At 62.4% G+C, this 54,172-nt stretch carries 59 protein-coding genes (1 of these 59 cut by a window edge); 30 read left to right on the top strand and 29 right to left on the bottom strand.

Going from position 1 to position 54,172, the window contains the following annotated elements:
- The 3 genes from CIT26_RS00830 to CIT26_RS00820 form a co-directional block, all read right to left on the bottom strand.
- Positions 1–140 carry the 5' portion of a hypothetical protein gene (locus tag CIT26_RS00830; RefSeq protein ID WP_095490795.1) on the bottom strand. It extends 133 nt beyond the left edge of the window, so the window shows 140 of its 273 coding nt (coding positions 1–140); it begins with the start codon at positions 138–140; its stop codon lies beyond the left edge, outside the window.
- Positions 141–252: 112 nt separating this feature from the next.
- The gene (locus CIT26_RS00825) at positions 253–618 is read right to left on the bottom strand and encodes a response regulator (protein ID WP_095490794.1); all 366 of its coding nucleotides are present in this window, start codon (positions 616–618) and stop codon (positions 253–255) included.
- Positions 611–1,654 (bottom strand): HWE histidine kinase domain-containing protein, encoded by a 1,044-nt coding sequence (locus tag CIT26_RS00820; RefSeq protein WP_245318940.1) that lies wholly within the window; start codon positions 1,652–1,654, stop codon positions 611–613. The genes CIT26_RS00825 and CIT26_RS00820 overlap by 8 nt, the downstream gene beginning before the upstream one ends.
- 1,331 nt (positions 1,655–2,985) lie before the next feature.
- Here CIT26_RS00820 and CIT26_RS00815 point away from each other — a divergent pair.
- Entirely contained in the window at positions 2,986–3,870 is an 885-nt protein-coding gene (locus tag CIT26_RS00815; RefSeq protein WP_095490792.1) for an SAM-dependent methyltransferase, read from the top strand.
- Between the two features lie 276 nt (positions 3,871–4,146).
- Here CIT26_RS00815 and CIT26_RS00810 read toward each other — a convergent pair whose 3' ends face one another.
- Together CIT26_RS00810 and CIT26_RS00805 are read right to left on the bottom strand one after the other, a co-directional pair.
- Positions 4,147–4,344: a CsbD family protein gene (locus CIT26_RS00810; RefSeq protein ID WP_095490791.1), complete on the bottom strand. Its 198-nt coding sequence runs from the start codon at positions 4,342–4,344 to the stop codon at positions 4,147–4,149.
- 801 nt (positions 4,345–5,145) lie between these two features.
- Positions 5,146–6,234: an AI-2E family transporter gene (locus CIT26_RS00805; protein ID WP_095490790.1), complete on the bottom strand. Its 1,089-nt coding sequence runs from the start codon at positions 6,232–6,234 to the stop codon at positions 5,146–5,148.
- A gap of 532 nt (positions 6,235–6,766) precedes the next feature.
- On the opposite strand from CIT26_RS00805, the gene ttcA reads away from it, so the two are divergent.
- From ttcA to CIT26_RS00775, 5 genes are all read left to right on the top strand, one after another.
- A complete protein-coding gene (gene ttcA, locus CIT26_RS00800; RefSeq protein ID WP_095490789.1) occupies positions 6,767–7,657 on the top strand; it encodes a tRNA 2-thiocytidine(32) synthetase TtcA in 891 nt (296 codons plus the stop codon).
- Positions 7,647–8,474 (top strand): inositol monophosphatase family protein, encoded by an 828-nt coding sequence (locus tag CIT26_RS00795; protein ID WP_095490788.1) that lies wholly within the window; start codon positions 7,647–7,649, stop codon positions 8,472–8,474. Before ttcA ends, CIT26_RS00795 begins: the two co-directional genes overlap by 11 nt.
- A 153-nt stretch (positions 8,475–8,627) precedes the next feature.
- Entirely contained in the window at positions 8,628–9,806 is a 1,179-nt protein-coding gene (ppaT, locus tag CIT26_RS00785; RefSeq protein ID WP_095490787.1) for a pyridoxamine--pyruvate transaminase, read from the top strand.
- A 47-nt stretch (positions 9,807–9,853) separates the two neighbouring features.
- Positions 9,854–10,066: an SDR family oxidoreductase gene (locus tag CIT26_RS00780; protein WP_425350317.1), complete on the top strand. Its 213-nt coding sequence runs from the start codon at positions 9,854–9,856 to the stop codon at positions 10,064–10,066.
- A 97-nt stretch (positions 10,067–10,163) separates the two neighbouring features.
- On the top strand, positions 10,164–10,565 hold the full coding sequence (locus tag CIT26_RS00775; protein ID WP_095490786.1) for an energy transducer TonB: 402 nt from the start codon (positions 10,164–10,166) through the stop codon (positions 10,563–10,565).
- A gap of 14 nt (positions 10,566–10,579) precedes the next feature.
- Here CIT26_RS00775 and CIT26_RS00770 read toward each other — a convergent pair whose 3' ends face one another.
- The 5 genes from CIT26_RS00770 to CIT26_RS00745 all read right to left on the bottom strand — a co-directional run bounded on the left by CIT26_RS00770 (position 10,580) and on the right by CIT26_RS00745 (position 16,880).
- Positions 10,580–11,821 (bottom strand): multidrug effflux MFS transporter, encoded by a 1,242-nt coding sequence (locus CIT26_RS00770; RefSeq protein ID WP_095490785.1) that lies wholly within the window; start codon positions 11,819–11,821, stop codon positions 10,580–10,582.
- A gap of 171 nt (positions 11,822–11,992) precedes the next feature.
- The gene (gene grxD, locus CIT26_RS00765) at positions 11,993–12,328 is read right to left on the bottom strand and encodes a Grx4 family monothiol glutaredoxin (protein WP_029353656.1); all 336 of its coding nucleotides are present in this window, start codon (positions 12,326–12,328) and stop codon (positions 11,993–11,995) included.
- Between the two features lie 431 nt (positions 12,329–12,759).
- The gene (locus CIT26_RS00755; RefSeq protein WP_023674714.1) at positions 12,760–12,993 is read right to left on the bottom strand and encodes a BolA/IbaG family iron-sulfur metabolism protein; all 234 of its coding nucleotides are present in this window, start codon (positions 12,991–12,993) and stop codon (positions 12,760–12,762) included.
- 86 nt (positions 12,994–13,079) lie between these two features.
- The gene (gene purL, locus CIT26_RS00750) at positions 13,080–15,320 is read right to left on the bottom strand and encodes a phosphoribosylformylglycinamidine synthase subunit PurL (protein WP_095490784.1); all 2,241 of its coding nucleotides are present in this window, start codon (positions 15,318–15,320) and stop codon (positions 13,080–13,082) included.
- A gap of 147 nt (positions 15,321–15,467) precedes the next feature.
- Positions 15,468–16,880, bottom strand: coding sequence for an aminotransferase-like domain-containing protein (locus CIT26_RS00745; RefSeq protein WP_095490783.1), 1,413 nt, complete (start codon positions 16,878–16,880; stop codon positions 15,468–15,470).
- A 93-nt stretch (positions 16,881–16,973) separates the two neighbouring features.
- On the opposite strand from CIT26_RS00745, the gene CIT26_RS00740 reads away from it, so the two are divergent.
- The 3 genes from CIT26_RS00740 (at position 16,974) to CIT26_RS37245 (ending at position 18,173) form a co-directional block, all read left to right on the top strand.
- Positions 16,974–17,219, top strand: a complete 246-nt coding sequence (locus CIT26_RS00740) for a DUF1127 domain-containing protein (RefSeq protein WP_095490782.1) — start codon at positions 16,974–16,976, stop codon at positions 17,217–17,219.
- Positions 17,220–17,502: 283 nt separating this feature from the next.
- Positions 17,503–17,754: a type II toxin-antitoxin system prevent-host-death family antitoxin gene (locus CIT26_RS00735; RefSeq protein WP_095490842.1), complete on the top strand. Its 252-nt coding sequence runs from the start codon at positions 17,503–17,505 to the stop codon at positions 17,752–17,754.
- A gap of 224 nt (positions 17,755–17,978) precedes the next feature.
- Positions 17,979–18,173 (top strand): hypothetical protein, encoded by a 195-nt coding sequence (locus tag CIT26_RS37245; protein WP_245318934.1) that lies wholly within the window; start codon positions 17,979–17,981, stop codon positions 18,171–18,173.
- 26 nt (positions 18,174–18,199) lie between these two features.
- Here CIT26_RS37245 and CIT26_RS00725 read toward each other — a convergent pair whose 3' ends face one another.
- From CIT26_RS00725 to purC, 6 genes are read right to left on the bottom strand one after another with little or no spacing between them, the layout of a single operon-like run.
- Positions 18,200–18,847, bottom strand: coding sequence for a Pr6Pr family membrane protein (locus CIT26_RS00725; RefSeq protein ID WP_095490781.1), 648 nt, complete (start codon positions 18,845–18,847; stop codon positions 18,200–18,202).
- Between the two features lie 4 nt (positions 18,848–18,851).
- Positions 18,852–19,268 (bottom strand): hypothetical protein, encoded by a 417-nt coding sequence (locus CIT26_RS00720; protein ID WP_095490780.1) that lies wholly within the window; start codon positions 19,266–19,268, stop codon positions 18,852–18,854.
- A 45-nt stretch (positions 19,269–19,313) separates the two neighbouring features.
- Positions 19,314–19,982 (bottom strand): phosphoribosylformylglycinamidine synthase subunit PurQ, encoded by a 669-nt coding sequence (gene purQ, locus CIT26_RS00715; protein WP_095490779.1) that lies wholly within the window; start codon positions 19,980–19,982, stop codon positions 19,314–19,316.
- A complete protein-coding gene (locus CIT26_RS00710; protein ID WP_095490778.1) occupies positions 19,979–20,233 on the bottom strand; it encodes a hypothetical protein in 255 nt (84 codons plus the stop codon). Before CIT26_RS00710 ends, purQ begins: the two co-directional genes overlap by 4 nt.
- A gap of 18 nt (positions 20,234–20,251) precedes the next feature.
- The gene (gene purS, locus CIT26_RS00705; RefSeq protein WP_095490841.1) at positions 20,252–20,494 is read right to left on the bottom strand and encodes a phosphoribosylformylglycinamidine synthase subunit PurS; all 243 of its coding nucleotides are present in this window, start codon (positions 20,492–20,494) and stop codon (positions 20,252–20,254) included.
- A 41-nt stretch (positions 20,495–20,535) separates the two neighbouring features.
- Positions 20,536–21,330 (bottom strand): phosphoribosylaminoimidazolesuccinocarboxamide synthase, encoded by a 795-nt coding sequence (purC, locus tag CIT26_RS00700; protein WP_023674725.1) that lies wholly within the window; start codon positions 21,328–21,330, stop codon positions 20,536–20,538.
- A 277-nt stretch (positions 21,331–21,607) separates the two neighbouring features.
- On the opposite strand from purC, the gene CIT26_RS00695 reads away from it, so the two are divergent.
- Both CIT26_RS00695 and CIT26_RS00690 read left to right on the top strand, forming a co-directional pair.
- Positions 21,608–21,928: a DUF1476 domain-containing protein gene (locus CIT26_RS00695; RefSeq protein WP_095490777.1), complete on the top strand. Its 321-nt coding sequence runs from the start codon at positions 21,608–21,610 to the stop codon at positions 21,926–21,928.
- 122 nt (positions 21,929–22,050) lie between these two features.
- The gene (locus CIT26_RS00690; RefSeq protein WP_095490776.1) at positions 22,051–22,824 is read left to right on the top strand and encodes an HpcH/HpaI aldolase family protein; all 774 of its coding nucleotides are present in this window, start codon (positions 22,051–22,053) and stop codon (positions 22,822–22,824) included.
- Here the strand turns inward: CIT26_RS00690 and CIT26_RS00685 are convergent.
- Positions 22,821–23,369, bottom strand: a complete 549-nt coding sequence (locus CIT26_RS00685; protein WP_095490840.1) for an RBBP9/YdeN family alpha/beta hydrolase — start codon at positions 23,367–23,369, stop codon at positions 22,821–22,823. The genes CIT26_RS00690 and CIT26_RS00685 overlap by 4 nt on opposite strands.
- Positions 23,370–23,674: 305 nt before the next feature.
- On the opposite strand from CIT26_RS00685, the gene CIT26_RS00680 reads away from it, so the two are divergent.
- On the top strand, positions 23,675–24,487 hold the full coding sequence (locus tag CIT26_RS00680) for a VOC family protein (RefSeq protein ID WP_095490775.1): 813 nt from the start codon (positions 23,675–23,677) through the stop codon (positions 24,485–24,487).
- A gap of 286 nt (positions 24,488–24,773) precedes the next feature.
- Here the strand turns inward: CIT26_RS00680 and purB are convergent, their stop codons facing one another.
- The 3 genes from purB to CIT26_RS00665 are packed head-to-tail and all read right to left on the bottom strand — an operon-like array spanning position 24,774 to position 27,378.
- Positions 24,774–26,081: an adenylosuccinate lyase gene (purB, locus tag CIT26_RS00675; protein WP_095490774.1), complete on the bottom strand. Its 1,308-nt coding sequence runs from the start codon at positions 26,079–26,081 to the stop codon at positions 24,774–24,776.
- Between the two features lie 59 nt (positions 26,082–26,140).
- Entirely contained in the window at positions 26,141–26,656 is a 516-nt protein-coding gene (locus tag CIT26_RS00670; protein ID WP_167391223.1) for a hypothetical protein, read from the bottom strand.
- On the bottom strand, positions 26,653–27,378 hold the full coding sequence (locus CIT26_RS00665) for a DUF2259 domain-containing protein (protein WP_095490773.1): 726 nt from the start codon (positions 27,376–27,378) through the stop codon (positions 26,653–26,655). Before CIT26_RS00665 ends, CIT26_RS00670 begins: the two co-directional genes overlap by 4 nt.
- A 142-nt stretch (positions 27,379–27,520) precedes the next feature.
- Here CIT26_RS00665 and CIT26_RS00660 point away from each other — a divergent pair, with 142 nt between their 5' ends.
- Positions 27,521–27,775, top strand: coding sequence for a DUF2171 domain-containing protein (locus tag CIT26_RS00660; protein ID WP_095490772.1), 255 nt, complete (start codon positions 27,521–27,523; stop codon positions 27,773–27,775).
- Between the two features lie 47 nt (positions 27,776–27,822).
- Here CIT26_RS00660 and CIT26_RS00655 read toward each other — a convergent pair whose 3' ends face one another.
- On the bottom strand, positions 27,823–28,842 hold the full coding sequence (locus CIT26_RS00655) for a P1 family peptidase (RefSeq protein WP_095490838.1): 1,020 nt from the start codon (positions 28,840–28,842) through the stop codon (positions 27,823–27,825).
- Positions 28,842–29,915 carry a branched-chain amino acid ABC transporter substrate-binding protein gene (locus tag CIT26_RS00650; protein WP_095490771.1) on the bottom strand — a complete coding sequence of 358 codons (1,074 nt, stop codon included), beginning with the start codon at positions 29,913–29,915 and terminating at the stop codon, positions 28,842–28,844. The genes CIT26_RS00655 and CIT26_RS00650 overlap by 1 nt, the downstream gene beginning before the upstream one ends.
- A gap of 192 nt (positions 29,916–30,107) precedes the next feature.
- Between CIT26_RS00650 and CIT26_RS00645 the strand changes: the two genes are divergently transcribed.
- The 7 genes from CIT26_RS00645 to CIT26_RS00615 all read left to right on the top strand — a co-directional run bounded on the left by CIT26_RS00645 (position 30,108) and on the right by CIT26_RS00615 (position 36,595).
- Positions 30,108–30,602 (top strand): flavin reductase, encoded by a 495-nt coding sequence (locus tag CIT26_RS00645; RefSeq protein WP_095490837.1) that lies wholly within the window; start codon positions 30,108–30,110, stop codon positions 30,600–30,602.
- Positions 30,603–30,634: 32 nt separating this feature from the next.
- Positions 30,635–31,564, top strand: a complete 930-nt coding sequence (locus CIT26_RS00640; RefSeq protein ID WP_095490770.1) for an AAA family ATPase — start codon at positions 30,635–30,637, stop codon at positions 31,562–31,564.
- A 3-nt stretch (positions 31,565–31,567) separates the two neighbouring features.
- A complete protein-coding gene (locus CIT26_RS00635; RefSeq protein WP_095490769.1) occupies positions 31,568–32,818 on the top strand; it encodes a vWA domain-containing protein in 1,251 nt (416 codons plus the stop codon).
- 28 nt (positions 32,819–32,846) lie between these two features.
- Positions 32,847–33,185, top strand: coding sequence for an XdhC family protein (locus CIT26_RS00630; RefSeq protein ID WP_065008152.1), 339 nt, complete (start codon positions 32,847–32,849; stop codon positions 33,183–33,185).
- Between the two features lie 87 nt (positions 33,186–33,272).
- The gene (locus tag CIT26_RS00625; protein ID WP_095490768.1) at positions 33,273–34,010 is read left to right on the top strand and encodes an XdhC family protein; all 738 of its coding nucleotides are present in this window, start codon (positions 33,273–33,275) and stop codon (positions 34,008–34,010) included.
- A 66-nt stretch (positions 34,011–34,076) separates the two neighbouring features.
- Positions 34,077–35,687 (top strand): NTP transferase domain-containing protein, encoded by a 1,611-nt coding sequence (locus CIT26_RS00620; protein ID WP_095490767.1) that lies wholly within the window; start codon positions 34,077–34,079, stop codon positions 35,685–35,687.
- A 32-nt stretch (positions 35,688–35,719) separates the two neighbouring features.
- Positions 35,720–36,595, top strand: coding sequence for an alpha/beta hydrolase (locus tag CIT26_RS00615; RefSeq protein WP_206072699.1), 876 nt, complete (start codon positions 35,720–35,722; stop codon positions 36,593–36,595).
- Here the strand turns inward: CIT26_RS00615 and CIT26_RS00610 are convergent.
- Positions 36,592–37,641, bottom strand: coding sequence for a DUF1176 domain-containing protein (locus CIT26_RS00610; RefSeq protein ID WP_095490766.1), 1,050 nt, complete (start codon positions 37,639–37,641; stop codon positions 36,592–36,594). The genes CIT26_RS00615 and CIT26_RS00610 overlap by 4 nt on opposite strands.
- 123 nt (positions 37,642–37,764) lie before the next feature.
- Here CIT26_RS00610 and CIT26_RS00605 point away from each other — a divergent pair, with 123 nt between their 5' ends.
- Positions 37,765–38,271, top strand: coding sequence for a DUF1993 domain-containing protein (locus tag CIT26_RS00605; protein WP_095490765.1), 507 nt, complete (start codon positions 37,765–37,767; stop codon positions 38,269–38,271).
- A gap of 49 nt (positions 38,272–38,320) precedes the next feature.
- Here the strand turns inward: CIT26_RS00605 and CIT26_RS00600 are convergent, their stop codons facing one another.
- Complete coding sequence (locus tag CIT26_RS00600; RefSeq protein WP_023798224.1) at positions 38,321–38,485, bottom strand: hypothetical protein; 165 nt, start codon at positions 38,483–38,485, stop codon at positions 38,321–38,323.
- 381 nt (positions 38,486–38,866) lie between these two features.
- On the opposite strand from CIT26_RS00600, the gene CIT26_RS00595 reads away from it, so the two are divergent.
- Together CIT26_RS00595 and CIT26_RS00590 are read left to right on the top strand one after the other, a co-directional pair.
- A complete protein-coding gene (locus tag CIT26_RS00595) occupies positions 38,867–39,934 on the top strand; it encodes an aldo/keto reductase (protein ID WP_095490764.1) in 1,068 nt (355 codons plus the stop codon).
- Positions 39,935–39,994: 60 nt separating this feature from the next.
- Entirely contained in the window at positions 39,995–41,260 is a 1,266-nt protein-coding gene (locus tag CIT26_RS00590) for a cysteine desulfurase-like protein (RefSeq protein WP_095490763.1), read from the top strand.
- 18 nt (positions 41,261–41,278) lie between these two features.
- On the opposite strand, the gene CIT26_RS00585 is transcribed toward CIT26_RS00590, so the two are convergent.
- The 5 genes from CIT26_RS00585 to CIT26_RS00565 are packed head-to-tail and all read right to left on the bottom strand — an operon-like array spanning position 41,279 to position 46,821.
- Positions 41,279–42,310, bottom strand: a complete 1,032-nt coding sequence (locus CIT26_RS00585) for a histone deacetylase family protein (protein ID WP_095490762.1) — start codon at positions 42,308–42,310, stop codon at positions 41,279–41,281.
- Positions 42,307–42,822, bottom strand: coding sequence for a GNAT family N-acetyltransferase (locus tag CIT26_RS00580; RefSeq protein ID WP_167391222.1), 516 nt, complete (start codon positions 42,820–42,822; stop codon positions 42,307–42,309). The genes CIT26_RS00585 and CIT26_RS00580 overlap by 4 nt, the downstream gene beginning before the upstream one ends.
- Positions 42,823–42,867: 45 nt before the next feature.
- Positions 42,868–43,797, bottom strand: coding sequence for a 3,5-dioxohexanoate:acetyl-CoA acetone transferase (gene kce / locus CIT26_RS00575; protein WP_095490760.1), 930 nt, complete (start codon positions 43,795–43,797; stop codon positions 42,868–42,870).
- A gap of 2 nt (positions 43,798–43,799) precedes the next feature.
- Complete coding sequence (locus tag CIT26_RS00570; RefSeq protein WP_095490759.1) at positions 43,800–45,179, bottom strand: aminotransferase family protein; 1,380 nt, start codon at positions 45,177–45,179, stop codon at positions 43,800–43,802.
- Position 45,180: 1 nt separating this feature from the next.
- Positions 45,181–46,821 (bottom strand): N,N-dimethylformamidase beta subunit family domain-containing protein, encoded by a 1,641-nt coding sequence (locus CIT26_RS00565; protein ID WP_095490835.1) that lies wholly within the window; start codon positions 46,819–46,821, stop codon positions 45,181–45,183.
- Positions 46,822–46,979: 158 nt separating this feature from the next.
- Here CIT26_RS00565 and CIT26_RS00560 point away from each other — a divergent pair, with 158 nt between their 5' ends.
- The 7 genes from CIT26_RS00560 to CIT26_RS00530 all read left to right on the top strand — a co-directional run bounded on the left by CIT26_RS00560 (position 46,980) and on the right by CIT26_RS00530 (position 53,906).
- Entirely contained in the window at positions 46,980–47,228 is a 249-nt protein-coding gene (locus CIT26_RS00560; protein ID WP_095490758.1) for a ParB N-terminal domain-containing protein, read from the top strand.
- A 483-nt stretch (positions 47,229–47,711) separates the two neighbouring features.
- A complete protein-coding gene (locus tag CIT26_RS00555; RefSeq protein ID WP_095490834.1) occupies positions 47,712–48,197 on the top strand; it encodes an SRPBCC family protein in 486 nt (161 codons plus the stop codon).
- A 26-nt stretch (positions 48,198–48,223) separates the two neighbouring features.
- Positions 48,224–49,180: an alpha/beta fold hydrolase gene (locus tag CIT26_RS00550; RefSeq protein WP_095490757.1), complete on the top strand. Its 957-nt coding sequence runs from the start codon at positions 48,224–48,226 to the stop codon at positions 49,178–49,180.
- 185 nt (positions 49,181–49,365) lie between these two features.
- A complete protein-coding gene (locus CIT26_RS00545; RefSeq protein ID WP_095490756.1) occupies positions 49,366–49,764 on the top strand; it encodes a GFA family protein in 399 nt (132 codons plus the stop codon).
- A gap of 262 nt (positions 49,765–50,026) precedes the next feature.
- Positions 50,027–50,269: a hypothetical protein gene (locus CIT26_RS00540; RefSeq protein ID WP_095490755.1), complete on the top strand. Its 243-nt coding sequence runs from the start codon at positions 50,027–50,029 to the stop codon at positions 50,267–50,269.
- Positions 50,270–50,492: 223 nt separating this feature from the next.
- Positions 50,493–51,506, top strand: coding sequence for a glycoside hydrolase family 25 protein (locus tag CIT26_RS00535; RefSeq protein WP_095490754.1), 1,014 nt, complete (start codon positions 50,493–50,495; stop codon positions 51,504–51,506).
- 201 nt (positions 51,507–51,707) lie between these two features.
- Positions 51,708–53,906 (top strand): esterase-like activity of phytase family protein, encoded by a 2,199-nt coding sequence (locus tag CIT26_RS00530; RefSeq protein ID WP_095490833.1) that lies wholly within the window; start codon positions 51,708–51,710, stop codon positions 53,904–53,906.
- The last annotated feature ends 266 nt before the right edge of the window (positions 53,907–54,172 follow it).

Genomic DNA, 54,172 nt, shown 5'->3' with positions numbered 1-54,172 from the left:
TGGTCTTCCACGCTGTTTTCATTCACTTGAAAAGCTTTGCCCTGAAGCTTCTGCTGGTTCCGCTTGTCGCCGGGCTTCTGCTGTGGTTGGCGCTCTTGATTTTGCGCGGTGTTATCGTTCATTTTGAGCTCTTTCGCCATCGCGTCCTCTATTGCTACAGGACAACGCCCGCCGTTGCGGTGGGTTCCCGGGCAAATCAGGGCACTGTGTTATTGTAGCCCTGATGTCCGTTTTAAGGACTTGTTTCCGCGATCAGGGAGCAAGAAGGCGTGCGAGTTTGGTGGTCAGTTCATCAAAGCTGAACGGTTTGCGAAGCACGGCACGGTTGCTGAAGCCTTCGCGCATGTCGCGATCGCTGTTGCCAGTCGAATAGATGAAGGGCACGCCGCGCTCGGCAAGCGCATCGGCCACGGTATTGCTGTCGTCGCCGTCCAGATTCATGTCCAGCATGGCGGCATCGAAAATCTGTCCTTCGATCAGGGCGATCGCCTGTCCGACCGTGCCGGCTGAGGTGACGGTCTCGCATCCAAGATCGCCCAGCATATCCTCGATCATCATCAGGACCAGAATTTCATCCTCGACAACGAGGAAGCGACGGCCAGAAAGCAGCTTATCCATCGCGAATTCCCGGTACCGGAATGTTCATCGTGCAGATCAACCCGTCCGGGCGATAATCGAGTTGCACAGTGCCTTCGAGCTCGTGGGCCAGGCCGCGCTCGATCACGCGCGAGCCGAACCCCTTTCGCAATGGTGGCGTAACCTGCGGACCGTCCTTCTCTCGCCAGGACAGGATAAGTCGGCGGCCCTCCGACGTCGGCTCGATCGTCCATTCGATCCGGATAGAGCCCCTGTCATTGGAAAACGCACCATATTTCACCGCGTTCGTCGCGAGTTCGTTGAAGGCGATGCCAAGCGCCAGGGCCGCCCTTGTCGAGAGGCGGATGTTCTCGCCGGCAATCACCAGCCGCTCCGCCCGCCCGTCTGTGACGCCGAACGGTTCCAGCGCATCGTGCAGCACATCCAGCAGCCCGGCGCTGTGCCAGTTTTCACGGGTCAGCAGGTTGTGCGACCGGGAGAGCGCAAACAGCCGGGACTCGACGGCTTCGCGGATCACCTTTGGATCGGAATTCGCTCGCGATGCCTGCCAGACAATCGACTGCACCGTTGCAAGCGTGTTCTTCACGCGATGGTTCAGTTCGTCGATGAGCATTTTGGATTGCGCCTGCTCCTCCTTGTGTTTGGTCAGATCGACCAAGGAGGTAAAATACTGGACGATGGCGCCGCTCTTGTCGTGGACAGGACTGGCGAAAAGGGCAGCCCAGAATTCGCTGCCATCCTTGCGCCTGTAAAGGATTTCTGTAGCCGCCGACGAATTGGCTTCGAACTCCACCTTGATACGTTTCAGCGCCCCGGCGTCGGTGCCGTCCGCCATCAGGAAATTGAAGGGCTGGCCGAGCACCTCTTCCCTGGCGTATCCGGTCAAGGCGAGGAAGGCGTCATTGGCAAAAATGATGGGATTGCCGGGTTCTTTTGCATCGGTGAAAACCATGGCCATTCGTGTTGTCTCGGCGGCAACCACGAACGGACCAAGGTCGTGCTGAAAGCCCTCGACTTCGGCTTCGGCGTCCTTCTGCTCTTCGGACTTGTCAGGCATAGTGACCATTGATCCCGCCGTTGGCGCAAGACATTCGACAGCGTAGCTTGCCCCAGGCCTCCGCGCTACAGGCATTGAGCTCGTCGCATTTCGAGGCTTCCTCTGCCCCGTGTCGAGACAGCGCGCTGGACGACGGCCCGCGACGAACCGGATTGAACGCAAAAGCCCGCGCACCTTTCGGCGAGCGGCTCATTGCGGACCGGAACCATCAACTGCCTCGATGCTCTGCCTCCACGTCAAAGGTCAACACAATCTGCAGCACCAGGTGGCGGCGGAGCATCGCGCTTCCTTCAAGCGGATCATTCCACAACTTCGCCGCGATACCCCCTCAACGAAATACCCCGCCGAAATGGGGTTTCTGGGACCACTGGACGGAAATCGGTAGGGACGGCTGGGCCAAGCCGAAAGCCATCCGCCACCCGCCTGCGGGAGGGTGAAGCCGGCATCATCAAAAAAACGAAATGTTGGCGGGTGACCAGTTCATGAAAAAGTATGAAGCTGAACAGGCTGTTCATCACTTTTGCATGGGCTGAGATACGCGACTTCGGGTATAAGACGACGATGGCACTTGCGATGCGAGACGATTCCCAGCCCACCTGGTGCGAGCGCTAAGCCGCCGGCGCGTCCGGCATCCGCTGTTCAGCTAAGAATGAGGCCGGCTAGGAGAACCGTAAGGAGAAGCGACAGCGGAACGGCAAGAAGCCAAGACGCCCCCAAAGTGTTGGTCTGCCAGAAGTTCATCGGGGTCTTCCATTCGGTTTCCTATCAAAACGGACAGACCTCGCCGGCGGTTCCGAGTGCTCAAAGCAGTAGGGGCTGTTCCAGGGGTCGCAGGGTCACCGAATCGGGGAAAGGCTAGGCCGCCCGCGGAAATGCGCGACGTGAACGTCGTTCCGTTCCTTTTTCTCAACAGGATATGCGGTCACGATATGAGAGACGGTTACCGCGATCGTCCGTTCTGAAGAAGCCCTTCATGGATGAGGAACTGGTTGAGATCCTTATGCGGCGCGACAATGAAGGTGCGAGCGTTGCGTCAATCAAGATTGTCGCGCCACATCCTTACACACTTGCTGTCGCGCTGAACGAATAACCGCTGCCCGCGACCCTAGCCAGCATCGAGGCTGTGCCGCCTATCCTGGACGATCAGAAGCCGGCGTATCGCAAACATCTGCCGGACTGAACGCTTCTCGGCTCCTACCCGCTGCCACTAGCGTACATAACGTCTAAGATGTAGGATTCAAGCGCATGCTATAGACCACCATCGGGAAGGACCGCGGATCCGGCCAACTGCCTCGCACCGGCATCAGCACAGGGGTAACGTTTCGAACACCATGAGCGAGCAAGCCCTCGAAAGCCGACCTTCCGGCGCGTCGGCGGAAGCCATTTCCTACCATTACGACGTTGGCACCGAATTCTACAGGCTGTGGCTCGACCGCAATCTGACCTATAGCGCCGCCCGCTGGGGCGATCCGCGCCAAGCCGCGGTCAGCCCGGTCAGCCTGGAGCTCGCGCAGGAGGCGAAGCTCGACTTCCACCTGAGAGCCGTCGGCGTCGGGCCGGGCGACAGCCTGCTCGACATCGGCTGCGGCTGGGGCTCGATGCTGCGCCGGGCTGTCGAGCAATACGGCGTTGCCGCGGCGACCGGCCTGACCCTGAGCGCCGAACAGCACGACTACGTGCGCGCGCTCGACCTGCCGGGCGTCGAGGTCCGGCTGGAGAATTACCAGGACTATCGCTCGGCGGCCAAGTTCTCGGGTATCGTCTCAGTCGGGGCGTTCGAGCACTTCACCCGCCCCGGCCTGTCGGCGGCCGAGAAGGTCGTGATCTACCGGCGGTTCTTCGAGCGGTGCCGCGGCTGGCTGAATCGCGGCGCACACCTTTCCCTGCAGAGCATCACATGGGGCAATGTCCCGCGCGACGCGACCGGCTTCATCATGGCGCAGGACGTCTTCCCCGAGACTGACCCGCCCTATGTCGCCGACGTTCTGGAGGCATCGGCCGACACGTTCGAGCTGATCTACATGGAGAACCGCCGCTGCGATTACATCCGCACCCTTGAGGTCTGGCTGGAGCGGCTGCGCACCCGGCAGCGGGAGATCGAGGCGGTGACCAGGACTGGGACCTTCGAATTCTACGAGCGCTACCTGCGCCGGTCGATCTATGGCTTCAAGAAGAAGCAGTTCCAGCTTTGCCGCTTCGTCTTCCAGCGGCATTGAGGACCTCAATCACTTGCAGCGGGCGAAGGCATCGGCAACGAAATCGCGCGCCGCCGAGCCTTGAAACCCTATGACTGCAGCGCAAACCGCGACCGGAACTCAGCCGGCAAAGGAAATCCGGCCAATTGAATTGCTTAAGCCGTCGTAACTGTACCCCAGGATCCTAGAAGGCAAACTGGGCTGGCAGTTGCCGCGCGCAGCGCTCCAAGCGAGTGCCGCGCGCTGCAGCGGGCGACCATCTGTGGCAAGCTGGTGCGAATATATCCGCCAGAGGCCCTAGAGGCGCTGAAGCCACTCGTCGACCTGACGCTCGGCCTCTTCTTTGGCGATACCGTACCTTTCCTGAACGCGCCCGGCCAACTGATCTCGCTTGCCCTCGGCACGGTCGAGATCGTCATCCGTAAGATCACCCCACTGCTCTTTGGCCTTGCCCTTAAATTGGGTCCATTTTCCCTTGATCTGATCCCAGTTCATTTTTCGCTCTCCATATCCTAGATGCACCCTGACGACATGCCGCTCGGGCGCACGTTCCAATCACGCGCTGCCTTGCGGTCCGACAACTCCTGGGCAACGGTCACACGTATGGGTACGCCGTACTAGTCGTGCACTCGGCTCGACGTATGCCCGGTCGCCCCAATCGGGTTCGTCTTCGACCGAATAACGCGGCGTACCTCCGAGCTGTTCCGGCTATTATGAAGCCATCTTGACATTCGTTGTAATCGAGTTCGACCCAAGGCAACGGATAGTGGATCCTGGCCGATGTGTTCGCCCTCGGATTATAGACATTGGTTCCGGGGACGTTCGATGCCCGGACGTGGTCGTGGGTAGCAGTTTCGTCGTTCATCAAGAGTCAAAGGCGAGGCGATTGCCTCCGCCCACGCGATCTTCCCGAGGTGTACCTTAACGAGCGCGCCAGCGAGCAGTAGGCCACAAAACTCTGAAGTACCACCGCAAGGAGTGGGGCGGCGAGCGCGGCGCCTGGAAGGACCGCCCGCGCCACGACGACCACTCCTGCGGCGTCGATTACCTTCCTGCTCGGACTGGAGCCGCCGAACCCTCGTTTACAAGCGGCGCGAAATGTCGTGGCTGAGCTCACCAGCCAGGCCGCCGGGCGCGGGAAGCTCGGTCGGGCGGCGCGAGATCAAAAGCAACAAGCATTGCCGATCGACGGATTGGTCAGCGCCATCTCCATCTTATCCGACGGGCCTTTATTTGGACGACGATTGCCTCGCCCTCGCCTGCGACCGAACTGGGTCCAGACGCGACCGATATCACTCAAGCGGCATCCGGAGGCGCCGACGTGGAGTGCCTGCGGCCCTTGACCTCGGCCGCGTGCCACTCAAGGAAGAGGCTGTAGGCGACCGCCAGCAGCGTTGGCCCGAGGAATACGCCGATGAAGCCAAAGGCGAGAATGCCACCGAGGAACCCGAAGAGGCCGAGCACCACGGGCAGGCTGTTGGACCTAGCAAGGAGATAGGGCCTGAGGACATTGTCAATGCTGCTGACGAGGAGCAGGCCCCAAACCACGACGAAGATGCCCCACCAAACGGCTCCTTGGACCAGCAGCCACAGCGCCACCAAGCCCCACACAAGCGGGGGGCCGGCCGGCACGAACGACAGGACGAACGTAAGGAAGCCGAGCAACAGCGCCTGAGGCACACCGGCGATCCAGAAACCGATGCCGGCCAACAGCGCCTGGGCGAGTGCCGTGCCGATCAAGCCGTAGATGACGCCCTTCACGGTCTCGCCCACGACCGTGAGCAGGTGTCGCGCGCGCGGTCCGGCGAATCGTTCGGCGATCTCGCGCACGTACGCTGCCATCTGCCGGCCGTGGCGGTAGAAGAAGAATGCTATGAAAACACTCAGACCGAGCTCGAGAAGGCCGACGCCGAGCACAGCTCCGCTGGCCACGGCGATGTCGGCGGCGGGGCCAATCAGCTTCTTGAGCTCAATCATGAAGGCGGGTGCGTTGTGAGCCAAACTTTTCCAATAGGCAGCGAGGCTCTCGCCAACCGCCGGGAGCCCTGCGACCCAACGCGGTGGCGTCGGCGGCCCCTGCTCGAGGAGACGGGTCGCCGCCGTGACCAGGCTTGCTACGCTGTCCGCCAGTGTCGCCACCATGACGGCGAATGGTGCGACGAGAACGAAGGTAACCAGCAACGTCATCACGGCGGCGGCCAGGCTTTTATTGCCACCGACTGCCCGCTCGCACCTTTGGTAGACCGGCCATGTCGAGAAACATATGACCGCCGCCCACAGGATGGCTGAGAGGAAAGGCTGAAGGACGAGAGCGCAACCGAACGCAAGTAGAAGAAGGGCGCCGACCCCCATAATTTGTTCGATTGGCTTACCAAGGGATATCATGACCAATCAGTCTTGCTGCGGCCTAGCCTCTGCCCGCGCACTCGGCATAACGGTTTCCAGTTTACTTGGTCGGTCGCTCACAACTAAGCAACAACGAAGCCGCCGACAAGGCGTTCAAGCGAATGAGGTTGCGCACCCAGTCAACAAGGAAGACCACGGCGTTAATCTCTTGCGGCACCTCGGGCTTACCACGCGGGAGTTGGCAGTGCATTGCGACAATCTTGCTGCGATGCACCGGTTGTTTCTGCCCGACGCTTCATCGCGGCAACTGCGGAGGGCCACATATGGCGCTACTTGCGTTCCGGTGACCGACAAAGTTGGCTGCGAGCGACCCAGGGCAGCCCTTCGAAACGAAGCCCAACAAAATCACCGTTTGTTCTCCCTTAGCGTTGTTTGGCGTACTTTCAACGCGATGCCCTCAAGTACGCTCTGGTTCGTTCTATTTGCGCATCATGCTTTTCGAAAATCGATTTCGGTTTTCGGGCCGATGCGCTAATCCGGGCAGCAACTGGGATTTTGAGGCCAACGCGCCATGAACATGCTGCCAGACGCCAAAACACTCGAACCGATCGCCGATGCCGCAGGCGGCTTTCATCCGCTGTTTGCCGATGTGCCGTCCTCCGTCGAGTTTAACAAGCTGCGCAAGCGGCTGCTGCGTCTCGCCCGTCAGGCGCTCGACGATTTTTCGATGGTGAGGCCTGGCGATCGCTGGCTGGTCGCCTTGTCCGGCGGCAAGGATTCCTACGGCCTGCTCGCTTTGCTGCTCGACCTCAAATGGCGCGGGCTGCTGCCGGTCGAGCTGTTGGCTTGCAATCTCGACCAGGGCCAGCCGAATTTTCCGAAACACATTCTGCCCGATTATCTCGACACATACGCCATTCCGCACCGCATCGAATATCAGGACACCTATTCGGTGGTGACCGACAAGCTTCCCGAGGGCAGCACCTACTGTTCGCTGTGCTCGCGGCTCAGGCGCGGCCATCTCTATCGCATCGCGCGGGAGGAGGGCTGCTCGGCTTTGGTGCTCGGCCACCACCGCGAAGACATTCTCGAAACCTTTTTCATGAACCTGTTCCATGGCGGGCGCCTCGCCGCCATGCCGCCAAAACTGCTCAACGACGACGGCGACGTCATGGTGCTACGGCCGCTCGCCTATTGCGCCGAGGCCGATCTCGAAAAATTCGCCGGCGCCATGAAGTTCCCGATCATCCCGTGCGATCTGTGCGGCAGCCAGGACGGCCTGCAGCGCAATGCGATGAAAGCGATGCTCGACGACTTGGAAAAGCGCATGCCCGGCCGCAAGGACACGATGATCCACGCCATGACCAATGTGCGGCCCTCGCATCTGCTTGATCGCAAACTCTTCGATTTCGCCGCACTCAACGAAACCCTTACACGGCAAGACATCCCCGATGACATTTGACGATACCGCGATCGACTGGCTTGCCAAGCTTCTGTCCGACGCCGCCATTGCCGAGATCATGCCGCGCTTTCGCCGGCTGGATGAGGGCGACGTCCGCCAGAAGACCTCGGCAGCCGACCTGGTGACGGAGGCCGACGTGAATGCCGAGCGGCTCATCACCGTCAGGCTGCGTGAGCGCTACCCCCAGGCGATGATCGTCGGCGAGGAAGCCTGCTCCGACGCCACGGCGCTGCTCCAGGGCCTCGGCGAAGCCGATCTTGCCTTCGTCATCGATCCAGTCGACGGCACCTTCAATTTCGCCTCGGGCGTGCCGCTGTTCGGCGTCATGCTGGGCGTCGTCGTGAAGGGCGAGACCGTCGCCGGCATCATTCACGATCCCGTCGGCAAGGACTGGCTGATCGGCGCCAAGGGTGCTGGCAGCCACATACGGCATGCGCATGGCACCCTGGAGAAGGTGTACGTCGCCGAGCCTGCACCGATCTCGCAAATGACCGGCGCGGTTTCCTGGCAATACATGCCCGAGCCGGAACGGTCGCGGCTGGCGCGCAACCAGACGAAATCCCTGTCGCAATTCGGCTATCGCTGCGCGGCTCACGAATACCGCCTGCTGGCGAGCGGCCACGCCCACTTCGTCGTCTACAACAAGCTGATGCCGTGGGATCATCTGGCCGGTGTGCTGATCCATGCCGAGGCAGGTGGTTACGCGGCGCGTTTCGATGGCAGCGCCTATTTGCCTTCGCACGTCGGAGGTGGCCTTCTTGTCGCACCGGACGAAGAAAGCTGGCGCGAACTGCGCCGGGAACTCTGGGCGGAATAGGCCGTTTGGGATCGGCCCGGTGGGCAGGGTGAAGAAGCTAGCCGAGGATTATGGCGCCGAGCTGATGTATTCGCACGACATGGAGAACTTCAAGACTTATCGGACCGGCACGCAGTTCTACGGCTGATCGCCGCCGATGCGGAGACAAAGACCATGCGCTATCTCGAACACGCCGAACCGGTCATCACGCTTACTGCCGGGCCGGTGAACGCCTATCCCGATGTGCTGCGCGGCCTCGGCCGCACCGTGCTCTACGATCACGACCCGGCGTTCCAGCTCTTTTACGAGCGTGTGGTCGACAAGGCGCAGAAGACGATGCGGCTATCGAACAAGCCGGTCATTCTGCATGGCGAGCCGGTGCTTGGCCTGGAGGCGGCCGCAGCCTCCCTGATCACGCCCGACGACGTCGTGCTCAACCTCGCCTCCGGCGTCTATGGCAAGGGGTTTGGCTATTGGGCGAAGCGCTATTCGCCGCATCTGCTCGAAATCGAGGTGCCCTACAACGAGGCGATCGACCCGCACGTGGTTGCGGCAATGCTGGAAGCGCATCCGGAAATCAGCATCGTTTCCGTCTGCCACCATGACACGCCGTCGGGCACCATCAACCCGATCGACGCCATCGGCGCGCTGGTTTCGGCGCATGGCGCCTATCTGATCGTCGATGCCGTTTCCTCCTTCGGCGGCATGAAAACGCATCCGCAGGACTGCGAGGCCGACATCTATGTCACCGGCCCGAACAAATGCCTCGGCGCGCCTCCCGGCCTGACGATGATGGGCGTCAGCGAGCGCGCCTGGGCCAAGATGAAGGCAAATCCCCTGGCGCCACGCGCGTCGATGCTCAGCATCGTCGACTGGGAACATGCGTGGTCGAAGGACAAGCCGTTTCCGTTCACGCCGTCCGTCGCCGAGATGAACGGGCTCGACGTCGCGCTCGACCTCTACCTCAACGAGGGACCGGCAGCGGTGTGGGCGCGCCACGCGCTCACCGCCAAGGCCATGCGCGCCGGCGTCGCCGCCATGGGTCTGTCGATCTGGGCCGCCAGCGACAATATCGCGTCGCCGACCACGACCGCCGTCCGGACGCCCGAAGGCATCGACGAGAAGGCGCTTCGGCAGGCCGCGCGCGCCCGCTACGGCGTGGTGTTCTCGTCGGGCCGCGGCGAAACATTGGGCAAGCTGACACGCATCGGCCATATGGGCCCGACCGCTCAGCCGATCTATGCGATCGCAGCGCTGACGGCACTTGGCGGCGCGATGAACGCTTTGGGCCAGGAACTCACGGTCGGCAGGGGCATCGACGCGGCGCTCGCCGTTATCGACGCTGACGTCTGAACGGAGAAAATCACCAGATCACAATTGAGGAGCGTTTTCATGACTGAATGGCTTGCGGGAAAGACGGCGCTGATTGCCGGGGCTGCTCAACGCATCGGCAAGGCGAACGAGGCGTTCGGCCTTGTCGAGATGCTGCAGGCGATGAAAGGCAAGGGCAGCCGGAACATATTGCTGATGTCGTGTCGCTTCTTGCCTCCGACGATGCGCGCTGGATCACCGGTCAGACGCTAAATGTCGACGCCGGCATGGTGCGCCACTAAAAGCTCGTCGCGTCTGAAAGGATTCATGCGACGCGCTGATATCGATGGAGTCAAATATTCGGATTACAATTGTCCGCGCGAAACCCGGAGACCCGAGATGAAACCTCGGTCCGCAATTGTCGCCCTTACCCTTGCCTTGGTTGCCGGGCCGAACGAGGCAACATCGCAGGAACGCGCATGTCGCAGTGCCGATCCCGTCGACACCATAGACGAGATGTTCTCCGCGATCGTCGCGTGTTGGGAGCCGCCGCCCGGAACCGCGGGCATGACCTTGACGCTGCAGTTCTCAATTCGCCGAAACGGCACACTTATCGGCAAGCCTCGCGCCACTTACTCCCGTCTAGGGAATGATGGCGGCCTCAACCGGGCCTTCGTGGCCTCCGTCCTCGAGGCTCTCGACCAGGCCCTGCCACTGCCCGTTTCGGACAGCATGGGTGGAGCAATCGCAGGGCGTACGCTGTTCCCTCGCTTCACAGCAGCGAGTGGGGGTGAATCCTAACGCGGCGTCCGGTATTAAACCGGCGGGTTCTGCGGCTGGAAGAATTTGCCGCGCTCGGCGATCAGCACCATCACCAATGCGCCAAGCGACACGCTGCAGAATCCAGCGGCCAAGGGCGTCACCGTGCCGTTGAAGGCCTGGCCGATCAGCGTCCCGAGCAGGCCACCGAGGAAGGTCTGCATGAAACCCAGAATGGACGATGCCGTGCCGGCCAGCTGGCCGAGCGGCTCCATGGCGAGCGCGTTGAAATTCGCGCCGAGTGCGCCGAACGGAACCATCGCACAGGCAAAGAAGGTGATGAAAAGCCAGAGCGGCATCTTCATTTGGATGGAAACGATCAGCCAGGCGAGGCTGATGGCCAGAAACAAGAGCAGCGCGCTCTGCGACAGGCGGCGCATGCCGATGCGGCCGACAAGGCGCGAATTCAGATAGTTCGAAAAGGCGAGCACGCCGGCGATCCCTGCGAAAATCACCGGGAACATCTCGCCGACGCCGAAGACGCCGACATAGATCTGCTGCGCCGAGTTGATGAAGCCGAACATCGCGCCGAAGGCAAAAGTGCTGGCGAAGGCATAGCAAAGTGCCATGCGATTGGTCAGCACGATGCGGAAGCCGCCGATGATGGATTCGGCCGTCAGCGGTCTGCGATATTCGGGACGCAGCGTTTCGGGCAAGCGCAGCAGCGCCCACGCCGACACGATCAGCGCCCCGGCCGCCATGGTGATGAAGATCACGTGCCAGGTCGCGAACAGCATGATGAACTGACCAATGCCGGGGGCGACGACCGGAATGGCCATGAACACCATGAAGATCAATGACATGACCTCGGCCATGCGCCGACCGTCGAACGTGTCGCGCACGATCGAGACGGCGATGACGCGTGTGGCCGCGGCGCCGATGCCTTGCACCACCCTGCACAGGATAAGGATGGCGAATGTCGGGGCAATTGCCGCCGCAGCCGCTGCCGCGACATAGATCACCAGCCCGACAACGAGCGGAGCGCGGCGTCCGAAGCGGTCCGAGATCGGTCCGAAGAAGAGCTGCCCGCCGCCAAAGCCAAGAATATAGGCGGCAATCACGTACTGACGGTGGTTTTCATTTTCCACGCCCAACGAGGCGCCGATCTGCTGCAGCGCCGGCAGCATGATGTCGATGGCCAGCGAGTTGAGCGCCATCAACGCAGCGCAAAGCGCGATGAATTCCCAGCGCGGAATAGGCAAGGTGCTTGCCTCCGGCGCTTGTGCATGCTGATCCACGGCAAAGTCCGATCTTCAAACGAAAAAGCGCCGGCGCACCGGCGCATTCATCCGTCTTAGGCCCCAATACAGGGGAGGTACTCAGTCTGCCGAGGTGGGGGCTGGCCCGGCGTTTAGCGCATGACTCCGAAATCGGGATCGATTTCGCTGGGGATCATGCGCAAACAAAATTCAGGCGGCGCCTTTGACGCTCACGCCCTTTTCGACGAGGAACGTCTGAAGTTCGCCTGCCTGGAACATCTCGCGGATGATGTCGCAGCCGCCAACGAATTCACCCTTGACGTAGAGTTGAGGGATCGTCGGCCAGTTGGAGTATTCCTTGATACCTTGCCGCAGCTCGGCCGAGGTCAGCACGTCCACGCCCTTGTAGTCGGCCCCGATGTAGTCGAGGATCTGCACGACCTGACCGGAAAATCCGCATTGCGGGAAACCGGGCGTGCCCTTCATGAAAAGGACGACGTCGTTGCCCTTAACTTCGCTGTCGATGTAGTCGTTGATGCCGCTCATAGAGAATCCTTTCATGCCCGCGGGAGTCGGGCTCGAAACATACCCTTTCAAATAAACCCATAGGTTGCCTGAAACAAGACGTTTGCCGCATCGTCACGCAAATGGCGCAAAGGATGGCTGATATTGGGCCAAGAGCATCGGCCAGCTATTTTCCCAAGGAAGCGATAAAAAGGCGAGATGGCGCGGCAATCCTGATTGGTATTGCTGGCCCTGATCTGGTGGCTCAGCCAATCGCGATCTGGTGCTCGCAAGTCAGTCTCGGCAGCTTTGCACGCCTGTTCCGCGATGCGCTGCACTGTCCCAACGCGCTTTTCTTCGACGGGCGGTCTCGGCGCTGTCGAATGGCGAGAGATCGATCGTCGGCGAAAAATATCCGGCAGGGCCGATCATTGCCGTCTCGGCGAAAAAGTAATGAGGGGTTACGCCGAAACTCAGTCCGGCACACTGGTCTGCAGGGCGAGCGCGTGCAGCACGCCGCCCATATTGCCCTTCAGCGCGTCATAGACCATCTGATGCTGCTGGACGCGGCTTTTGCCGCGAAAGCTTTCGGCCACCACCTCGGCCGCATAATGGTCGCCGTCACCGGCCAAGTCGCGGATCGTCACCTTGGCGTCCGGAATGCCTTCCTTGATCAGCCTTTCGATGTCGTGCGCGTCCATTGCCATGCCAGGATTCCTTGTTCAGGTCGTGATCTCATAAATATGATCGAAATGGCGGATGAACCACACCCAAACGACCCCACTCGATCATATCAGGGGTCCACGACCTCATTTGCCATGAAGCGAGGAAACCAGGATTCGTGGGCAGCGGTCAATTCGCTGACAGGGATCGCCCGTGCCTCGCCGAGTTTCAGGTCATTGCCGCCGGTCGAGCCGATCCACGGCGCGAAGATACCGAGCTTGCTCTGCTCTTCGCGAATGGCGTCCCATTCCTTGCTTTGCGGATCGATTGACAGCGTCAAGATATAGCGGCCCTGATCCTCGCCGAACCAGACCGGGATCGGATCAGTCCCGACCAGGCCGGGGACGGTCGCGCCGATGCCGGACGCCATCGCCATCTCGGCCAGCGCGACGGCAATGCCACCATCGGAAACGTCATGCGCTGATGTAACGACGCCGGAGGCGATCAGGGCGCGTACATGGTCGCCGACGCGCTTTTCATGGTCGAGGTCGACCGGCGGCGGCGGGCCGTCGGTGCGGCCATGAATGCCGCGCATGTAGGCCGACTGGGCGAGATGCGTTCCCCACATGGACGGCGCGCCGACCAGCAGGATCATCTGGCCCTCGGCGGCAAAGCCGATCCGCGTCATCTTCGACCAGTCGGCGATCAGTCCGACGCCGCCGATGGTCGGCGTCGGCAAGATGCCTTGTCCGTTGGTTTCGTTGTAGAGCGAGACATTGCCGGAGACGATCGGAAAGCCGAGCGCGCGGCAAGCGTCGCCAATGCCTTTCACGGCGCCGACCAACTGGCCCATGATCTCGGGCCGTTCCGGGTTGCCGAAATTGAGATTGTCGGTGGCCGCGAGCGGCAGAGCGCCGGTGGCGGTAAGATTGCGCCAGCACTCGGCCACCGCCTGCTTGCCGCCCTCGTAAGGGTCGGCCTCGCAATAGCGCGGCGTCACGTCGGAGGAGAAGGCGAGCGCTTTGGTCGGATGACCTTCGACGCGCACCACTCCGGCATCGCCGCCCGGAAGCTGCAGCGAATTGCCCTGGATCAGCGTGTCGTACTGCTCCCATACCCAGCGGCGCGACGACAGGTCGGGTCCGCCGAGCAGTTTCAACAGCGCCTCGGCGACGTCGGCTTGTGGTGCATCGCCGGCCGCCAGGGGCGCCGGCTTCTTCGGCTCGGTCCAGGGACGGTCATATTCCGGCGCCTGGTCGCCAAGGTCCTTGATCGGCAGGTTGGCGACTTCGTCGCCCTGATGCAGCACGCGAAAGCGCAGATCGTCGGTGGTCTTGCCGACGATGGCGAAGTCGAGGCCCCATTTGTGGAAGATCGCCTCGGCTTCCTTTTCCTTTTCGGGGCGCAGCACCATCAGCATGCGCTCCTGGCTCTCCGACAGCATCATCTCATAGGCGCTCATGCGCTCCTCGCGCACCGGCACCTTGTCAAGGTCGAGTTCGATGCCGAGGTCGCCCTTGGCGCCCATCTCGACCGCCGAGCAGGTGAGACCGGCGGCACCCATGTCCTGGATGGCGATGACGGCACCGGACGCCATCAGTTCGAGGCAGGCTTCGAGCAGGCATTTTTCGGTGAAGGGATCGCCGACCTGAACGGTGGGCCGCTTCTCGTCGATCTTGTCGTCGAACTCGGCCGAGGCCATGGTGGCGCCGCCAACACCGTCGCGGCCGGTCTTGGCGCCGAGATAGACGACCGGCAGGCCTACGCCCTTGGCTTCCGACAGGAAGATGGCATCGGTCTTGGCAAGCCCCGCCGCGAAGGCGTTGACCAGGATGTTGCCATTGTAGCGCGCGTCGAAATTGACCTCACCGCCGACCGTCGGCACGCCGAAGGAATTGCCGTAGCCGCCAACGCCGGCAACGACGCCGGCGACGAGGTGCCTGGTCTTGGGATGGTCCGGCGCACCGAAGCGCAGCGCGTTCATCGCCGCGATCGGCCGCGCGCCCATGGTAAAGACATCGCGCAGGATGCCGCCGACGCCGGTCGCCGCACCCTGATAGGGCTCGATGTAGGAGGGGTGGTTATGGCTTTCCATCTTGAAGACAACGCAGTCGCCGTCGCCGATATCGACCACGCCGGCATTCTCGCCCGGCCCCTGGATGACCTGCGGCCCGGTGGTCGGCAGCGTGCGCAGCCACTTTTTCGAGGATTTGTAGGAGCAGTGCTCGTTCCACATCGCCGAAAAGATGCCAAGCTCGGTAAAGCTCGGCTCGCGCCCGACCAGGTCGAGGATGCGCTGATATTCGTCGGGCTTCAGCCCGTGCGCGGCAATGAGTTCCGGAGTGATCGGCACGGAATTGGAAATGGTCATGGGCGGCAATTTATATCCTTGGGATCGAGTCCCCTCTTATCGCAAGCGCGAAGGCCGATACACCCATCAAGCGACGAAAAACGATGGAAAGCCACAGGGGCAGCAACCAGCGAAAGATCGCTACTCGATCCGCCGGTTTCAAGCGGCTCAGGAGAAACTGTCGTAACCGGCACGGCCTTCGTCCAGAAGCCGCCTGATCACGCCGACGCCGCCCGCGATGTCCTCTCGCCGACTCGGCTGTGAAACGCCGAAACGCACGCCGTGGAAAACCTGCTCGGAACGGCCCGCCTTGAACTCGTCCTCATCGTCGATGAGCACGCCGTGTTCGAGACAGGCATTCTTGAACGTGCCGGAAAGCCATGGATCAGGCAGGGTGAGCCAGACGAAGGGCACATTGTCCACTGCCTTGAAGTCGAACCCGGCCAGCGTCTCGCGCACGATCGCCATGCGCGCGTTGATCTCGACGATGCTGCGCTTGCGCATCTCGCTGGCCTGGCCGGACAGCACCAGCCGGCTACACACTTCCGCCAGCAGGAAGGGGAGGCCGCCCGTCAGCATCTTGTGAGCGACCCGGATCCGGTGGCGATAGGCCGGCGGACAGGCGAGCCAGCCGCCGCGAACACCAGCCGCAACGGATTTCGACAGGCCGCCGGCAACGATGGTCCGTTCGGGGGCATATTCGACCAAGAGCGGCGTCGGGTCGTCGGTCAGATCGCCATAGAGATCGTCCTCGATCAGGACGACATTGTATTCGCGCGCGACGCGCGCGATAGCCTCGCGCCGCGTTGCCGACAGCGTCACCAGTGTGGGGTTCTTGGCCGTCGGCATCAGGAACAGCATTTTCGGGTGTTTTTGCGCGCAGACGCGCTCGAAATCCTCTGGATCGAGTCCTTCCTCGTCCGACGTCACCAGCGCGGTCCGGCGGCCGATCAGGCCGGCGCTGCGTGAAATCTGCGAATAGGTGAGGTGCTCGAAGACGATATAGTCGCCGGGCGTGGTGAGGGCGGCAATCGCCGCCATAACCGCGGCATGGGTGCCGAGCGTCGGAACGATGCCATCAGGGCTCGGGCGAAACGAATTTCGCGACAGCCAGCTGCAGCCGGCCTCGGACCAGCGGTCGGGAAAATCCCGCGTATAGCTTGAAATCTCATACGGATGGTCCTGCGCCGTGCGCGAGAGCACATCGGCGACAATGTCGCCCTGGCCAATATCAGGCGCAGCCGTGCTGTCGAAGCGCAGCTTGCCGCGAGGCGCATCGATATAACGCGTGCCCTCCACGTGGGGGTCAGGCGCCAACGGATCGGTCTTGGTGTCATGCCGGCCCAGGACATAGGTTCCGCGTCCGACCTCGCCGCTCACCAGCCCTCGCTCGCGCAACAATTGGTAGGCCCGGCCAACCGTACCGACGGTCGTGCCGATGTCGTATGCCAGATCGCGCTGCGGCGGCAGTTTTGCTCCTGCGCCGATCACGCCACGGTCGATGTCCGTTTCAATGGAATCTGCAAGCCGCTGATAGAGGGGCCCGGAGGTGGCGGTAAGGTCGGGAAGCCAATTTGTCATGGTGACAATTTTCTATATTGCACCGAATTGAGAGTCAATACATACGGATTACGTGACAAAAGGGTACAATTTCAAAATTCTGGTAGCAAGAAAATGGCTGCAATCGATACAATCCGTTACAAGAGAGCTGAATTGCCCGGAGCCCGCCCGTCAGGCCGGCAAGGCTATGTCCGTCGGCTGGTGCGCATGGTCAGGTCACTCGCAAACCGGATCGGCAGCCTGCTGGATCGCCGGCGCAGCCGGCTGGTCTTGCTGGAAATGACCGATGATCAGCTCAAGGATATCGGCATCTCGCGCGCCGATGCCCACCGTGAGGGTCTGAGGCCGTTCTGGGACTGAGAATACGTCTCGCCTGCTCCCGTCTCGAATAGCGGGGCGGTGTATCGGCAGGCCGACGTTGAGTGCCGCTTCTTCATCGCCGAGAAGCTACCTCCTTCTTCTTGCTTTCGATGTCGGAAAATGTATGGCGCACCGAGATCGGCCGCGGCAGCGAGGTCGCGAGAAGACAGACCACGATGCACCCGCAGACCTTCACTGCATTCTCGCCCCGCGACGTCTCCGATGAAGGGCTATTGCTGAAACAGCTAGTTCGCCTATTTTCGGGGTAATGAAAGAAGTCATTATGGCGAGTTTCACCCTAACAGATCTCGGCAACAAATCCGGCGAGGTTGTGGAGGCCGCGTTCCGGGGCCCTGTCGACATCACCAAGCGCGGCAAGCGCAAGTTCGTTCTCCTAACGGCCGAGCAGTTCGACTGTCTCGCCGGCCGTAGCGCCCAGCGGGCACACCGCGTCGAGGACCTGTCAGCGGAGGAACGCGAAGGGCTTCTCGCCGGCCTTGATGCCGTCGCGCGCGACGATGACCCGGATGACTGAGCCGGACCACGGACAGATCATTCTCTATTCCTATCTATGGGCGCGGGAATATGACCGGGGGGAGGAAAGTGGACGCAAGGCGCGGCCGACCTGCGTGATGCTGATCGTTGCGGGCAAGAACGGCCCCAGAAGGCCCTGCTCTTTCCAATCACGAGCCAGCCGCCGCGCTCTGGCGCTCGCTGCGTCGAAATTCCCGAGACTGAGGCCCGTCGCGCAAGCTCTATATGCCGGCCTGGGTGATCGTCGATGAATTCAACACCGATGATCTCGCTACGTCCTGGGCGCTCGACGACGCCAAGCCGCTCGGCCGGTTTACGCGCAAGTTCATGTCCCGGATCGCCAGCGAAGCCGCCCGCGGCGATCCGCGCCGGCGCCGCGCGAACCGTACCGAGACGATAGACGGCCGGGGCTGGATGTAGCGCGCCCTCCGGATGCCCTGTCTTCTTCACTGCGGACGAACGCGTGCCACCCTGAACCGCGAGATGCCGTGGTCTGCAAGCACCGCAATGATACATAACACCAGAAAAAGTCCGGTGATGCCGAGCGCCGAGACGGCGACACTGGCCGCGCCGTTCTTGGCAATGTCGAGGAACGGGTAGGGCACTTCGCCTGATATCGGCGCCCGCACCAGTGCATAGCCCAAATAGGCGACCGGATAAATCATCCACCAGGAGATGTCGCGCCACCGCGTCGAGCCGTCGGCGCCGGCCACAAGCCACCACAGCACGAACAGCACCGGCGTTACATAGTGCAGCAGGACGTCGCAGAGCAGGAACAGATCCTGCGGCTGCCAAAGCTGCGCCAGAACCGTCGCATAGACGATGAAGACCAGGGTTATGGCAACCGCCACGCCGGCCCGCATCCGCGCCCCGGCAAAAGCTGGAAACCAGGCGTAGCCGCCAGGTGACAGCAGCGAAACATGCACGAGCAGCGCGCCGATATTGGTCAGGATGGTGAAGAAGCTGAAGTAGAAGACCAGCGAGCCAACGAAGCTGCGACCGGCTTCCATCGACGCCGGAACGGTGATGCAGATTTGCAGGACGAGCCCGGCCAGGCCTATGACCAGACCGGTGATCTGCAGGAAGCGGCTCACAGCCCTACGCAGCCGCACCGCAGGCCGGATTGCCTGTTTGCCAGCGCGCGATGTCCGAACCGATGCGTGCACCGAGCGGTTCGGCCATCAACGGACCGTACACGTCCACCCGGCGTGAATTGCCTTGCGCCTGCACGACCAGCAACGGCTTTCCGCCATACTGCTTGACCGGGACCAGCAGGAAGCGCGGCGTGCCGGTGAACGAATTCAGCTCATTGGCCATCTGATAAGGCTTGAAGGCGGGGTCCTTGCTGGAGATCCAGCATTTGTGGGCGGAGATCGCCACCTGTTCCATGGCAAGCAGCGCCGCGCTCTTGCCCGAAGGCGCCGGCGCGCTCTTCGGCTTTGATTGGCAGGAGGCGAGCACAAGGCCGGCGGTGGCGACGAGAGCGAGGCGGGCGATCGTCTGTCTCGGGCTCATGCGGCGCCTATTTCGAATTCGGAAAAAAGATGAATGATGAAGATATCAAGCGGCGATGCCGAGGGCACTTTCGAACAGCGCCCTGCCGTCGCTGCCGCCATGCGCTGCTTCGATCAGGTTCTCGGGATGCGGCATCAGGCCGAGCACATTGCCCTGGCCGTTGATGATGCCGGCAATGTCGTTGATCGAGCCATTGGGATTGGTGCCTTCGGCATAGCGGAACACGACCTGGCCTTCGCCTTCGAGCCTACGAAGTGTCTCGGCGTCGGCAAAATAATTGCCGTCGTGATGCGCTACCGGCGAGCGGATGATCTGGCCCGGCTGATAGCGGCGGGTGAACATCGTGTTGGCGTTGGCGATCTGCAGCTTGACTTGCCGGCAGACGAATTTCAGCGACGTATTGCGCATCAAGGCGCCCGGCAAAAGACCGGCCTCGACCAGGATCTGGAAGCCGTTGCAGACGCCGATGACCATGACGCCCTTGGCCGCCTTTTCGGCGACCGCCCGCATCACCGGCATGCGCGCGGCAATGGCGCCGCAGCGCAGATAGTCGCCGAAGGAAAAGCCGCCGGGAATGGTGATCAGGTCGACATCGGGGATCTCGGTGTCGGTCTGCCAGACGGTGAGCGGTGGCGTTCCCGAAATCTTGGTCAGCGCCGCGATCATGTCGCGGTCGCGGTTGAGGCCAGGGAGAAGAACGACGGCTGATTTCATTTCGGTTCGTAAGGCCTCTGGGCTTCGGCGAGTTCGCGCAGATCTGGACGGCGTTCTATTCGTTCGAGGCGGTCGTCCTGACGGGCAAGAATGCCGTAGATGTTGTGGATGTCGCTTTGTGTTGCCACCATGTGACCCCGAACTACGTTCATCTCCCGCTTCACCTCGGAAACATCTTGGCGAAGTTCAGCGACCTCGTGATGCACACGCTTTAGAAGCTCATGCATCAACTCAATCGTAACTTCCGTCATATGCCCTCCGGCACAACCTCAGGTAATCGCCACACTATAGTTCTCAATCACCGTATTCGCCAGAAGCCTGTCGCACATGGCTTTCAAATCAGCCTCGGCCTTGGCCTTGTCGCTCTCCGAAAGCTCGACATCGAAGACCTTGCCCTGCCGCACCTGGCCGACACCATCAAAGCCCATCCCGGACAGCGCATGTTCGATCGCCTTGCCTTGCGGGTCGAGCACGCCATTCTTGAGGGTTACGGTAATGCGGGCCTTGATCACGCTGGACATGCTCCTGTTCGAAGTGTTGAGCGGCAAAAATCTCAGTGCGGCTTGCCTTTGACGCCATCGGTCGAGGCGACGAGCACTGGTCCGGCGGGACGCGGCGGCTCGTTCTCGTTCATGATGCCGAGGCGGCGGGCGACTTCCTGATAGGCTTCGACCAATCCGCCCATGTCGCGGCGGAAACGGTCCTTGTCGAGCTTGTCCTGCGTCGCCACGTCCCACAGACGGCAGGAGTCCGGTGAGATCTCGTCGGCAACGACGATGCGCATCATGTCGCCTTCGAACAGCCGGCCGCATTCGATCTTGAAGTCGACGAGCTGGATGCCGACGCCCATGAACAGGCCTGAAAGGAAGTCGTTGACGCGGATGGCCAGCGCCATGACGTCGTCGATCTCCTGCGGGCTCGCCCAGCCGAAAGCGGTGATGTGCTCTTCAGACACCATCGGGTCGTCGAGCGCGTCGGCCTTGTAATAGAATTCGATGATCGAGCGCGGCAGCACGGTGCCTTCCTCGATGCCGAGACGCTTGGCCAGCGAACCGGCGGCGACATTGCGCACGACCACCTCGAGTGGAATGATCTCGACTTCCTTGATCAGCTGCTCGCGCATGTTGAGCCGGCGGATGAAGTGGGTCGGAATGCCCATCCGGTTGAGATGGTTGAAGATGTGCTCGGAAATGCGGTTGTTGAGCACGCCCTTGCCATCGACGATTTCGTGCTTCTTCTTGTTGAAAGCGGTCGCGTCGTCCTTGAAGAACTGGATCAGTGTTCCCGGCTCAGGTCCCTCATAGAGGATCTTGGCCTTGCCTTCATAAATGCGGCGGCGATTTTTCATCTGATCTTTTCTCTGGATTTCCGGGCAGGCGGTAAGCGACCAGTTCCTGTCCGTCTGCCTAAATTAGTGCGGCAACGGTAGGGGTTCAATGCCGGTGTCTATCCCAATCGCACTGTTTGCTCAATCGGCAAATCCTTTCAATCACCGCTTTCCGGAATGAAATGCCGCAGCGCAGCAAGTGACGTACCATATTGACCGGCCCGCGGCCTTTTGGTTTGTGCTGCGGCAATACACATATTTCGACTGCCAACGAATCGGATTTGACCGGAGGGATGCCATGAGCAGCATGAAAGATCGCGAGGAGGGCTTCGAGCGCAAGTTCGTAATCGACGAGGAACTCCGGTTCAAAGCCGCGGCCCGCCGCAACAAGGCGCTCGGCCTGTGGGCCGCCGAAAAGCTCGGCAAGGCCGGGGCAGACGCCGAAGCCTATGCCAGCCAGGTAGTCCTCGCCGACATCGAGGAAGCCGGCGATCACGACGTTTTCCGCAAGATCCGCAAGGATTTCGACGAAGCTGGGGTCAACCAGTCGGACCATCAGATTCGCCGCACCATGGACGATCTGATGGCGCAGGCAATCGAGCAGATCAAGAACACCTGATCCTTGCTCTGAGCCAATTGACTCACTGGACCAATCGACCGCCTGGTCTCTCCGGGCGGTTTTTCTTTGCCTTTGCAGCTGTTTCCGGCTGAACTGCATTAGAGCGAATAAGGAAGGCGCCTATGTCCCTCAAGTCACGCCTTGCGGCCGATGAAACGTTGTGCACCGCATGGTCCGGCGTGCCTGATGCCCTGACGGTCGAGATTCTTGCCAGACAGGGTTTCGATGCCGTCACCCTCGACATGCAGCATGGCGGACATCACGAGGACAGCGTGCTGCGCGGCCTTGGGCCGGTGCTGGCCGCCAACAAACCGGCGCTGGTGCGCATTCCGGTCGGCCGCTTCGACATGGCCAGCCGCGCGCTCGATTTCGGCGCCGAGGCGGTGATTGCGCCGATGGTGAATTCGGTGGCCGACGCGCGGCTGTTTGCCGCCGCCATGAAGTACCCGCCACTCGGCGAGCGCTCCTGGGGCCCGACCTATGCCTTTCCGCGTCATGGCAAGGGCGACTATGCCGACTGGCTGCGCGACAGCAACGAGCGCACCATGGCCTTCGCCATGGTCGAAACGCGCGCCGCCCTCGATGCGCTCGAGGGCATCCTCGACACGCCGGGTATCGATGGCATCTTCCTCGGCCCATCGGATTTCTCGATTGCCTGGTCGAACGGCGCCGCCGTCAACTCGACGCTCGAAAGCATGATGGAAACCGTTGCCTCGATCGCCGAGCGGACACGCAAGGCCGGCAAGCATGCCGCAATCTACGTCGTCGAGCCGGCCATCGCCGGCCGTGTGGTGTCGATGGGCTATCGGCTGCTGGCGATGGGCTCCGAGCATGCGCTGATCGGTCTGGGGGCAAAGACGCTGCTGAAGAGCGTCAGGGACTCGATCGGGTTCTAGAGATCCGTTAGGAATTTCGCAAAAGTCATCGAACCTTCTGGCCACGGCCCGAAGCCGGAATCCGCGTTGAGATGTCCGGCGTCGCCGGCGTCGATGAACAGCGAGCCCCAGGCGCCGGCAATGTCCTCGGCCACGTCGAACGTGCAGAACGGGTCGTTGCGGCTGGCGATCACCACCGAGCGAAATGCCAGCGGCTCGCGCGGATAGGGACCGAAGGTCATCAGGTGCCTGGGTTTTATCTTGGGATTGGCGACGTCGGGCGGCGCCACGAAGAAGGCTCCGGCGACCGGACGCTGGAACTGCGGCATTGCCTGGACTACGGCGGCGACGCCGAGCGAATGCGCGACGATAACGACCGGTCGTTCGGCCTCGTTGACCGCCTTCGCCACGCTCGCCGTCCAGTCTTCGCGCACCGGCTTCGACCATTCCGCCTGCTCGACACGGCGCGCCGTCGACAATTTCGATTGCCAGCGGCTCTGCCAATGGTCGGGGCCGGAATTGGTGTAGCCCGGCACGATGAGAATGTCTGCATCCCTGACTTTCATGGCGCGCATGTAGCGAGGGACACGGTTTCGTGCAACCGCGCATGATCCCAAAAAGTGTGAAGCGGTTTTTGGACAAGATCATGCGCAAAACAGGGTCTGATCGGTGCGATACTCACAAATCGTGAACACCATGTTCGCTTCTTGCCATCTTGTGTGAACGATCGCGATCGACGATCTGTCATCGGGAAAGAAACAGCCGTGTAAATGAGAACCAGGATTTGGAACTGACACGACATACAATCGTAGGTGGCGCCGGGCTCCTGGCTTTGGGGATTTCGTCGAAGGCCGCCCAAACGGAGACCTTGATGAGCGAACTGCCCTTTGCCGCCACGACCCCGGTCAGCGTTGCCCGCGTCGGGTTGCGCGCGCGGAATGCCGAAAGCCTGGCCGCTTACTATCGCAACGTCGTCGGTCTGCGGGAACTGAGCCGCGCCGGCGGCGCGATCACGCTGGGCGCCGCCAATCGTCCCTTGCTCGACATCGAGGCGGATGCAGCGGCGAAGCCCGACGATCCGCGCAGCGCCGGCCTCTTCCACACAGCCTTCCTGCTGCCCAGCCGGACCGATCTCGGGCGCTGGATCACCCATGCCGTCGCCAACAAGATCGGCATCGAAGGCGCATCGGACCATCTGGTCAGCGAGGCGCTTTACCTGACCGATCCTGAGGGCAACGGCATCGAGATCTATGCCGACCGCCGCCATGAGGACTGGAAGTGGAATGGCGACAAGGTGGCGATGGCGACCGAACGGCTGAATATTTCGTCGGTCGTAGCCGAAGTGCCGGCCGGCGATGCCGGCTGGCAGGGCATGCCGGACAACAGCATCATCGGCCACGTCCATCTGCGTGTCGGTCGCCCGGAAGACGCCGAGGCCTGGTGGCACCAGGAGTTCGGCTTCGATACGGTGGCGAAATATGGTAGCTCGGCGGTATTCCTGTCGTCAGGCGGCTACCACCACCACATTGGCGCCAATTCGTGGCAGAGCGCCGGCGCCGGCCGTCGCGATCCTTCTCGGTCCGGCCTGGCCTGGATCGAAATGCGGTCCGACAATGTGACTGATGCAGCGACGCGCGAGGACCCTTGGGGAACGGTGATCAGGACCGTTGCCGGCAAGGCCTGATCTTCGAACCTGATGGTGCGCGCTGAGCAGGTGAAGGCTGCTCTAGGCTGGAGCACCCCTCATCCGTCTCGGCGCTGCGCGCCGATCCACCTTCTCCCACAACAAGGGGAGAAGGGCGAGCCTGCCGTTTGCGCCTCGGCAAATCTCGCAGTTTGATGGTTGGCGGCGAGGTCGATGCCGTCTTACCTTCGCCCCTTGTGGGAGAAGGTGGTGGCCTCGCAAAGCGAGGCCGGATGAGGGGTGTTCCAGCCTGGCGCCGGCTAGGACCTGTCAAATCCGCGCGGCCTCACGCTTCCCCGAACACACGCTTGAAGATCGTGTCGACATGCTTGGTATGATAGCCGAGGTCGAATTTTTCACGAATCTCCGCTTCGGGCAAGGCTGCGGTGACCTCTTTGTCAGCCAAAAGTTCCTCAAGGAAATCAGCGCCTTGCTCCCACACTTTCATGGCATTTCTTTGCACCAGCCGGTAGGCGTCCTCACGGCTGACACCGGCCTGGGTCAGCGCCAGTAGCACACGCTGCGAATGCACGAGGCCGCGGAACTTGTTCATGTTCTTCAGCATGTTGTCGGGATAGACGAGCAATCTGTCGATGACACTGGTCAGCCGCGACAGCGCGAAATCGAGCGTCACGGTCGCATCCGGGCCGATCATGCGCTCGACCGACGAATGCGAGATATCGCGCTCGTGCCAGAGCGCCACGTTCTCCATCGCCGGTAGCGCGAAGGAACGCACCATGCGCGCAAGCCCGGTGAGGTTTTCGGTAAGCACCGGGTTACGCTTGTGCGGCATCGCCGACGAGCCTTTCTGTCCGGGCGAAAAATACTCTTCCGCCTCCAGCACCTCGGTGCGCTGCAGATGGCGGATTTCTGTCGCCAGCCGTTCGATCGACGAGGCGATGACACCGAGCGTCGCGAAGAACATGGCGTGGCGGTCGCGCGGGATCACCTGCGTCGACACCGGCTCCGGCTTCAATCCGAGTTTCTTCGCCACATGCTCTTCGACATAGGGATCGATGTTGGCGAAGGTGCCGACCGCGCCTGATATGGCGCACGTCGCAATATCCTCACGCGCGTGCACCAGCCGCTCGCGGCAGCGCGAGAATTCGGCATAGGCCTGCGCCAGCTTGACGCCGAAGGTGGTCGGCTCGGCATGGATACCGTGGCTGCGGCCGATGGTGATTGTGTCCTTGTGTTCGAAAGCGCGGCGCTTGAGCGCCGCAAGCAGGCCGTCGATGTCGGCCAGAAGGATGTCGCTGGCGCGGGTGAGTTGCACGGCAAAGCAGGTGTCGAGAACGTCCGAGGAGGTCATGCCCTGATGGATGAAGCGGGCATCCGGCCCGACGAATTCGCCGAGATGGGTGAGGAAGGCGATGACGTCGTGCTTGGTGACACGCTCGATCTCGTCGATGGCATCGACGTCGAACTTCGCGGCCCCGCCCTTTTCCCAGATGGTTTTGGCGGCCTCCTTCGGGATCACGCCGAGCTGGGCCAGCGCGTCGCAAGCGTAGGCCTCGATCTCGAACCAGATACGGAACCGGGTGTCGGGCGACCAGATGGCCACCATTTCCGGCCGGGAGTAGCGAGGGATCATCCGTCAGTCCTGACTTGCGAGGGCATTCGCCCGCGTCCTAACAGAGGCAGACAAAATCCTCAACGCTGCTGCCGCGCAAACCAGATGCTGGCGAGAGCGAGCGCGATGAAACCGAGGGGAAAATAAAGCCGGATGCCCAGAACAATGAATTGATAGAACGCCGTCGCCACGGTGTGCACGAACTGGATGGACCAGGCGATGGTCAGTGCAGGTTCATGCCACTGGGCATAGTAGGAACGGTATTGCAGCGCAAAGAGCCCACCGGTGAGGCCGATCGTAGTGGCAAGAAGGCAGACAAACGCGGCCGCCAAGGCAACTTGCCAATGCCGTCCGAGCGAGACGAGCCGCGCCAGGAACAGGCCAACCGGAAAAGCGAGCGCTCCGCCGGCCGCATAGAGCAACGAGACGAAGCGGATCTTTGCCGGGGTCTCCCAGTCGTCCAACAGCAGATTGGCAAGCGCGCTGGCGCCCATCGCTGCGGCCCACAGCAGGGCGCCGCAAACCGCGGCGCGCGGCGATGGGAAGGCCTTGCCGATACGATCCAGTCGGTTGTATATGGCGGGGAGCGGCGTCACAGCCGGCCGGTCACCGCGATCCAGCGATAGTCCGGCCCTTCGAAGCCGTACTGGCGCACCGCGATCAGCACGGCATAGGCGCTGAGGCCCTGCATGGAAAATGTCTGCACCGCGCCGATCCGATAGCCGTTCGGGCAGCCTCTGCTTTTAGGGATCGACTTGTCTTCGTGCAGGAGCTCAGTCTTGCCGCCGTCTTTCGCCTCGATGCGCAGCAAGCGAAAGCCGTTGATCTCGCCGAGGCTCTGGCAGGCTTCCGTGTCGTTCATACCGATCTCGTCGAGCCGGAACTCGAGCGGATCATCGACCGGCGAAAAGATCGGCCGCGGGTTGACCACCATGCGGAACGGATCGGCCGAAAGCTCGGTCACCGGGTTGAAGCCGGCGGTGATGCCGCGATTCGCGGTCAATTCCGCCTGCTTGATGATAGCTTCGCCTTTCTGCCGAGCTGCAAGGCGCGCCGCGTCGAGCGTTGCGTTCTCGTCGTCAAGCCGCACCCTGATCGGCGTGCCCTTGAGAAAACTGTCGTCGGCCGTGTCGATGTAATAGCGATTGGCATAGGGGAATCCCGACCCGTCCTGGACACCATATTCCTCGAAGGCGAAGATGCCGCCATCCCCAGTGAAGCCGAGGATTTCAAGCTCGGCGACGTCGCCGGCATGCGCGGCGAGCGAGATTGCAAACTGGGCAAGGAGGGAAACGGCAAACAGGGCAAGAATTCGCATCGGATTTCCGTTTGAGCAGCCAGCGTTGTTTCGATCCCTATCACGACATCGTCAAAACGTCGTGCCCTCTGAGACGCAAACCCGATGCATCCAATCGCGCTATTATTTGTTTATGTTGGCAGCTTGAAATGGAGAACCCACAATGACCGATGCAGCCAGGATTCGCGAACATATGGAAGTGATCGGCGCCGACGGCGTCCATGTCGGCACCGTCGACAAAGTTGAGGGACAACGAATCAAGCTGACCAAGCGCGACAGCGGCGAGGGCGCCCACAGGGGGCATCACCACTTCATTCCGCTCAGCCTCGTAGCCCAAGTCGAGGGCCAGAAAGTGCGGCTGTCGGCAAATTCGGATGTTGCGGTCACATTCGAGGAAGAAAAATCCGACCCCACCTGATCACGGCCATTAATCACGGCCCCATTTTTGATTACGGCAGCGCGCATTCAGCGCGACGACCAGACCGGGAACAGGTCGCCGTCGGCGGGCGTCGCGGCAAAGACGCCGCGGCTGATGGCGCGTGCCATGGTGGCGCCGGCCGCTGCGTAGAGGTCGATGGCGTCATTGGGCGCGAGCTCGATGCCGCTCTTGCCGGTCGCCAGCGCGAAAACCAGATCCCCGTCGGCCGGCGTGTGTGTCGGCCAAATGGCGCGGACGAAGCCGTCATGCGCTGATATCGCCAGGCGTTTGGCGGCGGCCTTCGTGAGGACGGCGTCCGTGGCGATGATGGCGATGGTCGTGTTGCCGCTGACCTTCGCCCGTTTCCCGATATGCTTGTCGCGAAACTTCAGCAGGATCGTTTTCGCGTCCTCCGGCATAGGCGAGGGGTAGCCAAGCCCGCCGAACTCGTCGCCGATCTCGAACGGCGCCGCCCAGAAGTGGCGGGTTCGGGCAATCGTCACCGAGCCGGTCGGATTGACGGCGGCAAGCGCGCCAATGGTGACGCCGCTGTCGAGCACTGTCGAGGCCGATCCGAGGCCACCCTTCAGGCCGGAACTCAACGCACCGGTGCCGGCGCCGACCGTGCCGAGCGCAAAGTCGATGCCGACTGCCTGTGCCGCCTCATAGCCAAGATCGCGATAGGGCGGATAGCGCCCCCAATCCTTGTCGCCGCCATTGCGCAGGTCGAACAAGATCGCCGCCGGCACTATCGGCACGCGAAAGCCGCCGACCTCGACACCGATGCCCCTTTCACGCAGTGCCGCCTGTACGCCGGAGGCGGCGTCGAGACCGAAGGCCGAACCGCCCGAAAGCACCACAGCATGGATCGCCTCGATCGAATTGTGCGGCTCGAGCAGGTCGGTCTCGCGGGTGCCCGGCGCACCGCCCAGGATCTGGACACCGGCCACCGCCGGTTCGTCACAGACGATGGTGGTCACCCCGGACTTCAGCCTCACATCGGAAGCGTTGCCGACGCGCAGGCCGGCGACATCGGTGATGAGATTGCGCGGCCCTGTCCGAAACATCATTTGGCCTCCGCCGGCACGAACTGCGCGCCATTGAAACGGAAGACCCGATAGAGGTTCTCGGTCAAGTCGCCCTTGCCGTCAAAGCGGATGGGCCCGATCGCGGAGCTGAAGTCATGCGCGGTGAGCGCATCGGCCAATGGCTTGCCGGAGGTTTTCGCCAGCGCCGTCGCCGCTTCGGCGATCTCGACCGCCGCAAAGGCCGGCAGCGTGTAGCCGTCCGGCACGATCTTTTGCGCGGCAAAGCTGTCGAGCACCTTGGAGTCGGCGACATCATCCCATTCGGGCGGCGCGATCATCAGCGTGCCCCTGGCATAAGCCACGTCGCCGGGCGGTGTGCGCAGCGCTTCGCCGCCGGCAAAGGTGATGCCGGCATCGAGCTGGCCGGCGTCGCGACCCATGATGGCGATGTCGTCGCCGTCGCCGCCGGCGAAGACATGCGTTGCGCCGGCTTTCCTCAGCCGCCCGATCAGCCCGATCTGGTTGTCGAGCTGCGGCCGGAATGTGTCGACGAACACCGGTTTCAGCGCCGCTTGCTCGGCTGTCGCCCGAAGCGTCTCGGCGATTTCGCGGCCGTAGATGGTGCCGTCATCGACGATGGCGAACAGTTCGTTCTGCCATTGGCGGGTGAGGATGGAGGCGACTGCGTTGCGCTCGTCGTCGCCGCGCGGCCCGAGACGAAAGATCGGCCAGCCGGTCTTGGCGCGCCGGTCGGTCAGGCTTTCGGTGCGCACGCCGACGGTGATGACCGGTATGTTGGCGTCCTTCAGGATCGGCAGTGCCGCCTCGATCGCCTCGGTGCAGAGGAAGCCGACGACCACGCCGACTTTCGCCGCAGCGAATTCCCTCGCTGCGGCAGCCCCACCATCGGCCGTGCAGACGTCATCGACAACCTTGAGTTGAGCACCGTTCGCCTCTGCCGCCAGGCCAGCGCCCGCCTCGATCTGCTTGCCGAGGATCGCCGACGGCCCGGACAGTGGTGCTGCGACGCCGACCAGCATCGTCTCAGCGTTCGCATCACCGGCGAGAGACAGCCAGGCCAGCACCGCTATTGTCGTTGTCCTGGGTCGCATGCGAGCGAAAGAATTCCTCTGCGCCGGTCGCGTGTTTGCCGGGGCCACTTCCTGCCAAGACCTAAAGGCTGGTCAGCTTTCACGCAACACGCGAAATTCAAGATGCATGTCAACCACTTCGCTTGTGGCATGCAATATGCCGCCATATATAACGGTTCGGTTCACCTCGCTTCAAACCAATGGAAATCGCCGGTGCTGAAGAAGAACGACATAGGGCCGCAGGCCTATCGCGACGCGATGAGCCATTTTGCCGGCCACGTCCATGTGGTTACCACCGACGGTCCCGCCGGCAGGCGCGGTGCGACTGTCATTGCAGCCTGTTCGGTCTCGGACACGCCGCCGACCATGCTGGTCTGCCTCAATCGCGAAAATCCCAAGAATGAGCCGTTCGTGAAGAATGGCAGGTTCGCCTTGAACACGCTGGCTTCGGACCAGGAGGCGCTGTCGGTCGGCTTTTCAGGCCTCACAGGTCTGCCCGTCGAGGAACGTTTCGCGTTGGGCGATTGGGACGTGATCTCGACCGGTGCGCCGACGTTGAAGGGCGCGCTCGCCGTGTTCGACTGCGAACTGATCGACACCAAGGATCTGGCCACCCACCGTGTGCTTTTTGGCAAGGTGACAGGCCTGCGCACCGGCGATAATTTGCGGCCGCTGATCTATCACGACCGCGGCTATCACGCTCTGTAGAGGCCCTGGATGGCTGCACCCACGGAGAAAGAATGACCGAGTTGAAACCACGCCCGGCGCCGCGGACGATCGACGAGACGCTCGATCTGCTGACCGGTGCGGACTATATGGCGGATCGGTCGCTGGCGACCGTGCTGTTTCTATCGCTGCGCATGAAGCGGCCGCTGTTCCTTGAGGGCGAGGCCGGCGTCGGCAAGACCGAGATCGCCAAGGTGCTGGCGCAAGCGCTCGGCCGCCGGCTGATCCGCCTGCAATGCTATGAAGGCCTCGACGTCTCGTCCGCCGTCTACGAGTGGAACTACGCCGCGCAGATGATCGAGATCCGCATGGAAGAGGCGGCCGGCAAGGTCGACCGCTCCGACATGGAGCGCAACGTCTTTTCCGAAAAATACCTGATCCGCCGCCCGGTGCTCGACGCACTGACCGGCAAGGCGGGCGCCGCTCCGGTCTTCCTGATCGACGAGCTCGACCGCACCGACGAGGCCTTCGAGGCATTCCTGCTCGAAATCTTGTCCGACTTTCAGGTGACGGTGCCCGAACTCGGCACGATCAAGGCGCAGGAACCGCCGATCGTCATCATCACCACCAACCGTACACGCGAGATCCATGACGCGCTGAAGCGCCGCTGCCTCTATCACTGGGTCGACTATCCCAATGCCAAGCGCGAGCTGGAGATCGTGCGCAGAAAAGTACCGCAGGCCAACAGCCGGCTGTCGGCAGAGGTAGTTTCGTTCATCCAGAAGTTGCGCCAGATCGAGCTGTTCAAGGTGCCGGGGGTTGCCGAGACCATCGACTGGGCCGGCGCGCTGACCGAACTCGACAAGGTGGCGCTCGATCCGGAAACCGTTTCCGACACGATCGGCGTGCTGTTGAAATACCAGGACGACATTGCCCGTATAGAACAGGGCGAAGGCCGGCGCATCCTCAACGAGGTGAAGGCCGAGCTTTCGGCGGCGGAGTAGGCGATGGCAACGCCGCGTCCCGAACCGAAAGAGGCCACGCCGGACGGGCGGATCGCCGACAACATCGTCTATTTCGCCCGCACCCTACGCAAGGCCGGCATGCGGGTCGGCCCGGCCTCGGTAAAGGATGCGATCGAGGCGGTGCTGGCCGCCGGTATCGGCTCTCGCGACGATTTCTACTGGACGCTGCACGCCGTACTGGTGTCGCGGCACGAAGATCACCCTACCTTCGACGAGACTTTCCGGCTGTTCTGGAAATCGCACGAGCTGATCGAAAAGATGCTGGCGATGTTTTCGCCAGTTGCGCCGAACAGTCGTGAGAAGCAAAAGCCGCGGGCTGCGGAAAACCGCGTCAGCCAGGCAATGTTCGAGGGCCACCAGAAGAACCAGCCGGTGCAGGAAATCCCCGAGATCGAGGTCGACGCTCGCTTCACGTTTTCCGGGAACGAGGTGCTGAGGGGCAAGGATTTCGCCCAGATGAACGCCGCCGAGATGAATGACGCCAAGAAGGCGATCGCCGAGTTGCGGCTGCCCTTCGACATGGTCAGGACACGGCGTTTCAAATCCAACGCGCATGGCCGACGTATCGATCCGCGCGCCATGATGCGTTCGGCCGCGCGGACAGGCGGCGAACTGATCCTGCCGAAATTCCGGTCGCCGCGCGAGGTTCACCCGCCGCTGGTCGTGCTTGCCGATATTTCCGGTTCGATGAGCCAGTACACGCGCATTTTCCTGCATTTCCTGCATGCGCTGACGGAAAAGCGCCGGCGCGTGCACGCCTTCGTCTTCGGCACCAGGCTGACAAATCTGACGCGGCAGATGCGCCATCGCGATCCTGATGCGGCACTCGCCGATTGTTCGGCGGCGGTGATGGACTGGTCGGGCGGCACCCGCATCGGCGATACGCTGGCCGAATTCAACCGGTTGTGGTCGCGGCGTGTGCTGGGGCAGGGCGCGGTCGTTCTCCTGATCACCGACGGGCTGGAGCGTGACGACGTTGCCGGCCTGTCGGAGGAAATGGAGCGCCTGCACAAATCCAGCCGGAGGCTGATCTGGCTGAACCCGCTGCTTCGCTTCGACGGCTTCGAGGCTCGCGCCCGCGGCGTCAAGGCGATGCTGCCGCATGTTGACGAATTCCGCTCGGTGCACAATCTCGACGCGCTCGCCGATCTGTGCGCGTCGCTGGACAAGAATTCGGCGCGCTCCGTCGACCCACGCAGATGGATTGAGGGTGGCGCGAGAAGCGCCGCATAGCCATATGTTTTCTCCGGGAGAAACGGTGATGGAAAACAGCATTTATCTCGATGAGGCGCGCGATCCGCTGATCATCGCCGAAGGCTGGATGAAAGACGGTAAGGATGTCGCCATTGCCACCGTGGTCGAGACCTGGGGCTCGGCGCCGCGCCCGGTCGGCAGCCATCTTGTCATCGACGCGGAAGGCAATTTCCACGGCTCCGTCTCTGGCGGCTGCGTCGAAGGCGCGGTGGTCACCGAGGCGATCGATGTCATCGACAGCGGCAAGGCAAAGATGCTGGAATTCGGCGTTGCCGATGAAACCGCATGGCAGGTCGGCCTGTCCTGCGGCGGCCGCATCAAAGTCTATGTCGAGCGGTTGGGTTAGAAGCATGATCCCGAACCAAAGGTCCGCGTCAGCGAAAAGTGGGAACCGGTTTTCGGACAAGATCATGCTCAAACAAGAGATCTTTTGATGGATCCATATGCGCTGAAAACGCTGAACGTCGAACGCCGCGCCCGCCGCGCGGCGATCCTGGTCACCGATCTCGGCGACGGCCGCGACCGCATCGTGCGCGAGGGCGATCAGGTCGCCGGCGAATTGGGCGCTGCGATCGCCAAGGCGTTTCAGTCAGGCAATTCCGGGTCGGTCGAGGCGGAAGGGCGAACCTTCTTTCTCAACGCCCACCTGCCGCAGCCGCGCCTGATGGTGATCGGCGCCGTCCATATCAGCCAGGCACTGGCGCCGATGGCCAAGATCGCCGGCTATCCCGTCGAGATCGTCGATCCGCGCACGGCCTTCGCCACATCAGACCGCTTTCCCGATATCGCACTGCATGCCGAATGGCCAGAGGATGTCCTGAAGCGCCAGCCGCTCGACAGCTATACGGCGTTGGCAGCCGTCACCCATGATCCGAAGATCGATGACTTCGCGCTGAAGGCGGCGCTCGACGCCAACTGCTTCTATGTCGGGGCGCTTGGCAGCCGCAAGACCCATGCTAAGCGCGTCGAGCGCCTGCTGGCATTGGGCGCGACCGCCGACCAGATCGCCCGCATCCACGCGCCGATCGGCCTCGACATTGGCGCCGCGAGCCCGGCCGAGATCGCCGTCGCAGTGCTGGCGCAGGCGATCCAGGCCTTTCGTTCGCGTGGGTTGGAAGCTACCGCATCGGCCCGAAAATCGGAATCGATTTTGGAGAAGCACGATGCTTAGATTCAAAGTAGTAGAGCGTCCTTTGCGCGTCCAAAAGGACGCGCGGCGCTCTACGGACGCCGCGGCGTGAAGTTCGGCTCGATCCCGATCGACGCTGCCGAAGGCGCGGTGCTGGCGCACGCCACCGCCGCCGGAGAACGGCGCTTTCGCAAGGCACACAAGCTGAGCGCCGACGATGTGTCTTTGCTCAAGGCGGCGGGGATTTCGGAGGTCGTCGCGGCGGTCTTGGCTTCGGATGATCTCAGCGAGGACGCTGCCGCCGAAAAGATCGCGGAGAGCATGATTCATCGCAACATCGAGGCCAAGTCCGCTGCGACCGGCCGGGTTAATCTCCACGCTCAGGCGGCCGGCATCTTCACCGTCGATGCGGCGATGATCGACGCCATCAACGCCGTTGATCCGACGATCACCATCGCCACCTTGGCGCAGCACGCGCCGGTTGAAAAGGGCCAGATGGTTGCAACGGTGAAGATCATTCCCTTCGCGGTCAGCTCCATGCTGGTCGATTCGGTGGCGAGGATCTGCGCCGGCGGCGAGATTTTTGCCGTCAATGTCTATCAGCCGGTGCGTGTCGGCGTCATCCAGACGGTTCTGCCCGGCATCAAGCAGAGCGTGCTCGACAAGACGTTGCGTGTCACCGAAGCCCGCTTGGCGCGCTCGGGCGGCCGGCTGACGGCGGAGCGCCGCACGCCGCACGAAGTTGGCACCGTTGCGGAGGCTGCGGCCTCGCTGGCGCGCGATAACGACATGGTGGTGATCTTCGGCGCCTCGGCGATGAGCGATTTTGGCGACGTCGTCCCGGCGGCGATCGAGAAGGCCGGCGGCATCGTCATACGCGCTGGCATGCCTGTCGATCCCGGCAATCTGTTGGTGCTCGGCACGCTTGGCGGCAAGCGCGTCATCGGCGCACCGGGCTGCGCCCGCAGCCCCAAGGAGAACGGCTTCGACTGGGTTCTTGACCGGTTGATCGCCGGCCTCGACGTGACGGCCAAGGATATCGCCGGCATGGGTGTCGGCGGTCTGTTGATGGAAATCCCGACGCGGCCACAGCCGCGCGAGCCGCTGCCGGCCAGAGCCGAGTTGAAGGTCGATGTCGTGCTGCTGGCCGCCGGCCGCTCCAGCCGCATGGGCGGCCCCAACAAGCTGCTGGCGCTGTTCGACGGCAAGCCGCTGGTCCGCCGCACCGTCGAGCGCGCGCTCGGCTCGAAAGCCGCTGGCACAATCGTCGTTACCGGCCATCAGCGCGAGCGCGTGCGGACAGCGCTGTCGGGCCTGGACATCACTTTTGCCGACAATCCGGATTTCGCTGACGGCCTGTCTTCGTCGCTGAAGGCCGGTATCGCGAAAGTTGCCGGCGACGCTGCCGGTGCCATGATCGTGCTTGGCGACATGCCTGGCGTCGCGTCAGCCGATCTCGACAGGCTGATCGATGCATTCCGCAAATCCGAGGGCCGATCGATCGTGCGCGCCTCGCATGAGGGAAAGCGAGGCAACCCGGTGCTGTTGCCGCGCTCACTGTTTGCGGCGATCGCTCATCTCGAAGGCGATACCGGCGCGCGCCATCTGGTCGAGGCCGAAGGGCTCGATGTCGTCGATGTCGAGATCGGCAAGGGTGCGTCGATCGATGTCGACACACGCGAGGCGCTGGAAGGCGCCGGCGGCGTGCTGCAGGATTGACAAACCGAGGCCGAAAAACGCATCCCTGAGGGATGGCTCTCCGTTTACCGCTTCTGACCTTGATTTTTCTTTTGTTTTCGGGTTTGGCGTACGGTCAAACGCTGTCGCTAAAGCCCTTCAAGGACGATCTGTTCGCCTATCCGGCCATCCTCTCTTCCGAGGGCGCCTATACTGTCGTCGACTATCGCGAGCTGCGCGATATCAACGCTCGCGACAAGGTGCCGGAGCGCCGCGCGCAGGCGCAGTATGTCGACACCGGTGTGCGCAAGGTGCAGCAGGATCTGCTGCTGAAGACCGACGCCGGCAATATCCGCCACATCGCCGTCGGTCGCACGCAAGGTGCTGCCATCATAGTGCTCTATTTGCACGGGCGGGGTGGCAGCCGTAAGCAGGGCGTCGACGATTTCACCTTCGGTGGCAATTTCAACCGCATCAAGAACCTGATGGCCGGCAATGGCGGCCTCTATCTGTCACCGGACTTTTCCGATTTCGGCGACACCGGCGCGGCCCAGATCGCCGCGCTGATCGGCCACTATGCCGAACGGTCGCCGGGCGCGAAGATCTTCATTGCCTGCGGCTCGATGGGCGGCGCACTGTGCTGGAAGCTTGCCGCCCGCAAGAATACGGGCGGCCGCATCGACGGGCTGCTGCTGCTCGGTTCGCTGTGGGATGAGAGTTTTTTCTCCAGCCTGGCATTCAAACGCCGTGTTCCGGTCTTCTTTGGCCAGGGCAGCAAGGACCCGGTGTTTCCAGTCGAGAAACAGGAAGTCTTCTTCCGTTCGATCCTGGCCAAATCGAAAACCTATCCGGCCCGCTTTGTCCGCTTCGAGACCGGCACGCACGGTACGCCGATCCGCATGACCGACTGGCGCGGCACGCTCAACTGGATGCTGTCGAAGGCCCCTTAAGGCGCGGTGTTGTAGTCCACCACCGTCTGCGGGTTGATCTCGCCGTCATAGGAGGCGTCAACATCATACTGCACCAGCGAGAAATTGCCGTTGCGAAACAGATAAGTCCCGACTGACGAGGCATCGCCGACGCCGCGCCACTTGTTGAGCGATGAGATCGTCTTGGTGGCGTCGTCATATTCGGAATTGACCAGCTGGTCATCGGTCTGGAAGCCGGTGACGTTTATCGCCTCGACCTTGCCTTCGCTATCGTTGTTCTCGTAGTGGATATCGAGTTCCGGCGAGGCGAACTGCAGTTGCCGGACGCCTGATATGTCGTCGTAGACATAGTAGACGGCACTCTCATTGTAGGCAGCCATCGAGCAGAAGAAGCGAAACAGCCGCGTCTCGCGTTCGGGCTCATCGGCCTCGGCGCCCGCATTCTTGTAGCGGAGCGAGTAGGCGTCCGGCTCTCCCAGAGGCTCGCCGCCTGGCATTTCCTTGTCGCACTGGTCGCCATAGGTGGCCGCAAACGCCTTCTTGGCCTGCTCTAGCGCCGCATCTTTCTTCGGCGGCGGCGGTCCGTCACCGCAGCTTGCCGGCACCGCGTCCTCGAAATTGGCCTTGGACGGTTTCAGCGCGCCCTTGTCGATGAAGATCGGGCGGAATGGCGGTTCCTGGATCTGGGCGTTGACCTGGCGCAACGTATAGCAACCGGCAAAGACATTTTCGCTGCCGTCCCTGGCTGTCGCCCGGATGGCGACCGGAACATTGTAATAGATGCTGCCGGCCGCACCGTCTTCGGACACGCCACCGGTTTTGACTTCGACGGTGTCGGTGCCGTCATAGCCTTTGACGAAGGCGCCGAAATCCTTGGCCGGCTTGGTGTCGCCGAAATAGTCCCAGGCGCGCGCGAATTCTTGCCGGTTGATGGCGCTGTAGAACGAGCGGATGACCGCTTCGGCGTCCGACCTGTCGTCGACATAAGGCGCTTCGGCGGCAAGCACTGGCTGGCCTGTCACGGCAAGGGAGAAAAAAGCGGTCGCTGCAACAAGGGCGCTTCTCATCGGGAATCTCCACCGGATGGGAAATCCTATCATACCGATTGCGGCGACGTGGTGACGCTTGAAGAATCGCCCGCGGAGGCGCTAGGTGCCGCCGTCGGCGTTCCCGCCGGATAGGAGATTCATGTGACCATATCGATGTACGAAGCGTCCGTTCCGGTGTTTTCGGCCAGTTTGAAGGCGCTATCCAACGTGCTGAACATCGCCGAGCAGAATGCGCTCGATCGCAAGATCGATCCGCAGGTGTTTTTGACGTCGAGGCTGGCGCCGGACATGTACGCGTTGACCAGGCAGGTGCAGATCGCCACCGACCACGCCAAGGGCGCGCCATCGCGGCTTGCCGGCCGCGAGGTGCCGAAATACGAAGACAACGAGGCGAGCTTTGCCGATCTCCAGGCGCGCATCGCCAGGACCGTCGACCATCTGGCGACATTTTCGGCTGCCGATATGGACGGCTCCGATGACAGAATGATCGAGCTGAAGCTTGGCCAGCGCGAGTTTTCGATGGCCGGCATGCAGTATCTGCTGCATCTCGCCATGCCCAATTTCTATTTCCACGTGACCACCGCCTACGACATCCTGCGCCACAATGGCGTGCCGCTAAGCAAGGCGATTTTCATGGGATCGCGTTGAAGAATGGCGAGGAGATATCCCGGTCGAGCCGGGATATCCGTACGACTGACTAACGTGAGGACATTTCGCGAGCGACGCGCGGAAAATCGGCTGGTTTGATGCCGATGTCGGCACGGTCGGCATTGCTCATCGAATGAAGCAGCGCCAGAGCCGCGCGATAGCGCAGATGTTCCTGCGGACGCGGACGGGCGAACATTTCAGTGAGGAAACCCATGATTCAAGCCCCTGGTTGGTCCTCCCCGAGTCGCAATATAGGCAAATCATGACAATTGTGCAGTGCAGCATTTGCATGGCAGCCATGCTGCACAGGTTTTTTTGATTACAGTCGACTTGACCGGTGAAACTTCCGGCGCGGCGGACCGTATAGCTGAATGCCGGCACAGCGCCGGTTTTTCCTCGCCATTTCCGGCGAATTCCGGACTGCATGAAAAATGCAGTCCGGCTTTTTGTTTGGCTGTCCGCGTAGCGGTTGGCTGGATTCACGCAAAAGTCGCCGGCGATTGGCGGCGGGCTTGGAGACAGCCCGGTCATTCCTGTATGCTCCGGCTTCCTCCCCGCGCAGCCGCGCAAAAAATTTCCCGCCGGAGAAAGTTCCATGCACAAACGCCGCCTCGGTCGGACCGATCTTCTTGTTTCCCAGATTTGCTTGGGATCGATGACCTGGGGCCAGCAGAACACCGAAGTGGACGGCCACGACCAGATGGATCTGGCCTTTTCGCGCGGCGTCAACTTCATCGACACTGCCGAGCTTTACCCGATCCCGCCCAAGGCGGAGACGCAAGGCTGGACCGAGAAGATCATCGGCAGCTGGATCAAAGCAAGGGGCAACCGCGATCAGGTGATCCTCGCCTCGAAAGTCGTTGGCCGCACCGCCAATGCGTGGTTCCGCGGCGGGCGCCCGTCGAAGCTGGTGCGCGCCGACATCTTCGATGCCGTCGAAAAATCGCTTACCAGGCTAAACACCGATCATCTCGATCTCTATCAAATCCATTGGCCAGAGCGCGCCGTGCCGTGGGGCGCCAACCCGAACCGCGTCGGTGCCGTGCCGCTGCGGGCCGATTCCGTCGGCGCACCGGCCGGCGAGACGCCGATCACCGAGACGCTCGCCGTCTTCGACGAACTGGTGAAAGCTGGAAAAATCCGACATTTCGGCCTGTCGAACGAGAGTTCCTGGGGTGTCATGCGGTTCATCGCCGAAGCCGACAAGGGCCTAGGTCCGCGCCTGGTGTCGCTGCAGAACGCCTATAATTTCGTCAACCGCAGCTTCGAGGTAAATCTCGCCGAGGTCTGCGAGCGCGAACAGATTTCCATGCTCGCCTATTCGCCGCTGGGACAAGGCTACCTGACCGGAAAGTACGACCATGGCGCGCGGCCGCTGGGTTCGCGCTCGCAACTCTTCCAACGCGGCCAGCGCTATGAGACGCCCAACGCCGCGGAAGCGCAGCTTGAGTACAACGAGCTGGCTCGCTCTTTCGGCATGGAGCCGGCATTGTTTGCCAACGCCTATGTCACGAGCCGGCCCTTCGTCACCTCGAGCATCATCGGCGCGACGACCCTTTCGCAACTCGAAATGGCGCTGTCTTCCGCCGATGTCGTCTGGACCGAGGACATGCAGAGGGCGGTCGATGCAATCCACCAGCGTGTCGGCAACCCGTGTCCGTGAGCTGCTTTCCGGCTCTGTAAAGAGTGATTATCTAATAATTACAATAGGGAAGAAGAAAAAGTGAATTTTCCGATTGATGCCGTGCGTGAGAAATTTCCGGCCCTTTCGCTGACCGACAAGGGCCGCCGTCGCATCTATCTCGACAACCCGGCCGGGACGCAGGTGCCGCTAGCGGTCGCCGACGCGGTGTCGCGCTGCCTGCTGACCACCAATGCCAATCTCGGCGGCTTCTTCGAAACCACGATCGCGGCGCAACAAATCGTCGACGACGCCCATGCGGCGATGGCCGATTTCCTGGGTGCTGCGAGCCCGCAGGAAATCATCATCGGCACCAACATGACGACGCTGACCTACCACATGTCGCGCACGCTCGGCCGCACAATGAAACCCGGCGACGAGATCATCCTCACCCGTATGGACCACGAGGGCAACGTATCGCCGTGGCTGCAGCTGGCCGAAGACCTTGGCCTTGTCGTGCGCTGGCTGGCTTTCGACGAGCAGAGCTGGCAGATCGAGGAGGCGGCGCTTGCTACGCTGCTCACCGACAGGACCCGGCTCGTCGCCCTGAACTACGCCAGCAATCTGACCGGCTCGATCAACCGGGTGAAGGCGCTGAGCCGCATCGTCAAGCAGGCCGGCGCGCTGGTCTATGTCGACGCTGTGCAGTTCGCACCGCATGGCCTGATCGACGTGCAGGACCTTGGCTGCGATTTCCTGATCTGCTCGGCCTATAAATTCTTCGGGCCGCATATGGGCATATTGCGGGGCAGGCTGGATGTCATCGACGCGCTTAAACCGTACAAATGCCGCTGTTCGTCCAATGCTCTGCCGGAGCGGTTCGAACTCGGCACGCCGCAGATCGAGCTGATGGCCGGACTGACGGCCGCGGTCGATTACTTTGTAGAACTGGGATTTGCGGCAGGCGATGGCAGTTCGCGCCGCGCCAGGATCGTCAAGGCGTTCGAAACATCAACAGCTTACGAAAACCCGTTGACGCAAAGATTGATCGACGGGCTGTCAGATATTTCAGGCCTGACCATCCACGGCATCACCGATCCGGCGCGTGTCGGGGAGCGCGTGCCGACGGTTTCTTTCACGGTCAACGGCATCGTGCCGGAGACGATCGTGCGGCAGATGAATGCGGACAACATCTTCCTGTGGTCCGGCCACAACTATGCCTGGGAGGTCGTCCACCAGCTCGGCATTCCGGCCGACCAGGGTGTCGTGCGTATCGGCATCGCCCACTACAATACGGCGGCCGAGATCGAAGAGACGCTGGAGAGCGTGCACCGTGTCATCGCCATGCTGCGACAGGAGCGATGCTGATGCGTCATCCGGCTGGTATCACCGCCTCCTGCCGCCGCCGAAGCCGGTGAGGAAAGCGGTGAGATTGTCGCCGAGTTCGTCGCAGAGATAGCCGCCTTCCTGCACGATCACCGTCGGCAGGCCGAGGCCGGCGATAGCCTCGCCGATGCGCGAGAAGCCTGGTGTCGTCACCGACAGTCCGCCGAACGGATCGCCCTCGAAGGCGTCGAGGCCGAGCGCCACGACAAGTACTTCTGGCGCAAAGGCGCGGATGCGCTGGAACGCCACGTCGAGTGCTTCTAGGAACGGGGCATCGCCGGATTTGCGCGCCAGCGGCAGGTTGAGATTGTAGCCGAGACCAGGCCCTTCGCCGCGCTCGTCGGCATGACCCCAAAAGAACGGATAGAAGCGCACGGGATCGGCATGCAGCGAGACAGTGAGCACGTCCGGCCGCGCATAGAAAATGCCTTGCGTGCCGTTGCCGTGATGCAGATCGACGTCGAGGATCGCCACCCGCGCCGCGTTCTTGCGGAGTACCTGTGCCGCGACCGCTGAATTGTTGATGAAACAGAAGCCGCCGGCGACATCGGCAAAGGCGTGGTGGCCGGGCGGACGGCAGAGCGCATAGGCGGCCGGTGCGCCTGACATCACGGCCCCAGCAGCCTCGACCGCGCTCCAGGCGCTCCACAGTGCGCTCTGCCAGGTCTCGCTTGAGATCGGGCAAGCGGTGTCGGCCATGTGGTAGCCGGCCTGGCCGACCGCCGAGGCCGGATAGGAGCCGTCCCGCGCGATCGGATGGATGTTGGGGATCACTTCGGCCGATGCGCCCTCGATGCGCTGCCAGCGCGCAAAGATGTGCTCGAGAAAATCGAGATATTCGGGCGTATGCACCGCGGCAACCGGACCAAGCCCGTGATCTCTCGGCCGTTCGATCGTGCAGCCGGCAGCCTTGGCGCCGGCGAGCAGCCGTTCGACGCGCTCCGGCTTTTCCGGATTGGGTTTCTGGGCGCCGCTGGAGAGGAACGCCTTGGGATCATGGCGCTTCTGCTCTTCGGCATAAAAGGCTTTCATCTTGGCTCCTCATCATCGGGCGCATCGGCGAAGGCAAAGAACGCGTCGCCGACGATCTTCTGCACCTGCTCGTAGCTCGACCAGGCAATGCCCAGCCTTTCGTAGAAGGCCTTGGCGGTTTCATTGTCGGTATCGACGGACAGTCTGAGGTAGACGCCGCCTTGTCTCCGGCATTCCCGCGCGACACGCCGCAGCAGGCGTTCGCCGATCCTGCGACCGCGAAACCGGTCCTCGACATAGAGGTCCTGCACATAGACGCCGGGCCTCCCCATCCAGGTCGAGAAGATCGAGAAGTACAGGCAGAGGCCGGCAAACTCGCCACCGACTTCGGCGATCAGCGTAGAGAAGGCAGGTTTTTCGCCAAAGCCGTAGGTGCGGAGGTCGTCGGCCGTAGAAGTGATTTCCTCCGTCGCGCCGATATGGGCGCCAAGCCGCAGGATCGCGGCATGGATGGTTTCGACGTCTTCCACCCGGCCGGGGCGGATAAGGACGTTTGTTGATGGCGTACTCACGACAGGCAGGGTGCCCAGAGGGGGGTGGGACGGGAAGCAACCATCTCAGAACGCTACCCTATCGCCACCCTTGAGCGCCAGCATCTCGCGCGCCTCAGTGGGCGTGGCGACGTCCAGCGACAGCCCGTCGAGCACGCTGCGGATACGGCGCACCTGATCGGCATTGGATTTTGCCAGCTGGCGGCCGTCATAGAGGCTGTCCTCCAGCCCAACACGAACATTGCCGCCCATCGCCGCCGCAATCGAGATCATCGGCATCTGGTGGCGCCCGGCGGCCAGAACCGAAAACTGGTAGCTGTCGCCGAACAGTTTGTCGGCGATGCGCTTCATATGGACCAGATTGTCGGGATCGGCGCCGATGCCGCCCAGTATGCCGAACACGAACTGGATGAACATCGGGCCCGACACAAGCCCCCGGTCGCGAAAATGCGCCAGCGAATAGAGGTGGCCGACATCGTAGCATTCGAATTCGAAGCGTGTGCCGCAGCCCTTTCCAAGTCTGTCGAGCACGGTCTCCATATCGGCAAAGGTGTTTTTGAAGATCGTGTCGCGTGTCGCTTCCAGCAGCTTCGGCTCCCACTCGTGCTGCCATTGCCTTGGCCGGTCGAGCATTGGGAACAGTGCGAAATTCATCGAGCCCATGTTGAGCGAGCACATTTCGGGCTCGGCCCTGAGCGGTGCGGCCAGACGCTGGTCGAGCGTCATCAGCGAGGAGCCGCCGGTGGTGATGTTGATCACCGCATCGGTCGCCTGCTTGATGCGTGGCAGGAACTGCATGAATACATCGGGATCGGCGGTCGGCCGCCCGTCACTGGGATCGCGGGCATGAAGATGCAGGATCGAGGCGCCGGCTTCGGCGGCCGCGATCGCGTCTGCGGCGATCTGGTCCGGCGTCGCCGGCAGATGCGGCGACATCGACGGCGTGTGCACCGACCCGGTGACGGCGCAGGTGATGATGACTTTTCGCGGCGCCATTTTCAGCCTTCGACCGGCAGGTCGAGCTCGCCGGCCAGCACCTGCAGCGAGTCGCCGATGATGGCGACGATCTCGCCGACCTGTTCCTTGGTGACGATCATCGGCGGCGCCACCATGAAATTGTCGCCGTCGACGCCGCCCTTGACCTTTCGGCCATAGATGATCAGGCCGCGCTCATAGGCGAGGTCGAGCAGGCGCTGGGTGGCCCTCTTCGCCGGTGCGATCGGCCTCAACGTATCAGGGTCGGCGACCATCTCGGCGCCAGTGAGAAGCCCCTTGCCACGTACGTCGGCAATAAACGGAAACCGCTTGGCCAATCCTTTCAACTCATCCATCAAAATATCGCCCATGTCAGCCGCATTGGCGATCAGGTCGAGGCGGTCCATCTCGCCGAGCACGGCGAGCCCGGCGGCGCAGGCGAGCGGATTGCCGGCATAGGTGTGGCCGTGCTGGAAGCCGCCGGATGCGAGCAGCGGCTGCACCAGCCGCATCGGTGCGGCCAGCGCGCCGAGCGGCGCATAGCCCGAGCCCAGCCCCTTCGACAGCGCGACGATGTCGGGCTTGCAGCTCCAATGGTCGCCACCGAGGAATTTTCCGGTGCGGCCCGCACCGCTCATCACTTCGTCATGGATGAGCAGGATGCCGTAGCGATCGCAGATTTCGCGGATGCGCGGATAGTAGCTGTCCGGCGCCACCAGCGCCGCTGTGGCAGCGCCGCCGACCGGCTCCATGATGAAGGCGAGGACGCTTTCCGGTCCCTCGGCGAGGATTTTCTCCTCCAGCATGTCGGCGTAGCGAATGCCGCGCTGTTCCATCGAGAGATTGTCGCGGTCGCGCCAGGCGGCCGGCGCCGGCACGGTCGGCATGACCTGCATCATCGGCGCAAAAGTTTCGGCCAGGGCGTCGTCGCCGGTGACGGACAGCGAACCAAGCGTGCCGCCATGATAGGAGGGAAAGCGCGTGATCACCTTCCAGCGCCTGGGCTGGCCTGTCGCCACTGCCCACTGCCGGGCAAGCTTGATGCAGGATTCCGTCGCTTCCGAGCCGCCCGAGACGAAAAAGATGCGGTCCATGCCTTCGGGCAGCTTTCCGGCCAGCTCCCGCGCGAACTCCTCGGCCGGCTCGTTCTCGAAATGCAGCCGGTAGGCGAAGGTGGCGCGGTCCATCTGCCGCTTCATCGCATCGAGCACGTTGCGGTTGGAATGACCGATATTGGCGACCATCGGTCCACTCGATCCGTCGATGAAGCGACGGCCGTCCTGCGTCCAGATGTAGATGCCTTCGGCGCGATCGACCAGCGGCCGGCGCAAGCTGGACAGATAGAACAGATGCGATGGCGGGCGCGTCTCGGTGTCCGGGGCAGGGGTCTGGGATTTGAGCATGTCAGGTCTTTCCAAGATAGCGGTCGAGAACATTTTTGGTGACGTGCTCGACCATCGCGTCCTGCCTTAGCAGGCCGGCGACCCATTCGCAGCTTCCGGCGTGGAATACCTCGCCCTTGCCGCGCGGGAAATTGACGATCATGCCGTTGGCGCGCTTGACCTTGTCGAGATTGGCGTCGCTCGCCTCGCCGAACAGCGTCTCGGCGGAAAAGCGGCCATCCGCATCGCCGAGAAACCGGTCCTCGAACGCAATATCGGCGCTCTCCTCGACTTGGGCAGCCATGCCGACCGCAAGGATTTGCAGCCCATCCGGCGCGCCGCTGTCGGGCGTGGGGTAGGGCAGGCCGCCGCGGATCTCAAAGTCGAGACCGTCGACCTCATAGCCATAGACATGGCTGTCGGCGCCGAGCAGGTCGCCGTAATAAATGCCCGTGCCGGCAAACGCCCAATGCTCCGGCCGGTAGACCGGAAAGCCGCGCACGCCGCGCGGCGCGCAACCGCCCCAGCCGGCGTAGAGGCCCCTGGTCGCATTAAGCCCGAAGGTCATGGCACCCGGCCGGCCGATTTCCGGCGCTTCCCAGGAATTCGTGGCGCGGGTCACGTCGCCGCCCCGATAGGCCGGATCCTCGGCGCGGGCACGGTATTTGTAGCAGACCTGCCGGCGGCCCTCGTCCTCCAGCCTGGTCTGCCACATGAAATTGCCGGCGAAGCGCGCCGCATTGCCGCCGCGTTCGACATAGGCATCGACAGCGTCGCGCATTTCCAAGGTCCAATATTCGTCATGGCCGACGAAGACGACGCAGTCATAGCCGTCGAGGATTTCGGGCGAGAAATGCAATTCGTGCTGGCTGGCAAGGTCGACAGCATAGCCGGCGCGTTCGGCAAAACGAAAAAAGTGGCTGTCATAGCTTGCCCAGCCGGACGAGGCGTATTTCTTCGAATGGCCGGTGGCGAAGGCCCATTCCATATGCGGATAGCGCGGCGCGGTCCTCGGCGGCACGGCGACCTCGAGCGGCACGCGCGGCGCCTCCTTCGGCAGAACAACAAAGCCGCGGCACCATGGCCGCTGCGTCGACACGATTGGGGCATACTGGTCGCGGTTCGGGCCGGTGATGCCTTCGTAATGATTGGAGCCGCCCCAGGTGTTGTAGGCAAGCCAAGTGCCGGTGGCTGCAACCTGCAGCACACGACCGCGTTTCTTGCCGGGCTGCGGGCTAACGATGAAAAGATGCTGGCAGCGGATCGGCTGGCCGTCGCGGCCCTCCGCCGTCAGCGTGACGCGGTAGGCTCCGGACGGCCATTCGTCGCCGACACGGAATTCAAAAGACGCGTCCCAGCCGCAGCCCAAGACCGAACATTGATCGGGCGTATCCTGCCAGCGCGCCGCGATCCCGGCCGTCTCGAACATTTTCGTTTCGGTCCCGCCGTCGCGGACGATCGCCACGCTGAAGCTGGAGGCTGTCGAGCAGACATGCAGCACCACTGTCTCGCCCCGGCGGTATGAAAAACGGTCGCTGTAGCACCAGATCTCGCCGCGTTCGCCATCCATGCCCGGCCACTCCCAGTAGTGGCCGCGCACGGCTTGCCGGCGCTGGTGGGGCGTCAGTCCGAAATCGGGGAATTCGGTAGGAAGCTGTGTCATGAACGCCTGTGGAGGGTCGAACGCGTCATTTCGACCATCTGCCGGCCAAGCGTCAATTGGAAACGATCGGGCCAGCGATAGCTGACAGCCGGCCTTGGCCTTGCCTGCCAAACAGATTATCTCACAAAGGGCGGCCTTTTTCCGCCACGGGAGCCGACATGCTGAGAGTGCAAAAGGTCAAGGTGGACGACATCTACGTGCCGACCGCGCGCAGGAAGACGCTGCATCCCGAGACCGTCCGGCATCTGGCCGAGGACATTCTGGAAAACGGCATGAAGACGCCGATCCAGGTGCGCCACGACGGCAAGCGCCATATCCTGGTCGAAGGCCTGCACAGGCTGGAAGCGGCGAAGTGGCTCGGCGAGACCGAGATCGACGCCTATCTAGTGCAAGCCAAGCGCCACTGACGCCCCGGGGGCCATCTGGTCCTCGGCGCGGAAGGCTTGGGTCGCGTGCTGACGTGACGCGTGCCTCGGAGATTAGCGGAAGCGTTCGTCATTTTCGTCATCCTGGGGCGGAGCAAGGAGCGAAGCGACGCAGCGCAAGACCCCAGATCCATGCCGCGACTTCGGAGCGCTGCTACGGTGCAGAATTGTGCACCGCTGCATTCTTCGGCCGTGGTCACGGAATGGATCCCAGGGTCTCCGCGACGGAGCTTCGCTCCTGCTTCGCCCAGGGATGACGAAGTTGGAGGCTTCGGCCAATCCAGAATGTTTATGACGGCCCACCGAAGTGAACGAAGGACTACTTCCGACCCCTCAGATCCCTGAGCGCTACTAGCAGATCGACGTAAAGTACGGATGTTGTCGACATTTTTTCGTTGGCGGTGTCGGCTGGCGCTTTCGTGGCTCGTCCTTGGCACGAAGCCAATCAACAGTGAGGAGACCATCATGACCACCAAGCTCGACATAGCCCCCAACTCTGACCGTGAACTGGTTCTTGCCCGCATCATCGATGCGCCGCGCGAGAACGTCTATCGCTGCTGGACCGAGCCGAAACTCGTAACGCAATGGTTCGCGCCAAAGCCGTGGACGACGCCGCGCGCCGAAATGGACGTGCGCGCCGGCGGCTCCAGCCTGGTCGTCATGGCGGGACCCGACGGCAACGAATTCCCGAACCCCGGCATCTTCCTCGAAGTCGTGCCGGGCAGGAAGATCGTTCTCACCGACGCCTATACAAAGGCCTGGGAGCCGTCCGAAAAGCCGTTCATGACGGTCGTGCTGACTTTCGAGGATGAGGGCGAGGGCAAGACCCGCTACATCGCCCGGGTTGCGCATTGGTCCGTCACTGACCGCGAAGAGCACGAGAAGATGGGCTTTCACGAGGGCTGGGGCCAGTGCGCCGATCAGCTCGAAGAAGTCGCCAAGCGACTTTGATATCGGCGGGACGCAAGGAGACCGACATGTCCAGATCGATGTTTTTCGCCATTTTCGCCGCGGCTGCGGCGCTCTTCACTGCGCCGGGCGCCACCAAAGCCGAGGAGGCAAACCCCGCCATGACCTCCGAAATGAAAGCAATGCCGAAGCCGGTGAAATCCGGCCTGCTGCCGATCAACGGCCTGAATTACTATTACGCCGTCTATGGCCAGGGCGAGCCGCTGCTTCTGCTACATGGTGGGCTCGGCACGACCGACATGTTCGCGCCGATTCTGCCGAAGCTTGCCGAAAACCGCACCGTCATCGGCGTCGACCTGCATGGTCACGGCCGCACCGCGCTCGGCGACCGGCCGCTCAGCCTGGAGGCGATGGGGGACGACATGGCGGCGATCGTCAAGGCGCTCGGCTACGAACAGGTCGATGTCATGGGTTACTCGCTGGGCGGCGGCGTTGCCTTCCGCATGGCCGTCCAGCATCCCGAGGCCGTGCGCCGGCTGGTCCTGGTGTCGGCGGGCTATGCCTCGGACGGCTTCTATGCCGACATGCGCACCCAGCAGGCGCAGGTCGGCGCGGCGATGGCCGACATGATGAAGGACACGCCGATGTACAAATCCTACGTGGCGGTCGCGCCGCATCCGCAGGACTTTCCGAAGCTGCTCGATCAACTGGGCGCCCATATGCGCAAGGACTACGACTACTCCGCCGACGTGGCGAAGCTGAAGATGCCGGTCATGCTGGTTTTTGGCGACAGCGACATGTACCGGCCCGAGCATGAGATCAAGTTCTATCAGATGCTCGGCGGCGGGCTGAAGGACGCCGGCTGGATGCGCGAGAACCTGTCGCAGAACCGCTTGGCCATCCTGCCGAACCGCACCCATTACGACGTGTTCTTCGCGCCGGAACTGGTGGCCGCCGCGCTGCCCTTCCTCAATGGCGAGACCAAGGTCAAGACCTGGGACGAGATCGTCAGCGAAAAGAACTGACCGCCTGACAACTGCCTGCCGGCCGTCCTCCCGCGAGATGGCCGGCGACGCTCGTTGCGCATCGCGCCTGATCGCACGTTCGGCTGCCGCATCACGCCGACAGATGGCGCCATCAAAGCTTTTCAATTGACGCTCCTATGCCGGCAGCTACCTTGCTGCCAATCTTCAGAAAGAGGGGCTCAGCAATGGCGAAATATCAGGGCGGGTGCCTGTGCGGGGCGGTGCGCTATCGCACCGAGGCCGCGCCGATCAACGAGCGCGTCTGCCATTGCCGGCTTTGCCAGAAGGCGCTGGGCGCGGCCTTCAACGCCCGCGTGCTGTTCCGCATCGACGATGTGACCATCGACGGGCCGGTGGCGACGGTGAATTCCTCGCCCGATCTCAAGCGCGGCTTTTGCCCGGGCTGCGGCACGACGATGTTTTCCCGGCGTGACTCCGCCGGCATCATCGGCGTCACCTCAGGCTCGCTCGACGACCCTTCGATATTCAAGCCGCAGATGCATATGTGGACCGCCTCGAAGCAGCCCTGGGTGCAACTCGACGACGGGCTGCCGCAATATGAAGGCGCGCCACCGCCCGCTTAACCTTCTCCCCCTTGTGGGAGAAGGTGGATTGGCGCGCAGCGCCAAGACGGTTGAGGGGTGCTCGACGGAATGCCGTCAGTGCCAAGCTGGAACACCCTCATCCGACCTCGCTTCGCGAGGCCACCTTCTCCCACAAGGGGAGAAGGCAAGAGCGTGCCCAATTTTTTTCATCCGGGACACGAGATAGCCGGCAAAGCGTCATTGGCGAGCCATCATTGCCGCCTATCTATTACGTGCGGGTCGGCAGTCGAGGAGGCGACGGATGAACGACAGAATCAACACCCTGGATGAACTTTTGAGCGATCCGATGGTCAGGCTCGTGATGGAGCGTGACCGCGTGCAGCCGGCCGAGCTTCGCACGCTGCTTGAAGAAAAGGTTCGCCGGGCGGAGGACGATGCTCCGGTCGCCAATCGCCCCGTCGACGATCGACCCGTCGAGGATCGCTTTGTGCCGCCCGCTCACGTGGTAGCGAAGGCCTGCCACACGCTATGGCTGTGCGGCTAGCAGCGGGGCAGGGTCGGCGATCCTTCGCGCGCCCTCTGCCCTGACGGCGTTTTCAAGCTCTCGCCTCTGGCGATGAAGCGAGCGCCATGTATTCTGTTTGCTCAGCTCTCGTCCTGACAATTTGATTCAAACTTTGTTGGTAATTTCTCGTTAGTAATCTGGACTGGTTTGTCCGGCGGCGTCGTCTTGCCCTCGGTCTGTTGTGTTCTGCGTACAGGTCCAGATGCGGTTATCAGGCGTCGTCATCTTCTCGATCGCGTCACTTTGCCTTGCCGGCTGCACGTCGACGTCCGGCGTCGACGCGTTGCAAGTGCCGTCCAGCGAGACGACCAGCTCGGTTGTGCGGCCGCCCGCGCCGGTAGCGTCGGTCAGTGCGGCCGATGCGGCACCCGACTTCGCGCAGGAAGAGGCGACGGAGCAGACTGTGGCGATGGCCACTCCAGAGCCTGCCGAAAGCATCGAACCACCCGCCGAGCTTGCCCTGGTGGCGCCGAAGCGGCTGGCACGGGCAGCACCGATGCCCGCCGAGCCGGTCCAGCGCTATCGTTTTCGTGATGCCAAGCCGATCAATTTCGGCAAGGCCTCACCCAGACACCTCGCCGTTCACGGCGTCGACGTCTCGCGCTGGCAGGGCAACGTGAACTGGGGCAAGCTGCGCGCCCAGGGCGCGAACTTTGCCTACATCAAGGCGACCGACGGCGGCGATCATCTCGACCCGATGTTCAAGAAGAACTGGCGCAATGCCGACGCCGCCGGCCTCAAGCGCGGCGCCTATCACTTCTTCTACTGGTGCCGCACGGCCGGCGAGCAGGCCGACTGGTTCATCCGCAACGTGCCGAGGGTCGAGGGCGCGCTGCCGCCGGTGATCGATGTCGAGTGGAACGGGGAATCCAGCTGCAAGCGGCGGCCGTCGCGGCAAAAGGTGCTGGAGAAGATGCAGGTGTTCATGGACAAGCTCGAGCGCCACTACGGCCAGAGGCCCATCATCTACACCGCGCCCGATTTCTACCGCGACAATCTGCGTGGCGCGTTTCTGGACTATCCGTTCTGGCTGCGCGCGGTGGCACAGCACCCGTCAAAGGTCTATCCCGGCCGCAAATGGGTGTTCTGGCAGTATTCCGGCTCCGGCCTGTCGCACGGGGTGAGGGGCCGCATCGACCTCAACGTCTTCCACGGCGACGAGCGAGCCTGGCGGAACTGGGTTGGCGGGCGGCAGATGGTGGCCGAGGCGGAGTAGGGGTTTCCTTCCGGGGCTGACTTCTTGCTGCTGGCCCTGCGGGGTGCTGATCGCGGCCGCAAAAGCCGCCATTGCAGACCGGCATGAGGTGAATATCGACGGACCTCACCGCCTGTCGCGGAAGTGTCATCGATCCGTCATCGCTTTGAAATGTCGCTCCCGCAAATCAGGTGGCTTTCATCCGAACAGGAGACGCCACCCGTGCCCCGCCATTCCGCGCTTTTCGTCTTGACGGCAGCGCTTGCTGCCTCCGTTTCGCTGCCGGCCCATGCCGACATGATGTTCAACCGGGTCGCGAGCTTCGCAGTCGCCGGAAACCTCCCGGCGGACGTCGAGAAGACCACGCCGACTTCGTCCGAGATCGTCACGGCCTCCGAAGACGGCATGACGCTGGTCTATTCCGATAGCCCGCTCGGTGCGGTCGGCTTCATCGACATCGCCGATCCCAAGGCGCCTAAGGCCGGCGGCATCGTCAAGATCGACGGCGAGCCGACCTCGGTTGTGGTCATCGGCGGCAAGGTGCTGGCCGGCGTCAACACGTCTCAGAGCAAAGCCAAGCTTTCGGGCAATCTCACCGTCATTAACCTCGCCTCAAGGGCAATCGAAAGCACCTGCGACCTCGGCGGTCAGCCGGACTCGCTGGCGTTCAGCAAGGACGGCAAGTTCCTGGCCATCGCCATCGAGAACGAGCGCGACGAGGATCTGAACGAGGGAGAAATTCCGCAGATGCCGGCGGGCGACCTTAGGATTTTCACGCTGGCCGAAGGCCAGCCTGATTGCGCGACGATGAAGACCGTCAACCTGGCGGGCATTGCCGAGGTCGCGGCGGAAGATCCGGAGCCGGAATTCGTCGCTTTCAACGAGGCCGGCGAGATCGCGGTCACGCTGCAGGAAAACAACCACATCGCCATCGTCAACGCCGAAACCGGCGCGATCGTCACGCACTTCACTGCAGGCTCAGTCGCGCTGGACAAGATCGACACCAAGAAGAACGGCGCCTTGTCCTTCGATGGCAAAATGGAAAACGTCGCGCGCGAACCCGACGCCGTGAAATGGCTCGACAATGACCGTCTCGTCGTCGCCAACGAAGGCGACTACAAGGGCGGCTCGCGCGGCTTCACAATTTTCAGCAAGAAGGGCGAGGTTCTCTACGAATCCGGTCCGTCCTTTGAGTACCAGGTCGCCAATGCCGGCCATTATCCCGACGACCGCAACAAGAAGGGCGTCGAGCCGGAAGGTCTCGAGACCGGCACGTTCGGCGAGGACAGACTGATTTTCGTCGCTTCGGAGCGTGGCTCCGTTGTCGGCGTCTACAAGGACACGGGTGCGGAGCCTCAGTTTGTGCAGATCCTGCCCTCCGGCATCGGTCCGGAAGGCCTGGTCGCGATCCCGTCGCGCAATCTCCTGGTCACCGCCAACGAGGCCGACCTGGTCGAGGATGGGCTCGCCCGCTCGCACGTGATGATCTACGAGCGCTCCGAGGGTCCCGCCACTTACCCGATGATCACGGCAAAGCTCACGGCAGACGGCACGCCGCTCGGCTGGGGTGCGCTTTCGGCGCTCGCGGCCGGCGACACTGCCGGCAAGCTCGTCGCAGCCTCGGACTCGTTCTACGCCAACGCGCCCTCGATCTTCGAGATCGATGCCACGCAGACGCCGGCGCTGATCACCGGCAAGACCATCGTCACGCGTGGCGGCCATCCTGCACAGAAGCTCGACATCGAAGGTCTTGTCGCCGACGGTGAAGGCGGCTTCTGGCTGGCCAATGAAGGCGATCCGGCAAAGCTCGTCCCGCACGCTATCCTGCGCGTCAACGACAAGGGCGAGATCAAGCAGGAAATCGGCTTCCCGATGGAACTGCTCGCCCACCAGACCCGCTTCGGTCTCGAAGGCATCACTGCGGTCGGCGAGGGCGACGACCTGACGCTGGTGATGGCCGTGCAGCGCGAATGGGCCGACGATCCCAAGGGCCAGGTCAAGCTTCTGGCCTACAAGCCGAAGGCCAAGGAATGGTCGGCGGTGCGTTACCCGCTCGAAGCGAACGAAGCTGGCTGGATGGGCCTATCGGAGATCACCGCGCATGACGGCAAGCTCTACATCCTCGAACGTGACAACCAGATCGGCGACCTGGCCAAGGTGAAGCGCATCTATTCGGTGGCGCTCGACGCCTTCAAACCTGTCAAGCTTGGTGGCGAACTGCCGTTGGTCGAAAAGACGCTGGTGCGCGACATCATCGGCGACCTGAAATCAGCCACCAACGGCTATGTCGTCGACAAGGTCGAAGGTTTCACCATCGACAAGAACGGCGACATCTTCGTCGCCACCGACAATGACGGCGTCGATGATTCTTCCGGCGAAACGCTGTTTCTGCGCTTGGGCAACATCAGCGCCGTGAACTGAGGGTGGTTCTTTCCTTCTCCCCTTGGGGGAGAAGCTGGATTGGCGCGCAGCGCCAAGACGGTTGAGGGGTGCTGGACGGAGTGCGGTTTTTGACTAGCTGGAACACCCCTCATCCGTCGCCTTCGGCGACACCTTCTCCCACAAGGGGCTAGCGTGCGCACATATTTGCTTCGAGTGGTTTAGTCTGGATTTGCAAGAGCGAAGCCCTCGGCGATGGCGTGGAAGCGTTTGAGGCCGTTGCTAAAGGTGACCGGGCCTGGCGGCCG

The sequence above is a fragment of the Mesorhizobium temperatum genome, assembly GCF_002284575.1.
Taxonomy (GTDB): domain Bacteria; phylum Pseudomonadota; class Alphaproteobacteria; order Rhizobiales; family Rhizobiaceae; genus Mesorhizobium; species Mesorhizobium temperatum.
This window is presented reverse-complemented; position numbering and strand designations above follow the sequence as displayed.

What these genes read in the sequence shown, in the direction of transcription:
- CIT26_RS00825 (WP_095490794.1), bottom strand. Translation starts at nt 618, where the DNA reads ATGGATAAGCTGCTTTCTGGCCGTCGCTTCCTCGTTGTCGAGGATGAA.
- CIT26_RS00820 (WP_245318940.1), bottom strand. Translation starts at nt 1,654, where the DNA reads ATGCCTGACAAGTCCGAAGAGCAGAAGGACGCCGAAGCCGAAGTCGAG.
- CIT26_RS00815 (WP_095490792.1), top strand. Translation starts at nt 2,986, where the DNA reads ATGAGCGAGCAAGCCCTCGAAAGCCGACCTTCCGGCGCGTCGGCGGAA.
- CIT26_RS00810 (WP_095490791.1), bottom strand. Translation starts at nt 4,344, where the DNA reads ATGAACTGGGATCAGATCAAGGGAAAATGGACCCAATTTAAGGGCAAG.
- CIT26_RS00805 (WP_095490790.1), bottom strand. Translation starts at nt 6,234, where the DNA reads ATGATATCCCTTGGTAAGCCAATCGAACAAATTATGGGGGTCGGCGCC.
- ttcA (WP_095490789.1), top strand. Translation starts at nt 6,767, where the DNA reads ATGAACATGCTGCCAGACGCCAAAACACTCGAACCGATCGCCGATGCC.
- CIT26_RS00795 (WP_095490788.1), top strand. Translation starts at nt 7,647, where the DNA reads ATGACATTTGACGATACCGCGATCGACTGGCTTGCCAAGCTTCTGTCC.
- ppaT (WP_095490787.1), top strand. Translation starts at nt 8,628, where the DNA reads ATGCGCTATCTCGAACACGCCGAACCGGTCATCACGCTTACTGCCGGG.
- CIT26_RS00780 (WP_425350317.1), top strand. Translation starts at nt 9,854, where the DNA reads ATGGCTTGCGGGAAAGACGGCGCTGATTGCCGGGGCTGCTCAACGCAT.
- CIT26_RS00775 (WP_095490786.1), top strand. Translation starts at nt 10,164, where the DNA reads ATGAAACCTCGGTCCGCAATTGTCGCCCTTACCCTTGCCTTGGTTGCC.
- grxD (WP_029353656.1), bottom strand. Translation starts at nt 12,328, where the DNA reads ATGAGCGGCATCAACGACTACATCGACAGCGAAGTTAAGGGCAACGAC.
- CIT26_RS00755 (WP_023674714.1), bottom strand. Translation starts at nt 12,993, where the DNA reads ATGGCAATGGACGCGCACGACATCGAAAGGCTGATCAAGGAAGGCATT.
- purL (WP_095490784.1), bottom strand. Translation starts at nt 15,320, where the DNA reads ATGACCATTTCCAATTCCGTGCCGATCACTCCGGAACTCATTGCCGCG.
- CIT26_RS00745 (WP_095490783.1), bottom strand. Translation starts at nt 16,880, where the DNA reads ATGACAAATTGGCTTCCCGACCTTACCGCCACCTCCGGGCCCCTCTAT.
- CIT26_RS00740 (WP_095490782.1), top strand. Translation starts at nt 16,974, where the DNA reads ATGGCTGCAATCGATACAATCCGTTACAAGAGAGCTGAATTGCCCGGA.
- CIT26_RS00735 (WP_095490842.1), top strand. Translation starts at nt 17,503, where the DNA reads ATGGCGAGTTTCACCCTAACAGATCTCGGCAACAAATCCGGCGAGGTT.
- CIT26_RS37245 (WP_245318934.1), top strand. Translation starts at nt 17,979, where the DNA reads ATGCCGGCCTGGGTGATCGTCGATGAATTCAACACCGATGATCTCGCT.
- CIT26_RS00720 (WP_095490780.1), bottom strand. Translation starts at nt 19,268, where the DNA reads ATGAGCCCGAGACAGACGATCGCCCGCCTCGCTCTCGTCGCCACCGCC.
- purQ (WP_095490779.1), bottom strand. Translation starts at nt 19,982, where the DNA reads ATGAAATCAGCCGTCGTTCTTCTCCCTGGCCTCAACCGCGACCGCGAC.
- CIT26_RS00710 (WP_095490778.1), bottom strand. Translation starts at nt 20,233, where the DNA reads ATGACGGAAGTTACGATTGAGTTGATGCATGAGCTTCTAAAGCGTGTG.
- purC (WP_023674725.1), bottom strand. Translation starts at nt 21,330, where the DNA reads ATGAAAAATCGCCGCCGCATTTATGAAGGCAAGGCCAAGATCCTCTAT.
- CIT26_RS00695 (WP_095490777.1), top strand. Translation starts at nt 21,608, where the DNA reads ATGAGCAGCATGAAAGATCGCGAGGAGGGCTTCGAGCGCAAGTTCGTA.
- CIT26_RS00690 (WP_095490776.1), top strand. Translation starts at nt 22,051, where the DNA reads ATGTCCCTCAAGTCACGCCTTGCGGCCGATGAAACGTTGTGCACCGCA.
- CIT26_RS00685 (WP_095490840.1), bottom strand. Translation starts at nt 23,369, where the DNA reads ATGAAAGTCAGGGATGCAGACATTCTCATCGTGCCGGGCTACACCAAT.
- CIT26_RS00680 (WP_095490775.1), top strand. Translation starts at nt 23,675, where the DNA reads ATGAGCGAACTGCCCTTTGCCGCCACGACCCCGGTCAGCGTTGCCCGC.
- purB (WP_095490774.1), bottom strand. Translation starts at nt 26,081, where the DNA reads ATGATCCCTCGCTACTCCCGGCCGGAAATGGTGGCCATCTGGTCGCCC.
- CIT26_RS00665 (WP_095490773.1), bottom strand. Translation starts at nt 27,378, where the DNA reads ATGCGAATTCTTGCCCTGTTTGCCGTTTCCCTCCTTGCCCAGTTTGCA.
- CIT26_RS00660 (WP_095490772.1), top strand. Translation starts at nt 27,521, where the DNA reads ATGACCGATGCAGCCAGGATTCGCGAACATATGGAAGTGATCGGCGCC.
- CIT26_RS00655 (WP_095490838.1), bottom strand. Translation starts at nt 28,842, where the DNA reads ATGTTTCGGACAGGGCCGCGCAATCTCATCACCGATGTCGCCGGCCTG.
- CIT26_RS00650 (WP_095490771.1), bottom strand. Translation starts at nt 29,915, where the DNA reads ATGCGACCCAGGACAACGACAATAGCGGTGCTGGCCTGGCTGTCTCTC.
- CIT26_RS00640 (WP_095490770.1), top strand. Translation starts at nt 30,635, where the DNA reads ATGACCGAGTTGAAACCACGCCCGGCGCCGCGGACGATCGACGAGACG.
- CIT26_RS00635 (WP_095490769.1), top strand. Translation starts at nt 31,568, where the DNA reads ATGGCAACGCCGCGTCCCGAACCGAAAGAGGCCACGCCGGACGGGCGG.
- CIT26_RS00630 (WP_065008152.1), top strand. Translation starts at nt 32,847, where the DNA reads ATGGAAAACAGCATTTATCTCGATGAGGCGCGCGATCCGCTGATCATC.
- CIT26_RS00625 (WP_095490768.1), top strand. Translation starts at nt 33,273, where the DNA reads ATGGATCCATATGCGCTGAAAACGCTGAACGTCGAACGCCGCGCCCGC.
- CIT26_RS00615 (WP_206072699.1), top strand. Translation starts at nt 35,720, where the DNA reads ATGGCTCTCCGTTTACCGCTTCTGACCTTGATTTTTCTTTTGTTTTCG.
- CIT26_RS00610 (WP_095490766.1), bottom strand. Translation starts at nt 37,641, where the DNA reads ATGAGAAGCGCCCTTGTTGCAGCGACCGCTTTTTTCTCCCTTGCCGTG.
- CIT26_RS00600 (WP_023798224.1), bottom strand. Translation starts at nt 38,485, where the DNA reads ATGGGTTTCCTCACTGAAATGTTCGCCCGTCCGCGTCCGCAGGAACAT.
- CIT26_RS00595 (WP_095490764.1), top strand. Translation starts at nt 38,867, where the DNA reads ATGCACAAACGCCGCCTCGGTCGGACCGATCTTCTTGTTTCCCAGATT.
- CIT26_RS00585 (WP_095490762.1), bottom strand. Translation starts at nt 42,310, where the DNA reads ATGAAAGCCTTTTATGCCGAAGAGCAGAAGCGCCATGATCCCAAGGCG.
- kce (WP_095490760.1), bottom strand. Translation starts at nt 43,797, where the DNA reads ATGGCGCCGCGAAAAGTCATCATCACCTGCGCCGTCACCGGGTCGGTG.
- CIT26_RS00570 (WP_095490759.1), bottom strand. Translation starts at nt 45,179, where the DNA reads ATGCTCAAATCCCAGACCCCTGCCCCGGACACCGAGACGCGCCCGCCA.
- CIT26_RS00565 (WP_095490835.1), bottom strand. Translation starts at nt 46,821, where the DNA reads ATGACACAGCTTCCTACCGAATTCCCCGATTTCGGACTGACGCCCCAC.
- CIT26_RS00560 (WP_095490758.1), top strand. Translation starts at nt 46,980, where the DNA reads ATGCTGAGAGTGCAAAAGGTCAAGGTGGACGACATCTACGTGCCGACC.
- CIT26_RS00555 (WP_095490834.1), top strand. Translation starts at nt 47,712, where the DNA reads ATGACCACCAAGCTCGACATAGCCCCCAACTCTGACCGTGAACTGGTT.
- CIT26_RS00550 (WP_095490757.1), top strand. Translation starts at nt 48,224, where the DNA reads ATGTCCAGATCGATGTTTTTCGCCATTTTCGCCGCGGCTGCGGCGCTC.
- CIT26_RS00545 (WP_095490756.1), top strand. Translation starts at nt 49,366, where the DNA reads ATGGCGAAATATCAGGGCGGGTGCCTGTGCGGGGCGGTGCGCTATCGC.
- CIT26_RS00540 (WP_095490755.1), top strand. Translation starts at nt 50,027, where the DNA reads ATGAACGACAGAATCAACACCCTGGATGAACTTTTGAGCGATCCGATG.
- CIT26_RS00535 (WP_095490754.1), top strand. Translation starts at nt 50,493, where the DNA reads ATGCGGTTATCAGGCGTCGTCATCTTCTCGATCGCGTCACTTTGCCTT.